Genomic DNA, 57,671 nt, shown 5'->3' with positions numbered 1-57,671 from the left:
CAAAAGCTGTGGACTTATGCTGATTCGTCAATGAATACGTAATCGCTTGAGAAAGTCCTGCGCCCTCTAAGAAACGTCTTACCTTTCTGCGCTTCACTTGGTATGGCGTGAGACCGCCAACGGTGCCAGCTGTCGCAGGCAATGTAGATGGAATATTATCGTAGCCGTATAATCTTGCGACTTCTTCAATGAGGTCTTCTTCAATCGTAATATCCATTCTGCGGGAAGGAACTGTTACGACAAGAACATCATTTGATTCGCCGACTGTGAAGCCTAGTTTGTTGAAAATTTGAATCATATCTTCTTTTGAAATGCTCATTCCAAGCACCTTGTTCACACGCTCAGTTGATACATGGATGACATTCATACTTGCTTCAAGGTGATTTTCCTCAACTGTACCGCTTAGCACTTCGCCGCCTGCATACATGCTGATCAATTGAGCTGCTCTTTCTGCTGCCGGCTTCGTACGCTGCGGATCGAGTCCTTTTTCAAATCGTGTGCTTGATTCACTGCGAAGTCCTAAGTCTCTAGATGCTTGACGGACTGTTTGACCGTTGAAATATGCCGCTTCTAAAAGAATCGTCGTCGTCTCCTCACGCACCTCTGATTCAAAGCCGCCCATGACGCCTGCTACCGCGTGCGCTTTCGTTCCATTCGTGATGACAAGATGCTTTGATGACAATGTACGCTCTTGTTCATCGAGTGTTTGAATGATTTCGCTATCAGTCGCTTTACGAACGACCACCTGTTTTGAACCAAAGCGGTCATAGTCAAAGGCATGAAGCGGCTGGCCGTATTCAAGCAGTACAAAGTTTGTAATATCCACGACGTTGTTAATTGGACGGATGCCTGCATTCATCAATCTTGTTTGCATCCAAAGCGGTGCTGGTCCAACCTTTACATTTTTAATGATCTTTGCTGCATAAAGTGGATTCGCTTCTTGATCCTCAATTTTAACAGAAATATAGTCTGCTGCTTTTTCGGAAGAAGTGTCATGTGCTGTATCTGGAAGCTTGATGTCTCTTCCTAAAATGGCCGCAACCTCATAAGCGACACCTAGCATATTCAGGGCATCGGCACGATTTGGTGTTAAGCCAAGCTCAAGTACTGCATCATCTAATTGAAGTGCTTGAAGGGCATCATCCCCTGGTTTCACGTCATTCGGGAAAACAAAAATGCCTTCTGCATATTCTTTTGGTACGAGCTTGCTTTCTACACCTAATTCTTGCAGAGAACAAATCATGCCATGAGACTCTTCACCGCGCAGTTTTGCTTTTTTAATTTTAAAGTTGCCAGGAAGGACTGCACCAACCGTTGCGACGGCCACATGCTGTCCTTTCTCCACATTCGGAGCCCCGCAAATAATTTGCACCGGTGCGTCTTCGCCGATATCAACAAGACATTTGTTTAATTTATCTGCATTCGGATGCTGTTCACGTTCAATGACGTGTCCAACGACAACCCCTTTGATGCCTTCACCTTTATATTCAACGGCTTCCACTTCAATTCCGCTTCTTGTGATTTTTTCTGCTAATTCATCTGGCTTGATGCCTTCTAAATCGACATAGTCTTCTAACCATTTATATGAAACAAACATGTTGATTTCCTCCTCTTAGTCCTGCTTGAATTGCTTTGTGAATCTAATGTCATTTGTGTAGAAATGGCGAATATCATCAATGCCGTATTTCAGCATCGCAATCCGTTCCACACCCATTCCAAAAGCAAAGCCTTGGTAAGTTTCTGGATCAAATCCGCTCATTTTCAGGACATTCGGATGAACCATTCCTGCACCTAAAATCTCAATCCAGCCTGTTCCTTTACATACAGAGCAGCCCTTCCCGCCGCATTTAAAGCAAGACACATCAACTTCAACAGACGGTTCTGTGAATGGGAAAAAGCTTGGACGCAGTCTAATTTCACGATCTTCTCCAAACATTTTTCTTGCGACTGTCTCCAGCGTTCCTTTTAGATCACTCATGCTAATATTGTGATCGACGACAAGCCCTTCAATTTGCATAAATTGATGTGAATGAGTCGCGTCATCACTGTCACGTCTATATACTTTCCCAGGACAGATGATCTTCACAGGACCTTGTCCTTTATATTTCTCAAGTGTACGTGCTTGAACTGGTGACGTTTGTGTTCTCATCAGTGTATCTTCGGTAATATAGAAGCTGTCCTGCATATCACGTGCCGGATGCTCCTTTGGAAGATTCAATGCTTCAAAGTTATAGTAATCCGTTTCCACTTCAGGACCTTCCTCAACGGTATAGCCCATTCCGATAAATAAATCTTCAATGTCTTCGACAACTATCGTTAATGGATGTCTTGCCCCCATTTTGATTGGACTTGCCGGCAAAGTAACATCGATCGTTTGAGAAGCAAGTTTTTTCTTCACTTCTTCTGCTTCCAGTTGTTCATTTTTTTGAGCAATGGCACCAGCAATCTGCTCTCTTACTTCGTTTGCGAGTGCACCCATTTTCGGTCTTTCTTCTGCGGAGAGCTTGCCCATTCCACGAAGTACTTCTGTAATCGGTCCTTTTTTCCCTAAATATTGAACCCGAATATCATTGACCTCTTTGAGCGAGCTAGCTGCTTCAACCTTCGCTATCGCCTCTGTTTCAAGCTGTTTTAACGTTTCTTGCATGAGTGTAATCCTCCTTTTGATATACAAAACCGCTCGGATAAACGGCTGTTTGATCGTTTGAAGACAATAAAAAAACCCGTCCCTCCATAAAAGAAGGGACGAGTTGTGGTCGCGGTACCACCCTTGTTAAGCACAAATGCATGTGCGAATAAGCTTCATTGACATAACGGAATCAAACGAATCCGGTTCACCTTTACGCAGATCAACGCCTGCGGTCCCGGTGACAACTCCAGAGGTGAATTCCTGTTTCAGCATTCCTTAAATGCACTTTCAGTCTACGATGCATTCTCCCTATAAGGCCGCTTCTTGAAACAATCTTCCTCTATCATGGTTTTTAAAATATTAGTTTCATTATAGTGAAAATGAACGCATGTTGCAACATTATCCACGCAAATGATAGACAAGAACAGCTGCTGCAACAGCTACATTTAATGATTCTGCCTGCCCATACATTGGCACATATAAATTTTGGTCTGTCATTTGCAGAATCTCTGGATCAATACCAGCCCCTTCATTTCCAACAATTAATGCAAACGGACCTTCTGCCGTTACGCTTCTATACTCTTTCGCATCTTTTAAAGCACTTCCGTATACAGGAATGCCTCGTTCTTTCAATTCCGTGATCGCCTGCTTAAGGGTTTGCTTTAAGATAGGCAGGTGGAAATGAGACCCTTGTGCGGAACGGAGCGTTTTTCCATTAAACGCATCAACTGTTCCTTCTCCTAAGATCACAGCATCAAGACCAGCAGCATCCGCTGTTCGAATAAGTGTGCCTAAATTCCCCGGGTCCTGCACTGCGTCTAATAAAAGAAGCCGTTCAACCTTCTTTTCTTCAAAAACAGGAACTGTACAGACCGCGGCAATGTGCTGAGGCGTTTCTGTTTCTGTCATGGCAGATAAGGCCTCTTCGCTCAGTTCATAAAGCTCAATGTCAGGCTGAATATGAGAAGGAAGCATATCGGGCGAAGTGAACATTAATTCCTTCACAATCCCGCTCTTTAATGCTTCTTCGACTAAGTGTATTCCCTCAACGAGAAACAGCCCCGTTTTCGTTCGTTCTTTTTTCGTATGGAGCTTTTTCCACTGTTTAATGTTTGTGTTTTTAGCTGATTCTATATATTTCAAGCGACGTTAACTCCTTTGATTATCATGAATTTATTATATCTCATGCACACTACATAATAAACCTGTCTTTGAGACAGAATAGGGCTATTACCATCAAAAAAGGAGTGTGGGCAATGGATTTTAATTTAAGAGGCGCAGTCATTCAAAACATTACTGGCCATAATCAAGAGCAGCTTGAACATACGATTTTAGATGCTATTCAAAGCGGCGAGGAAAAAATGCTGCCAGGTCTTGGCGTGTTGTTCGAGGTACTATGGCAAGAAGCATCAGAAAACGAAAAAAATGAAATCCTTGAAACATTAGAGCAAGGCTTGAAGCCTCAGCAGCAGCAATAAAAGAAGCCGGTTTGCTTATAAAAGCAAGCCGGCCTTTTTTATTTAGCCAGTGATAGGCGTTTCCATTCGAAGCGCTGGATCACGCCAGATTTCAACCCATTTTTTCATCGCAAACACAATAATCACAAACCCTAAGATCAGCATGATGATCGAAAGCACCGCATTCAGCACACTATAGCCGGATGCTTCAGGATTGAGATATACATTCGCTACCATCCAATAGCCTGCATAATTCACCGTCACATATAAGTAAGCTAGCGGAATTAAACAAGTCAGCATATAACGTCTTTTATCTGCAATTTTTAATACAACGGTTGCACCGATGATCAACCCAACCGAGGCCATTAACTGATTTGAAACCCCAAACAGCGCCCAAATAGACCCGATGTCACCTGAGTAAAGTAAGTATCCCCACATAAAACAAGCAAGCGCACTTGCAAACACCGAACCAGGTACCCAGTCAGTTCGTTTAAGCGGTTTATATGCTTCACCTAAGAAGTCTTGAATCAAATAGCGTGCCACACGTGTCCCCGCATCAATAGCGGTTAAAATAAAAACAGCCTCAAACATAATGACGAACTGGAAGAAGTAAGAAGCCAAATGACTAAAGAACGGAATTCCCGTAAAGATATACGCCATCCCTACCGCTAATGTTACGGCACCACCCGTTCTTCCTTCTAAATCAAGGCCGATTTCCTTACTCAGCTGCGGAAGGTTTTCAACGCTCATACCGAGTGTCCGGAACACTTCTGGCGTACTGTTTATCGCAAAATAATCTCCTGGATGCAAAGCCGTAGCCGCAATTAAAGCCATAATCCCAACTAAGCATTCCACCAGCATTGCGCCAAACGCAACAGGCTTCATATCACTCCAGCGGTCCAGCATCTTAGGTGTTGTCCCTGAACCAACAAATGCGTGAAAGCCAGAAATGGCACCGCAAGCAATGGTAATCGAAATAAATGGCCAGACAGGACCGGCTAATACAGGTCCTCCTCCATTCACAAACTCTGTAAACGCCGGGAATTGAATGGACGGATTCACGACAAAGATTCCGGCAATCAGCGCAATGAATACACCAATTTTCATAAAACTACTTAAATAGTCCCTCGGTGCAAGCAGCAGCCAAACTGGCAGAGCCGCAGCAAAAAAGGCATAGATTGGCAGGGCAAGAGCAAGCGTTTTTGTATCAAGCATTAAAAAATCACCAAGTGCCGTTCCTTGAATATTTGGACCAAGGAATACACCAAACATCAGCAAAATAAATCCCGCAGATGTCGCCAGCTTTAAATTGCCTGTTTTTTTATAATACAGACCAACCCCCATCGCAATCGGAATCGTGATTCCAACTGCAAATGTCCCCCAAGGGTTTCGTTCTAAAGCATGAAGCACAACCATAGACAAACCTGCCATTGTGATGGTAATAATAAACAGCATCGCAAGCCCTGTACAAAATCCTGCAACAGGTCCCAGCTCTTCCTTCGCTACCTCTGATAATGATTTCCCCTTTTTACGCATCGACGCAAATAAGACGACTAGATCATGTACAGCTCCGCCTATGACTGCACCAATTAAAAGCCAAAGGAGACCAGGTAAATACCCAAATTGAGCGGCTAAAATCGGACCCACTAACGGACCAGCAGCTGCAATCGCAGCAAAGTGATGCCCAAATGTGACCCATTTATTTGTCGGCACATAATCTTTCCCGTCCTCTAGTGTGTGAGCCGGTGTAGGATGATCATCTGTCACCTTTAATACCTTGACCATCATAAATGTGCCATAAAGACGATAGGCAATCGCTAAAATACACATAGATCCTATTACAATTGTAACCGCATTCATTTAACCATCCCCTTTGTATAAACAATTTGTTACAAATATAACATAAATTGATTGATTTTTCTTTCTTTTAAAACCAATTTGACAAATAAGAATAATATGTTTATTCTTAAGGTAGCTTCACCTACTTCCATAAACTCTCTTTTGGCAGGGCATTCTATGGCTCTGTCCTTTTTATTGCTTTCATCTTACAAAAATAAACGCTTGATCACATGTGCCTTATTCACTAGGAAACATTCTCTTCTTTTACCAAAAACAGTTCTTTTGGCGCATCTTGAAAAAACACCGTTCATTTCCTGGGAAATTCAATAAAAAAAGCCTTTCCCCTGCTGAGGAAAGGCTTCCTTACTTATGAACCGTACGTAATTTGTTCGACAGTTTTTTGATCAAGTCTTTTGATCACTTCTGTTAAAAGCTTCACTGCATTTTCATAATCATCTCGGTGAATCATTGCAGCATGGGTATGAATATATCTGCTCGGAATTCCGATAGATAGTGATGGAACACCATGACCCGTTAAATGAATACCGCCAGCATCTGTCCCGCCGCCAGGCATTGAGTCATATTGATAAGGAATGTTCAGCTCATCCGCTGTTTGGACAACAAAATCACGAAGTCCTTTATGAGAGACCATTGAAGCATCAAAGACAACAATCGTTGGGCCTTTGCCAAGTTTGCTTGTTGCTTCTTTCTCAGTGATGCCTGGTGTATCTCCTGCCACACCTACATCAATGGCAAATCCAATATCAGGCTGAATCGTAGCCGCTGCTGTTTTGGCTCCGCGCAGGCCTACTTCCTCTTGGACAGTTGCGACGCTGTAAGCAATATTCTCATGCTGAGCATTGTGTAAGTTTTTCATGACATCAATGGCCACTGCACAGCCAATGCGGTTGTCCCATGCTTTTGCAAGGAGCATTTTTTCATCATTCATGACTGTAAACTCAAAGTAAGGAACGATTTGATCTCCAGGCAGCACACCCCACTCCATTGCCTGTTCTTTGCTTGAAGCCCCAATATCAATAAACATATCCGTTATCTCAATTGACTTTTTGCGAGCTTCAGGTGACAAGACGTGTGGTGGTTTTGAACCAATGACCCCTGTAATCTCACCCTTTTTCGTCACAATGGTGACACGCTGAGCGAGCATGACCTGTGACCACCATCCGCCGACTGTTTGAAAACGAATGTAGCCTTTGTCATCAATTTTTGTCACCATGAATCCTACTTCATCTAAGTGACCTGCGAGCATAATTTTAGGCCCGTTTGCGTTTCCTTCCTTCTTAGCGATCAAGCTGCCAAGTCGGTCTGTAGAGACTTCATCTGCATATGATTCTATGTATGTCTGCATGACTTTTTTGACATCACGTTCATTTCCTGGGATCCCTTTTGCATCCGTTAGGTCTTTCAGCATAGTTAATGTTTGATCTAGCTTTGTCATTCCATTTATCCTCCTTTATCTTCATGGTGCATTCTTATTATACAAAACCTCTTTCGTTCAATACGATCTTTTTATGAATATTTTTTCGTTTTACGAAATATTTTTTTTAAAAAAGTTGAAACCTTTTGGCGTTTTCATTCGTAGTACATCAGATAACGGTATTGGAGGTGCATCCTGTCATGTTTGTAATCCTCATGAGACTAGCTCTTGTTGCACTGCTTGTCTACATCTTCTACATGGCGGTAAAATTCTTCTCAAATCCGAGAAGAAAGCTGAAACAAGCACAATTAAAAGAAGGCTTTTATTTTATGGACGAACAGCAAAATGCGCGCAAAAACTTTAATTTCGTCTATAAAGGTGTCTTGTTTGAAGGGGAGAAGCATGTTCCTTCTAAGGATCATCCTCTGTTTGTCCACTCCATTTACGTTTGGACGGAGTCACCTGAGAAGCTGAGTGAATTTACATTAGAAGACTTTGAAAAACTAGAGGAAAACATTATCGAGCGTTATCCTCAAACCAAAATTGATTGGGATCAGCCCATTAAAAAAATCAAACAAAAAAAAGGAGCAGACACGCCGTCCTGATGGCGTCTGCTCCTTTTTCAAATAACTTGGATATATCCCAATAGGATCAACTGCAAAATCATTAATACAGGCATGCCGATTTGAAAGGCAGGATGCTTTGTTTTATGCCGGAAATACTGCATTCCTAGATACGATCCAGCGGCGCCAAAAAGCACCGCTGCACTCCATAAATGCGCCTCTGAAATTCTCCATTTATGTGCTTTGGCCCGGCGTTTATCCTCACCCATGAGAAAAAAGCCGTAGCCATTCACTAAAATAAGCAGCAGGATCAAAGCCATATTCATTCATTTCACCTCACATGATGAGAAAAAAAGATCACCCCTCAAAGGAATGATCTTTTATAAAACTTACTTGTCTAGTTGTGCTTTTGCAGCATCAGCAAGCTGATTGAATGCATTTAGGTCATTCACAGCAAGGTCAGCAAGCATTTTGCGGTTTACTTCGATACCAGAAAGCTTTAAGCCATGCATTAAACGGCTGTAAGAAAGACCGTTCATACGAGCTGCAGCGTTGATACGAGTGATCCATAGTTTACGGAAGTCACGTTTTTTCTGACGACGGTCACGGAAAGCGTAGTTTCCAGATTTCATCACCTGTTGGTTTGCTACTTTGTATAATCTATGTTTTGAACCGAAATAACCTTTTGCTAATTTAAGAACCTTTTTACGACGCTGACGCGACACAGTTCCGCCTTTTACTCTTGGCATTGTAATTCCCTCCTATGATTCCTATTCCAAATTACTTAATGTTTGCAAGTTGTTGTTTGATACGTTTGAAATCTCCAGCACTTACGATTGCGCTCTTACGCAATTTACGTTTTTGCTTTGTAGATTTGTTAGCGAACAAGTGACTTGTGTACGCATGAGAACGTTTAAGTTTACCAGAACCTGTTTTTTTGAAACGTTTAGCAGATCCGCGGTGAGTTTTCATTTTTGGCATTGGATGTTTCCTCCCTCTGTTACTTTACTTTTCGACTTTTGGTGCAAGCATGAGGAACATGCTGCGTCCGTCCATCTTAGGTTTTGTTTCTACTGTTGCTACTTCAGCGCAAGCTTCAGAGAAACGGTCTAACACGCGCTGTCCGATTTCTTTATGCGTAATCGCACGGCCTTTAAAGCGGATAGAAGCTTTCACTTTATCTCCCTTTTCAAGGAATTTGATTGCATTACGGAGCTTCGTGTTAAAATCATGTTCATCGATTGTCGGGCTCAACCGAACTTCTTTTAAGCTAATGATTTTTTGATTCTTACGTGCCTCTTTTTCCTTCTTCTGCTGTTCGAATCGGAACTTACCATAGTCCATGATTCGGCAAACAGGTGGTTTTGCATTTGCAGCAACTAACACAAGGTCAAGATTAGCTTTAGCAGCAATTTCCAGAGCTTCCTGGCGGGTTTTAATCCCAAGCTGATCGCCATTTTGTCCGATCAAACGAACTTCACGCGCACGAATACCTTCATTAACTAATTGATCTTTGCTAATAGTGAGCCACCTCCATGAGATTTTGAATTGAGTTCACAATTCATTTTGACCATTTCGTTGTATGTTTTACAGGCAAACAAAAAGTGTGGGCATATAAAACACCCACACTGCGAACATTTGCATGAAAAAATAAATGTACGGTCAACCTGTCAACTACAAACATGTGTCAATCAGGTGAGAAGCGGGTGCTTCTGCTTGTGATATCTATTCAATTCGTTAACTATTCTACACAATTTTCATTTGTCCGTCAAGTAACCGAACTCTTGAAACAACTTTTTCAGTGTAACATGATGAGACGAATTGGGCAAGACTTTTTCACACAATGACGCCATCAAAGAATCAATTGCATAAAGATCGGGATGACGATAACTGTCACAACCCCTACGACCACAACGGCGATACTTGCCATAGCTGCTTCTACTTCTCCCATCTCAATTCCAACAGAAACCCCAAGCGCATGTCCTGATGTACCAAGTGCAAGACCTTTTGCCACTGGGTTTTTAATGCGAAACAATTTTAAGAAGAAGGCACCTAGTGCATAGACAATGACGGCATTAAATATGACCGCAAAGGCTGTGATATCTGCAATTCCGCCAATATCCTTTGCAATCGGGAGAGCAATCGCTGTTGTCGCTGCTTGTGGAAGCATGCTTTTCATCACAGCCGCATCTAAATGAATTCCTTTTGCTACGAGGTATACGATCGTAATGGAACAAAGTGAACCTACAAAAATAGCGGATAAAATTTGCCACCAATATTTTTTAAGCAAGGCTCTTTGCTTATAAAGCGGGATAGCGAAAGCAATCGTGGCAGGCTCTAAGAAAAATTTGATAATCTTGCCGCCCTCATTATAATCTGCGTAGGAAAAACCGCCAACTTTCAAAAATAAAATGCCCAGTACCATCGCCACAAACAGCGGGGTGAACAAGAAGAAACCTTTTGATTTTTTAAATAAGAATGTCCCTATTCCAAAAGCGACTAATGAGACGACAATGCCAAAATAAGGACTCATTGTACTTGTACCCATTTTGCATCTCTCCTTTAATGCGTACTTGAAGCTGGTTTATTTGAATGAGAAGGAGCAGATTTACTCTCCTTTGTCTCTTTACGTTTCTGCGGTCTTTCTGATAATTGCATGAGAAGCTGTGAAAACAGCCCTGTCGCTGCAAGTAACATAATGGTTGCAATGATAATGACGCCGACTACTTGCACACCTACTTCTTGCATGACACCTAGTGATTGAATAACTGAGATCCCAGAGGGAACAAATAGAAAGCTAATGAGTCCTGTCAATGATGTACCTAATTGCTCCACCTGCTCCAGTTTGACGATTTTCGTTGTTAACAAAACAAATAATAGAACCAAACCAATAACGGATGCGGGCATCGGAATCGGTAAATACATTGAAATGAGATTAGAAACGAACATTACAGTTGCAAAAATAAATGCTTGAGATAGAAATCCATAAACTTTCGTGGCACTCATGCCCCTTCACCTCTTTCTTCGACTGCCCTCAGTATAAGGCATGAAATAAATGAATGAAGCGTTTACAATAAAACTCGCTGAATTCAATGACTGAAATGCAAAAAACGAGTATTGAAATACAAACAAAAAAAGCCCTCCTACTCTAGCAGGAGTGACTTCTTTAATTCTTTGGCATATGTGCGGCTGACAGGAATGATGGACCCGTCTGTCATATGCAGATTGTACGTCGAATTAAACCACGGCTGTACTTCTTTCATATGAGAGGTATTCACGATATAGCTGCGATGGACCCTCATAAAGTAAGCCTCAGGAAGTTTCTTTTCAATGACCACCAGCGGTTCTGTGACCTCATACATGTGATCCTTTGTTTTCACAACCTTTTTCCCCTCGCTGAGTCCTACATACATGATCTCTTCAACTTGCAGGATCACAATTGAGTCATCAACTGAGATCGCTAATTTTTGCTGTTGGGGTATTTTCTCATCTGACAGCTGGTGCTCTTGCGTTTCAACAGATTTCCATTTTTTAAACTTTTGAATGGTCTGGAGCAGCCGCTCTTCATCAAATGGTTTTGTTAAATAATCAAGCGCACTTACCTCAAACGCCTTCAGAGCATATTGATCAAAGGCTGTAGCAAATACAACTGCTGGCGGATCAGACATCCGGTTGAGCCTTTTAGCAATATCAAATCCATTCTCACCAGATAAATCAATGTCTAAAAAGAGCAGATCCGGCTTCTGATCGACCATCCGATCAAAAGCAGATTCTATATTTTCTGCTTCCTCTATTTGAACCTCCTCTTTCGTTCTTCGTAATAAGTATTTTAATTCATCTCTTGCTAACACTTCATCATCTACGATTAATACCTTTATCAACGAGAATCATCCTTTTTTACATAATCCATTGGAATGCGAAATGAGATGTCAGTGCCTTGGTCACTATGAATCGATAAAGCAGCTTGTCTACCAAAAATCCCTCTTAACCGCTGATCTAAATTAAAAAGAGCTGTCCCTGTTCCTTCTAGTGATTCGACAGGCGCTTTTAATAGTTGAGCCATCTTATCATCTTCAATTCCCTGCCCATTATCTGTTACTTTCATATAAACATGCCCATCTTTCATCAAAGCGGATACGATGACTTCACAATTTGTTTGATGTTTAGGAAAAGCATGTCTCACAGCGTTTTCAACAAGCACCTGAATCACAAAGGGCGGAATCATCACCTGCTCCAGCTCCTTTTCAATTTGAAAGGTCACATGGTACTTATTTGGAAATCTTGCTTGTTCAAGTGACAAATATGCCTCCACATGCTGAATCTCTTTATGCATTGGAATCAGCAGCTGGCGGGCACCTTGCATATTTGAGCGAAAATAAATACTTAGCTGCAGCAGCAGCTTCCTTGCCATCTCCACATTGGTTCTGCATAAAACAGAGATGGTATTAATGGCGTTAAATAAAAAGTGCGGGTTCACTTGTGCTTGAAGGGCTTTGATCTCTGCATCTTTTAGCAGGCGGCTCTGGGTTTCCGCCTCTCCAAGCTCAAGCTGTGTGGAAAACAGCATCGCCAAACCTTCTGCAAGCTCCTCTTCCACCCTGCTTAATCCGACCGGAGAATTGAAATACATTTTTAACGTCCCGATCGTTTGACCGTTAGAAGTGAGCGGCAGCACGATGGCGGCTTCAAGAGGGCAATGAGCGACGGAACAATTGATTTCGCCCTTCGAATGTGCCTTCATAATCTTGCCGCTCATCAAGACTTGTTTCGACAGCCCCGTAATCAAGCTTTTAGATGGAATATGATGATCTGTTCCATCTCCGACATGTGCTAAAATCTTTTCTGTATCTGTTAAGGAGACTGCATCTGTTTCAGTCAACCGATGAATGATCTCCGCCACACTTTTACAAGACTGTTCATTTAACCCTTGGCGGAAAAAAGGCAGTGTTTGATCGGCGATCAAAAATACACGATGCGTCTGCATCGCCTTTGCCTGCTCTTCTTGCCGAATGACTGACTGTAAAATAGATAAAAAGATAAAGCTGCCGATTCCATTCACAAGAATCATCGGCAGGGCAATGATACTGACAAGCCCCCATGCATCCGCAAATGGCCTTGCAAACAGAAGGATAATGATCATCTGTAATGATTCCATCGCCACACCAAAAAAAGCTGCTTGGCGAGGTGTCACCATCCGATTCCTCCGCTTAAACCTGCTGCCGACATAACCTGCAATGACACCGGCTAAAATGGAAGAAATCGCACAGCTGAGCGCGGTGCTTCCCCCAAGGGAATAGCGATGAATTCCAGCTAAAAGCCCTGCGCCAATCCCTACAAACGGCCCCCCGATCAAACCGCCCATTTCGATCCCCATAATTCTCGTATTGGCGATAGAACTTGACGAGCCGAGATGATAAGAAAACTCATGATTCATGACAATTTGCTGATGGATTTCAATTCCTGTGTAATTGCTGATAATGCTAAAAGAAGCAAAAATGAAGATAAGGATTGCCTTTTTTTGAAATCCTTGATTATGAAGCAATAGATTGCGAAAGCCCTTCACATGGGCAAGTACAAATCCTAGAATAACGATGATCCCTACACGCTCGATCATCATGATAATTAAATGAAGCAAACCGGCCACCTCAAATGATGTATGTCATATCTACTGTCTTTCTATTCTATCATGTGCGGTCAATGATCAAAGATCTCTCAAATCTTTTCTTTATTGGCCTCTTCTTCTATTGTAAAATGAACATGAGCCTGTCACTTGCAATTGAAGGTAACACATACATAACAAGGGAGAAGATCATGAAAGCCGTATTTTTCGATTTAGATGATACTTTGCTTTGGGACGAAAAAAGCATTCACACAACTTTTCAGGAAACTTGCCGGGAAGCGGAAAAGAAATATGGACTCGATCCAGAATCGTTTGAACAGATTGTACGTGAAGAAGCAAGAAAGCTGTACTCTTCCTATGAAACATATGATTATACTGTCATGATCGGCATTAATCCTTTCGAAGGACTGTGGTCCAATTTTAGTGAACCGATTAGCGAAGGCTTTCAAAAGCTGAACGCCATTGCACCAGAATATCGCAAAAATGCTTGGACCAATGGCTTAAGGGCAGCGGGAATTGACGATGAGGCATTTGGACAATATTTGGCTGATTTCTTTGCAGCAGAGCGTAGGAAACGCCCATATGTCTATGAAGAAACATACCCTGTTTTAAACCGCCTGAAAGGCAGCTACGAATTGCTCCTTTTAACAAACGGAGATCCTAGCCTTCAAAAGGAAAAACTTGCAGGTGTTCCTGAGCTTGCTCCTTATTTTAACGAGATTGTGATTTCAGGGGATTATGGGAAAGGCAAGCCTGATCCAGGTATCTTTGAGCACTGCCTTCAGCTGTTAAACTTAACAAAAGACGAAGTGATCATGGTTGGAGATAATCCAAAAACAGATATTCTCGGCGCATCTCGTGTAGGTATCCAAACCGTTTGGATCAACCGTCATGGCAAGAAAAATGAAACAGATGATGTGACGCCTGATTATGAAATCAAAGACTTACATGAATTGTTTGATATATTAAAATAGAACAAAAAAACACCCTTCTCCTGACGAGATTGGGTGTTTTTTATTCACAGAGCTAAATGATTGCTGCTAGACTTTGCGCTTGCCGGTCTAAACCGCGTGCTGCTTCTCCTACAATGATGAATTCCTCGCTTGCCTGCTTTACAAGATCCCGGTTTGTAAACACAGTTGTCTTCGCCCGGCTTGTTCCGCTGCTGACCTTCTCTACTTCTGCATGGATCGCCTTCACATATTGATCTACCTTGATGATCGCTTCTTTTGAATTTGTCGCAAGCTTTCGAATTTCTGCTGCCACTACACTAAAGCCATTTCCATAGGAACCCGCATGGGCCGCTTCTATTGCCGCATTTAAGGCGAGTAGCTGGGTTTGCGAAGAAATACTGTTAATGGTTGCCGCAATGGAGCTGATGGACTCTACCTGCTCCGTTAATCCTTTTAGCAAGCTCATATTTTGATCGGTTTCGTTTGCTATATGATTAAAGGAGGCATTGACACTTTGGCTATGCTGAATGCCAACTTCTGCTCGTTCCATTAATTTCGCAGACATCTCCTTTAAGTCTTCTACAACCTGTTTCATCGAGAGTTCTCTCTCCGTAATATCTGTCGCCACTTTCACAACACCCACTACGTTTCCTTCTTCATCTCGAACAGGTGAATATGTCGCTTCGAGCCATAAGCTGCTGCCGTTTTTTGTGATCCGTTGTACTTTTTCCTGAAAGACTTGACCTTCTCTCAAACGCTTCCAAAACATGTGATAGCTTTTGTCTTCTGTAATATGCCGAGGACAAAACTGTCTATGTTTAAGACCGATCATCTCTTCTTTTGAATAATCCATGGCTTTAGCAAAAATATCGTTCACCCATAGAACTTCACCTGTCACATTAAATTCAATCATTGCCAGCGAGTGCTCTAATGCACGAAAAACAGCTGATTGCTCCAATACTTGTGACGATAAAGAGTTTATTGTTTGCTTCATCGATTTCATTCCCCCAATTTGTCTCAAACCAATAGTACATACTTACCCTTACTTTTGTACTATCTAAACGTCTCCTTTTAGGAATTGGATCACTAGTGGAGGAAGTTTTCCAAAAAGAAAAAAGCCAGTGATCTAAAAAGAATCACTGGCTGCTTCATTATTTTTTCGCTTCTGCTACTGCATGTTTCACAAAGGCTTCAAGATCCATTGTTTCTGAATCTTGTTCCCCGTATTTTCTAACATTGACAGCGCCATTTTCTGCTTCTTGATCTCCGACAACAAGCATGTACGGAATCTTTTGCATTTGCGCTTCTCTAATTTTGTATCCGATCTTTTCATCACGGCTGTCAAGCTCTACACGAAGACCTTCAAGCTGTAAACGTTCTTGTACTTTTTTTGCATAGTCTAAATGAACAGACGGTGAAACCGGGATGACTTGGAATTGTACAGGTGCCAGCCATGTTGGCAGAGCTCCTTTGTATTCTTCAATTAAGAAGGCAACGAAGCGTTCCATTGTAGAAACAACGCCTCTATGAATGACGACTGGACGATGGTGCTTTCCATCTTCTCCGATATATGTGAGATCGAAGCGTTCTGGAAGTAAGAAATCAAGCTGTACAGTGGATAATGTCTCTTCTTTTCCAAGAGCTGTCTTCACTTGTACATCAAGCTTCGGACCATAAAATGCTGCTTCGCCTTCTGCTTCATAATAATCGTGGCCAAGCTCGTCCATTGCATCCTTCAGCATCGATTGTGCTTTATTCCACATCGCATCGTCATCAAAATACTTCTCAGTATCTTCTGGATCACGGTAAGATAAGCGGAATGTGTAGTCATTCAAGCCAAAGTCTTGATACACTTCTTCAATTAAGCGAACTGTACGGATGAACTCGTCTTTGATTTGATCTGGACGAACAAAGATGTGTGCATCGTTTAATGTCATACCGCGGACACGCTGAAGGCCGGATAAAGCACCTGACATTTCATAGCGGTGCATTGTACCAAGCTCTGCAATACGAATTGGCAATTCGCGATAGCTGTGCGGTTCGTTTTTGTAAATCATCATATGGTGCGGACAGTTCATCGGACGAAGAACAAGATCTTCGTTGTCCATTTCCATCACGGGGAACATGTCTTCTTGATAATGCGCCCAGTGTCCTGATGTTTTATACAACTCAACACTCGCAAGAACTGGTGTGTACACATGCTCATAGCCAAGACGCACTTCTTTATCGACAATGTAACGCTCAATGACGCGGCGGATCGTTGCGCCTTTTGGCAACCAAAGCGGAAGACCTTGACCAACCTTTTGGGAATTTGCAAACAGCTTCAGCTCTTTTCCAAGCTTACGGTGATCGCGCTCTTTCGCTTCTTCAAGCAGACGTAAATGCTCATTTAAATCTTCTTTGCTGAAGAAAGCTGTTCCGTAAATACGCTGAAGCATTTGGTTGTTACTATCACCTCTCCAGTATGCACCTGCAAGGCTTAACAGTTTAAATTCTTTGATTTTCCCTGTAGACGGCAAGTGAATACCGCGGCAGAGGTCAAAGAATTCACCCTGCTCATAAATCGTCACAGCTTCACCTTCTGGAATCGCCTCTAACAGCTCAAGCTTCAACTCATCACCAATCGCTTCAAAGCGTTTTTTCGCTTCTTCTCTTGATACTTCAATTCGCTCAATTGGCAAATTGCTGTTAATGATTTTCTTCATTTCTTTTTCAATCTTTGGTAGGTCTTCAGGTGTGATGGCAACATCAATGTCCACATCGTAGTAGAAGCCATTTTCGATGACAGGACCTACGCCAAACTGAACGTGATGCTCTTTTCCATAAAGGCGTTTGATCGCCTGCGCTAGCAAATGGGCTGTGCTGTGGCGCATAATGTCGAGTGCTTCTTCACTTTTATCTGTGATGATCTCGATTGTTCCACTTTCTAATAGCGGCGTACGCAGATCTATTTCTTTACCGTTCAATTTACCGGCAAGTGCTTTTTTCTTTAGGCCCGGGCTAATTGATGCCGCGATGTCTTCTGTTGTAGCTGTTTTGTCAAACTCCTTGACTGCTCCATCTGGAAATGTAAGTTGAATTTGTTTTGACATCTCTGGTCACTCCTTTTTTTTGGCAATATAAAAACCCCGCCCCCTGGAAAGGGACGAGGTTGAATAAACGGAATCGTGGTTCCACCCTTTTTCCCGTATTTGCAACTTGCTTTTCATAAGCAAATACGGCTTGCGGTTCGATAACGGGAATTCCCGTCAGCCATTACTAAAAAGTTCACAGCTGATGTTCAAAGGTGGTAAAGCAAATGGTCCTCTGCTAGGAAGCTTTCAGCCGCGGCTTCCCTCTCTTTAAGCGGGTGTTCATTTGTTCATGTCCTTATCAATACGGTCTCTGTATGAAGTTACACCGTATTATAAAACGTTTTTTCGTGAAAATCAAGAAAGCTTTTCACTTTTCTTGTCGAAATGGTCATGTACAAATTGAACATTCTGCTCTTGGAATGAATGAGACGGGAACACCTCGACCCTTTCTTGAAAAATATTTTGAATCGTTTGCACCATCGAGTGACCTGTATCATTTGTAAACAGGTCAATTTTTTGCGGTGCAATGGAGACAAGCGGTGCAATCAGCTGCGAATCAATATACATTGGATGCTCTCTTACAAACTGTCTGTCTATGTATTGTTTTTGATCACGCTCAGAAGCGTAGCGAAATTCCCAAATCACCAGGCGGTCCTGATGCACAACATGTACTTTTTCGAGCCTAGGCTCTCTTGCCATCACATAGTCTCGAAGCGATTGAATGAAGTTTTGATACTCTTGCTCCATTTTGTATTCTTCAATGGACACTTCAACATAGTTCTTCAGCCTTCGATCATACTCTGACAGCCTAAATGTCATAAATGAACCAATTGAAAAAACACCTTGCTGTAAAGAAATTGCCTCAAGCTCCTTTTTTAAAAGGGCTTCTCTTGACGGGTCTTGCTGAATGCCGGGAATATCATCTAAGTCCCCGTTCATGATACTGTGAGCGATGGAAAGAATTTGGTGCTGCTCTTCAGGATCTTTAAAAAAATAAGTGTTTTCAAGGATGCTGCGCATGCGCTCATTTTCTTTGCATTCCAAAAAAAAGTGAACCAATAATGGCCGCACAATGTGCTCAAGTGCTTCTTCTGATTCCTTCGCCTCTATAAGAAGCCGGTCTTTCCCTTGTTGAATTGACATGTGATGCCGACTGTCCAAGTGTTCAGCAAGATGTAAAAAAGCGGCGGTATCATATTCATCTTCAAAGATTATTTCAAGCATGTTTGTCCCCCCTAACGACATCTGTTACATATATATGGGGGAAACATAAAAAATAGACGCCTAAAATAAATCAGGCATCTTTCTTTTTAAAATGAGTGGAACGGAGATAAAGATCAAATAAATCAAACAAACAACCACTAAGGCGGCATAATTGCCGCTGACAAAGCTTGAGCCGAGAACATTTAACGCAATTGTACCCGGTATTAAGCCTAAAAAGGTGGCTGCCACAAATGCACGATAATTTGCACGTGAAGCGGCTGCCGCATAGCTGACAAAATCAAAATGAATCGGTGCAATACGCAATAACAAAATATAAAGAAATCCATGCTCCTGAATGCGGGACGTCACCGCTTTCAGCTTCCGGCTGTTTGATTCCGTTTCCTTCTTTTTTGCACGAAAGGTTGACGCAATCATGAAGGAGCCTGTTGCCCCGGCTGTAGCCCCAATGAGGGCATAAATCGTCCCAAGGACACTGCCGAATGCCAAACCTGCTGCCAGCGAAAAGACCGTAATCGGGACGAGAACAAACGGGCGAAAAAGAGATAAGAAAAGAAAAACAAAGGGAGCCAGTATCCCAAATTGAAGCACCCAATTCTTCACATCTTTCGGCGCGAGCTGAAGATGCTGTTTATTCAGCCACCACAGCGCAGCAGCAAGAATGCTAATCACGAGAAAAAGCAGCCATTTTCTTTTGTTCATTTCATTTGCTCCTCCTTCAAGTGACATACGCTTTTATAAATGACGGCGGTTTTCTCCTTCGAGCAAGACCGGCTCTGCTAAATAGAGAATCCGTTCCATTAAACGGGCGGCTTTGACCTCTTCTTTTTCCCCGCGCTGTGAGTACGTAAAGTGATGCTTCAGCTCATTTGGTGAGAAATTAGAAGAGAAAAACGTCGGCAGCTGTTCTGCCATACGGTATTGTAAGATCGTACCGAGCAGTTCATCCCGCACCCAGCTTGTCATCGATTCTGCCCCAATATCATCAAGCATTAAAATCGGGGTGGATTTGACCATATTCAGCTTTTCTTCTAGCGTATGATCAGCTAACGAATTTTTTAACTCTCTCACAAATTCAGGTACGTAAACAAGAAGAGATGGGTATTCTTTCTCCGCTAGCTGCTGCGCAATGGCTGCCAAAATATACGTTTTTCCTACTCCAAATTTTCCGTGTAAATACAAGCCTTTTCCTTTTCCAGTCTCATCATAGCTTTGGAGGAATTGACCTACTTTTTGGATGACCTCTTGTCTTCCCACAACGTTCAGATCAGCGAACGTCGCTTGAAGGACATTTTGCGGAATATACATGCTTTTCATCAGCTCTTGCTGTTTTTTCTGTCTATCGAGCCGCAGCTTGACTGGGCAAGGGGAATATTCAATATCAATACTCTGACCTTTGATCACAAGCTTCGGGTGATACCCATCTAAAATGGCATTGACGTTTTCGTCATCTAAGCAGTAAGAGCAGCCCTTCGACTGCTGCACATATTCAAAGAGCCGGTTCAAGCTGCGATTGATCATGTCTTCATGTATCTCTTCTTGATGCTTCTGTAAAAAGGCCTTCACATCTTCATCAGATAACACACTTTCTTTAATCTGATTGTATCTCACGCGAAAATCTACTCGTCCTTTTAGCTGTTCAAATGAACGACCGATCGGTTTCATCCCATCTCACCTCACCTTAATGTGCATTGTACTTTTTCATATTTTTAAACTGATCTAACAGTTTTTCTTTTTCTCGTTCGAGGTCTTCTGTAGACAGATTGTCCGTTTGCTCTTTTGCCGGCTGTTCTTTTGTTTCGGCTTCTTTCATCCAGTCAGGCAGTTTCTCTTCCCTGACGACTTTTCCTGAACCATATGTGCTGCGCTGCTTTTTCTGCTGCGCCCACTCTGTCATTTGTCTGTTCTCTTCTTTGGCAATTTTCATCGCCGCAGCAACGGTTTTGATTTTCTTTCTTACCCAATGAGCGGCGATTTTTTGCATGTATGTTTTCGACAGCTTCATATCTGTTTTGAGTAAGGTATAGTAGATGAGAACATTCATGACACCTGGCTCTAGCTGCTGCTCGAGCATGATATCTTCGACAATTCTTAAATCAGCATATGTTGGCTCAATGCCATCTGCCATGTCTTTTAGCAGCTCTCTAGGCGAAATATAATCCAGCTTTTCAATCAATTTTGCATCTGGAGTATCCGCTGCCGGCGTCTTTGAAGCATCTTGTCGCAAGTGTCTTGGCTGTTTTTGATCAATCAGCTTTGGCTGTTCGCCTCTGTATTCAATTTGGTACCAGTCTCTTGCTGCTTTTCTCAGCTCTTCTGTTGAGATCATTTGATCCGAACCGCATGCACCTGCCACAATATTTTGCATTTGAAGCGGGGTGATGCCGTATACAACAGCTAACTTCTTAATTGTTTCTTTTACCTGCTTTGTCAAAGCCTTTCTTGGAATCATCATGTCAGACATACCCGCTAACAATAGATCGAAATCGAAGGATTCGTCTGAGAGCGGTGCCGGCTGACTCGATCCAACAGTCACATATTCATAGCCTTGATCAAGCGATGTCGCCTGATGAATCTCTTCTGTCATCTTGCGTTCGCCTGGCTGCAATACGTGAAAGACTTCTTCAAACGACCGTGAAATGTTCTTTGCTTCTGCAGGAACACCTGGATAAGAGAAATAATCACGAAGCTGCATATATTTTGCTTTCTCTACACGATGGTACAGCAGGACATTCAGCATACCATCTTGGAAAAATTCATCCGGTCTTAGCGGCGGTACAAGCTCATATGTAAACAGTCTGCCTTCTTCCGTTTCCTGTTCATATGTGCGGAGTAAGCCGATCGCTTCAAGCTTTAAACGTTCCTCAAAAATATCATTTAAATTCGTCTGCAGCATGACCATGAGCTGCCGATGAGGTGCAGGTTTTCCCCACATACGATTTTGTTCCAGCTCTCCCCACAGCGTCATGTATAAGCTGAAAGCGGACATGCCAATAAGCGGCTGATATAAAAGAGTGATGAGCTGTCTATCGATGTCACCGAGCAATGAAGCGCTTTTGACGACATACGGATCGACGGCTAGCACTTCCTTCCAATGCTCTGTCATATGCTGATCCTCCCCATGAATTGCGATTGTTTCCATTGTACACTCTTTTTGCGTTTTACGCTTTACGCAGGAAAAAGAGCATGAAGAATCTCCAGCTCTTTTTAGCGTTCTTTCTTTAATAGATCTTTTAATTCATCAATAAAGACATTGATGTCTTTAAACTGCCGGTAAACCGAGGCAAACCTAACGTAAGACACTTCATCAATTTTCGCCAGCTCGTCCATCACCATTTCACCTACAAGCTCGCTTTTTACTTCTGACATGCCTTGATTGCGAAGTTCTTTTTCGATATTAAAGCAGACATCCTCCAGCTGCTTTAAAGCGACAGGACGCTTTTCACACGCTTTGATGAGTCCTCTCAGCATTTTTTCGCGGCTGAATTCTTCTCGAATCCCTTCTTTTTTCACCACAATTAGCGGTAATTCTTCTAATTTCTCAAACGTCGTAAAGCGATATTGGCAGCTTTCGCACTCTCTTCTACGACGGATGGATTTCCCCTCATCTACTGGTCTTGAATCAAGCACCCTTGTGCCAAGGTGCTGACATGTGGGACATTTCATATCATCAGCTCCGATCTATTCTTGGAAGTTGTTTGTCTAGTTCATCATAAAGGGACAGAACGGTCTTCTGGCTATAGCCGAAATCTGTTGGCAGGGCCGTTTCTGTTGTTACATTAAAATCGACAGCTGTTTCAAAAGGACGAATTGAAATGACAGTCGCCACGAGAAAGGCTTTTTTCGGCACTCGTATGTTTGCGCTGATTTCACCTCGTTCTGCTGAAACAGATGTCACTTGATAGGAATCGTTTCGGGAAAGAATGGCTTCCACCGCGTGAAAAACTTGTGCATTCGTCGATTTGTAGTAATGGCTTTTCAGTTTTGACACTGGATGCTCGTCAGATGTTTCTGTATGGTTTGACATGAACCGTTTAAACTTTTGTCTTAAAATCATACACGTATCCCCTTTGCCATAATGCCTCTTTCTTTATTTTATAAAAAAAACCTTTGTTTTCCTAGAACAAAAGTATAGACAAGCTGGGGAATGTTGGATTTTTTATCAAATAAATATAAAAAGGAGCATAACACAAAGGCATTTAATGCTTTTGGCCAGCTCCCATTGCAATCTTTTTTATGTTTACAGTGCTTTGGCTTGTGCCTGTTTTACTTGTACAGGTCCCATGCCTCGAGGAATTTCGATGTTTTCTCTTGTTTCAGCACCTAATTCATCTCCGATATGATCTGCTGCAATATTCGGATCTAGGTCGCCGCAAGTATAAACATCTATGCTCGCATAACCATGTTCAGGAAAGCTGTGAATTGTCAGATGAGATTCAGAAATAATGACAACTCCACTTACTCCTTGAGGTGCAAATTTGTGAAAAGCAACCTCTCTTACCTCAGCTCCTGATTTCAAAGCTGCATTTACAAACGTTTTTTCAATAAAATCCATGTCGTTCAGTTTATCACAGTCGCATCCCCATAGCTCGGAGATAACGTGACGTCCGATTGTTTCCATCATGGACCCCCCTTTAAACAAGAATGAAAGAGTGAAGTTCTAAGCAGCCGGACCGGACATATACCACGGGGGAAAGTTAGTCCTAAGAGGTCCTAACCCTTTAAGTATACCCGAATGAGTCTGCGAACAAGAAGTTCACGAAAAATAGTATACTTTGTTTAGACCCATTTTGCAAGCTGTGTTTTTAGTGGGATTTTCTCTCATTTCTTGAAAAGGGACGATCGTCTTCTTCATTTCAAACAGCAGAAAGCTCTTTCATCTGTGCGCCGACAAATTTCACAAGATCAACCACTCGGCATGAATAACCCCATTCATTGTCATACCATGCAAGAACTTTTACTTTTCTCCCTTCCATTACCATCGTTGTCAATCCATCAACGACTGCTGAATAAGGGTTCGTGTTAAAGTCGGTAGAGACAAGCGGCTCATCTGTGTAATCTAAAATACCAGCAAGAGATGTTTTAGATGCATTCGAGAAGGCTGCATTGACTTCTTCTGCTGTGACATCTTTTTTTAGGTCTACCACAAGATCCACCATCGACACATTGGAAACTGGCACGCGAAGTGCAAGCCCATGCAATTTCCCTTTCATGTGCGGAAGCACTAAAGAAAGCGCTTTAGCGGCACCTGTCGTAGTTGGAATAATGGACTGAGCACATGCTCTTGCCCGGCGCAGATCCTTATGCGGGTTATCGATATTTTTTTGATCATTTGTATAAGCATGAACCGTTGTCATTAAACCGTTGTCGATGCCAAATTCATCATCTAACAGTTTCACAACTGGTGCTAAACAGTTTGTTGTACAAGATGCGTTTGAAATAATGACGTGCTTTTCAGGATCAAGATCATCCTCATTGACACCCATCACAATTGTAATGTCTTCATTTTTACCTGGAGCTGTTAGAACGACTTTTTTCGCTCCGGCATCTATATGGCCCATCGCTTGATCTTTTGAATTAAATTTACCTGTTGCTTCAATGACGATATCAATTCCAAGCTCTCCCCATGGAAGTTGCTTTGGGTCTCTATTATTAAGCAAAAGCACTCTCTTGCCATTTACAATCAAGGCGTCATCTTCTGCTGTCACATCACATTCGTAACGTCCATGATTTGTGTCATATTTAATTAAATGTGCTAGCGTTTCGGCAGGATAGCTTGCGTTCACCGCTACAATTTGAATTTGATCATCAAGCATTGCTTTTCTGAAGACCATGCGTCCAATTCTGCCAAACCCATTGATCGCTGCTTTTACCTTCATGAACAGGTCACTCCTCTATTATGTGTTATACTCAATAAATTTATTTATGAAATTAGTATATCACATTAGAATGTAATTGCCAGTATATAAACGTATATTTTCTAAAAAGGGCTGTTCTTTTCAAAGGAAATAAGAATAAAGCATAAAAAAAGAAGAGTACGTGTATGTACTCTTACTTATCTGTATGTTCCCATTCATTTAATATGTTTTGCAATTGCTTTCTGATAAAAGCAAGATCTTGTGTGTTCTCTATCACGCGGTCTGCTTTTTTACATTTCTCCTCAAGAGACTGCTGAGAGTGAATACGATTCAGCGCTTCTTCCTCGCTGAGGTCATTTCGATTCATGAGCCGCGACAGCTGCAATTCAGGAGTTGTATACACCACAATGATGCGGTCGACGAGGCTTTCCAGCTGACTTTCAAATAAAAGCGGGATATCGAGGACAACGAAGGTTTCTTGCTGACTAACCCCTTCATCTCTCTGTTTGAGCATTTCCTTTCTCACTTCAGGATGAACAATCGCATTCAGCTGCTTTCTTTTCTCTTCATCAGAAAAAATGATGGCTCCAAGCTGCTTCCGGTTCAGCTCCCCATTTGGCAGGAGAACATCCTCGCCAAAGGTTTGAACGATTTGTTGAAGAGCTGGTGTTCCTTTGGCAACAGCTTCTTTTGCAATGACATCTGCGTCCACGACCCGGATGCCCTGCTCTTTTATCATTTGCGAGACGGTGCTTTTTCCAGTAGCAATCCCGCCTGTTAATCCAATGACAAGCGTCAATTGATTTCCTCCTTTACAGCTTCCACACCCCAATTAAAATGAGCAGAAGCCCTGGTAAGCATGCAAGTTTATCGATCCAGCGCCAATTTGCCAAGTAATGACCGGAACGAAGCCCGATACACACAAAGAGTGAGCTCATCACGGCCACAGTGATACTCATGACAATTGGAGAAAAGCCTAGAATCGCAGCGCCAATCCCTGCGCCAAATGCATCAATGGATAAAGCAATCCCAAGAAGCACCGCTTCTATTCCATTGATCGTCCCAGAACGGTCAATATCTGCGCTTATCGGCTTTCGCAAAATTTGAATGACAAGACCAAGTGACTGCACTTCCACATTGAGCAATGTCTTTTCATGAAGAAGCAAATCACGCTCTTTCGCTGGTTTGTAAAATTGATAAAGGACCCAAAGTCCAATGGCGATCAAAATGCCTCCACCAAGTTTATCTGTCACTGAGACAGGGAGGAATGTCGTCAGCAGGCTGCCAATCAGCATAGAAATGAGCAGCACAATCCCTGAACAGCATGCAATAATGACAATCGCTTTAAATGGAATCTTCATTTTACGAAGTCCATACGTAAAGCCTACAGAAAAGCTGTCAATGCTGACTGCAATAGCTAAAAACAGGAGCGAAATCGAAATCATACCTGAACTCTTCCTTTCTGTTCATGCAACGATGATCAAGAGTCTCTAAGCGTCCTTAGACTCTTCTTCACTATATGAAGAGCAGGTGGGCTGTGTGTCAGTCTACACCTTGCTGAAAAATGAATGTTTTTTATCGTATGCACAGCAAAAAGGGAGCATGCTGATGGCTGATTTTTATTGAGGACGTTTTTGGCAGGTCACACAAAAATGTGTGCCGCGCCCTCCGACTACTGTTTTCTCAATGATGCTTCCGCATGTTTGACAAGGCTCTCCCCGCCGGTCATACACAAGAAGCTGCAGCTGAAATGTTCCAATATCACCTTGTGAATTGATATATGAGCGAATCGTGCTTCCTCCTGCATCTACCGCTACTTGAAGTGTATCGATAATATGCCTGTGAAGTACTTTACACGATTCAAGGCTGAGCCGATTCGCTTTTGTTTCTGGATGAATGCCTGCTTTAAACAGAACCTCATCTACATAAATATTACCTAATCCCACGACAATCTTTTGATCAAGCAGCGCTGTTTTGACCACGCGGGATGTTTTTTTCAATTGCTCCCATAAATATTCTGGACTGAATTGATCATCAAAAGGCTCATACCCCAGCTGTGAGAGCGGGAGTTCCTTTTCCTCTTCACCCGGCTGAAATAAATGCATCGTGCCAAATTTACGCACATCATGATACCGAAGCTCAGTACCATCTGTAAATGTAAAGACGACGTGTACATGTTTATCGTATGGCTCATGCGCTTCATGTACACGGTATTTCCCTTCCATCCTTAAATGGGAGACCATTACGTAGTGGTCTAAATGAAAGAGCAGGAACTTTCCTCTTCTTTCAATGGTTTGTATCGTTTCTCCTACCATCCTTCTTGCGAACTCTTCCGGCTCCCCAGGACGTTTGATGATATTTGGCCATTTGATATCGACCGTTTCAATCGTTTTTCCTTCGACTAACCGCTTGAGTGTGCGCCGGACGGTTTCAACTTCTGGTAATTCCGGCATGCTCCTCGCTCCTTTTTCTCTCTCTATTATTTTGCGTCGTACCAAGATGGGCCTGAAGCAAAATCAACTTTTAGCGGCACATCTAGCTGAAGTGCATTTTCCATGACTTCAGGGACAATTTTTTCGAGTATGGCAATTTCTTCTTTCGGCGCTTCGAAGATCAATTCATCGTGCACCTGTAATAAAAGATTTGCCTGCAAGTTTTCTTCTTTTAACATACGCGCCATATCAATCATGGCTTTTTTAATAATATCAGCTGCACTGCCTTGGATTGGTGTGTTCATGGCTGTTCTTTCCGCAAAGCTTTTGATATTAAAATTGCGGCTGGTGATATCCGGGATATACCGTCTGCGTTTGAGAAGCGTCGTGACATATCCTTTTTGTTTCGCTTCCTGCACAATCTCTTCCATATAGGTTTTCACGCCTTTAAAGCTTGTTAAATAGCGTTCGATAAAGGCAGCTGCTTCTTTTCTTGTGATCCCAAGATTTTGAGATAATCCATAGTCACTGATTCCATATACAATTCCGAAGTTGACAGCCTTGGCTTGTCTTCTCATAGAGGAAGTCACTTCTTCTTCTGAAACATGGAACACATCCATCGCTGTTTTCGTGTGAATATCCATATCTTGCGTAAACGCTTCGATCAAATTCTCATCCTGAGAAATATGAGCGAGTACACGCAGCTCAATTTGTGAATAGTCAGCAGCAAACATAAGCCAGCCTTCTTTTGATGGAACGAATGCTTGACGAATCTTCCGTCCTTCCTCTAAACGAATTGGGATGTTTTGCAGGTTTGGATCTGTTGAGCTTAGTCTTCCTGTTTGCGTGAGCGCTTGATTAAATCGTGTATGCACTTTATGTGTATCCTTGCGCGTTACCTTCATTAAGCCTTCCACATAGGTCGATTGCAGCTTTCCAATTTGGCGGTAATGCAGAATAGACCGAATGATTTCGTGCTTATCTTCTAGCTTTTCAAGAACATCCGCAGATGTCGAGTAGCCTGTTTTTGTCTTTTTAATAATCGGCAGACCTAATTTTTCAAAAAGAATCACGCCAAGCTGTTTAGGAGAATTGATGTTAAACGTTTCTCCTGCTAAGCGGTGAATGGTTTCTTCATATTCTTTCAGCTTTTTCGCTAACTCTTCACCCATCTTCTCTAGGCGCTCAATATCTACCTTTACGCCAAGTGATTCCATTTCACCTAAGATGAGGGCAAGCGGCAGCTCTAAGTCTTCATACAGTTCATGTTGATCATTTTTTTCTAGTGCTTCAAGTGTTAAGTCATGCAGAGCAGAGATCGCCGCTGCTTTTCGCCCAAGATGTTCCTTCAGTTCATCTTCAGGTGGAATCGCCTGCTTTGCTCCTTTTCCGTACACTTTTTCATCAGAAAATGCGATGTTAAGACCGTATTCCTTCGCCACACTTGCGACGTCCTCATAGGATTTCTGAGGATTGACGACATAGGAAGCGAGCAGAACATCGTTATCGACACCTTTTAGATCGACATCATGCCATCTGAGGGCGACAACTGCTCTTTTTGAATCGAAGACCCATTTCTTCTTCGTTTCATCCTGTACCCATTGTTTAAATGCATCTGATTGAAGTGCATCTTCTTTCGTGATAAAAAACGCACCGTTTTCATTATGGATCGCAAAACCGATCAAATCCGCTTCATGATAATTATCTCCAAGCTGTTCTACCACAAGGGCGGCATGATCTGTCAGCATCTCATCCGTTACATCGGTCATTTTTTTCACTTCTAATGCTTCAACTTCGACCTGTTCACCTGTTTCTGGTGCTTCTCCTAGTCGCTCTAGCAGCGTTTGAAAGCCTAGTTCTTTATAAAGAGAGATCACTTGATCCATATGAGGACCTTCATATGCGAGATCCTTGCTTGATACATCAATTGGCGCTTCTACAAGAATCGTTGCGAGTTGTTTACTCATCACCGCTTGCTCTTTATATTCTTCAAGCTTTTCTTTGAGTTTTTTACCGCTGACTTCGTCAATATGTTCAAGCAGGTTTTCTACCGTTTCAAACTGCTTTAACAATTTTATCGCTGTTTTTTCCCCTACACCCGGCACCCCTGGGATATTATCTGAGGAATCTCCCATCAAGCCTTTCATATCGATGATTTGATCTGGGCGCAGACCATATTTTTCTTCAATATGAGCCGGTGTGTAATATTCTACTTCTGTAATGCCTTTTTTCGTAATCGCCACCGTCGTATGGTCTGTTGAGAGCTGCGTCAAGTCCTTGTCTCCTGAGAAAATTTTGACTTCAAAGCCGTCTTTTTCTGCCTCCACAGCCAATGTACCGATAATATCGTCAGCCTCATATTGAGGAAGCTCGTACCTTTTCACCTGATAGGCATCTAATAGTTCACGGATGAAGGGCATTTGTTCTGATAGCTCTGGCGGCGTTTTTTGTCTTCCGCCTTTATATTCTTTAAATGTCTCGTGGCGGAATGTTGTTTTTCCCGCATCAAATGCGACGAGCATATGGGTTGGCTTCTCGTCCTCGAGCATCTTCATTAAGATCATTGCAAAGCCATAAATGGCATTTGTATGGACGCCTTTATCATTTGATAATAGCGGCAAAGCAAAAAAAGCTCGATAAGCGAGACTGTTTCCATCCACTAGTACTAATTTCTTTTTGTCTGTCATGTTTTAATCCTCCATCGGCTGAGCCATTTCAGCCGTCTCTTTCACACATTGTATCATCATTTTATCAAAGTTTATTTTGAAAAGAAAATAGTCAAACCTGCATAAAAAAAGGGACGAAAACTACAAGAGTTTTCGTCCTTACAAAATTGGCTCCTTGGATGAAGGGGTTCCTATTCATCCTACCAATGATTGTTTAACTCAACATGAATCCATTGTAAAGATCATGTAAATTTTAACGCGACTTTCCTTTTTTCCCTATTTTGATTTCAGGCTCACTGTAAAAGTCGTTCCTTTGCCTTGTTTGCTATGGACTGAAATCGTCCCTTCATGCGCCTCCACAAGGTGTTTGACAATCGCAAGACCAAGTCCTGTTCCGCCTGAATTTCTACTTCTATCTTTATCAATTCGATAAAATCTCTCAAATATTCTTGGAATCTCTCTTTTCTTCATGCCGATTCCTGTATCTGCTACATCAAATTCATAGGCGCCTTTCCGCGGTCTTGCAGAAATGGTGACACTCCCTCCCTCTGGTGTATAGGTAAGGGCATTGTTCACGAGATTGAGGAAGATTTGCTTTAATCTCAGCGGATCTGCCATCACATAGACAGGCTCTTTCGGGATACGCACTTGTAATTGAATGCCTTTTTCTGCGGCTTTTTGTTTTAAAAGAACTTCAATCTCTTGAATGATTTCTGTCGCATTGGCGTCTTGAATGTTCAGTTTGAAATGCTGCTGCTCGATTTTGGAAAGATCGAGTAAATCTTGAATGAGAGTTTCGAGTCGGACACTCTCTTTTAGAATGATGGAAAGGAATTGTGTTAGCGCTTCTTTGTCATCAATCGCTCCATCAAGAAGGGTTTCGGAGAATCCTTTAATCGACGTAATCGGCGTCTTTAATTCGTGAGACACATTGGCGACAAAATCTTTTCGCATCTGCTCGAGCTGCTTTGTTTCTGTCACGTCATGAAACACAAGGACAATTCCTTTCCATTCATCGTCTGTACTTAAAATTGGGACACCATCCACTTGGAAGTAGCGCCGTTCAATGTCAACGGCTAGGCGTAAAAACTTTCGCACTTTCGTTTCTGTCATGAAAATTTCATCAATCAGTTCAATAATTTCTTCATGTGTAAATGCTTCATGATACAACTTGTGCATGTAAATGTGCTTTTGCACCTTAAACTGCTTGCGGAAGGTTCGATTGACTAGGTTAATATAACCCATCTTATCAATCAAAATAATTCCTGCACCGATGTTTTCAATGACTGTTTGCAGACGGTCCCGCTGCATTTCCCCAGTGCTTGTCATTTCTTGAAGGCTTTCTGCCAGACGCTTCATTGATGTATTAAGCTCACTTGTTTCAATGATGAGCTCTTCATAATGGTTGGTATCATAGTTCCCGCGTTCCAGCTGTTTGGCTACCTTTGTGGCATAATCTATCGGTTTTACATATTTCATCGACATGCGGTATCCAAAGAAAACGATGATAATAATTGCCGAGCCAAGACAAACGGCTAAAGCGAGCCAAAGCTGGCCGTCAATTTCATTTAAAGGCTGGAATGACGCATGGAGAAATAAATAGCCTACCGGTTCGTTTTGTTTCAGAATAGGGACTGCGTAATGAAACAGCGCATCCTTCTCATCCTCAATGACGACGCCTTTTGTTTGAAGCCGTTCATTGTTCAGTGTGTTTTGAATGATGCCCCTTTGCTCCGCTTGACCCGTTGTATGTATGATATTCCCCTTCAGATCCACAATTGACGCATTCATATCGAGATGCTGCTTTGCCTGATTGAGGATCTCCTTGTTGTGCTTCGCCTGCAGATCATCACCATCCATGGAAGAAAGAAGAAAGCTCGATTCATTTTCCATTCGTTCCGTTAATTTTGTTTGATAAAAAACATGGAACATGTGATCCAGAAAAAGGCCAAGTGCGACAAACACAATAAAAAGGAGAAAAATAAGTCCCGAAAACAGGCGGGTTCTAATTTTACTCATTTGGCTTTGGCTCCTCCAATTTGTAGCCTAAGCCGCGAATGGTTTTAATGTATGTTGGTTTTTTCGTATTCTTTTCAATTTTGTCCCGCAAGTGGCTGATGTGTACATCTACAATACGAGTGTCACCAGCAAAGTCATAATTCCAAACAGCACTTAGCAGCAGATCACGTGTGAGGACACGTCCTTTATGCTTAGCCAAGTAAAGCAGCAGTTCAAATTCCTTCGGCGTAAGCTCTAGGCGTTCTTCTTGGAAGTAGACTTCATAGTGTTCTGGTAAAATGCGCAGTTCACCAATTTTGATTTGGTCTGCAATGACCTCTTCCTTGTCCTCTTGCGTGGGGACAGGCTGAGATTGCTGCGCTCTTCTTAAGATAGCTTTTACCCTAGCACCCACTTCTCTAGGACTAAATGGCTTTGTCATGTAATCATCGGCTCCAAGTTCAAGACCGAGCACCTTATCAAATTCATCGTCCTTTGCTGTCAGCATTAAAATAGGGAACATCATTTTTTGAATTCTCAGTTGTTTGCACACTTCAATGCCGTCCATCTTCGGAAGCATTAAATCTAATACAATAAGATCAGGCTGTTCACTTGCTGCTTTTTCAAGCGCTTCTTCCCCATCTCTTGCTGTGACGACATCATAGCCCGCCCTTTCAAGGTTATAGCTTAGAAGTGTTACAATCGATTCTTCATCATCCACAACTAATATTTTTTTATTCATGTTGTGCCTCCAATTAGTGATTTCCCCTGCATCCGTTTTTTTGTATCTTATGTGAAAAGCGAGAAGTCATGCTTTCTCTTTCATTTTAACGAAAGCTTAACAAGAGGACAATTTAAAATTTCGACAAGATTTGTTTTGTAAACAAAAAGAAGGCCCCTCATAAGAGAAGCCTTCTTTTTTTCATATTAAGACAATACTTTCATGACGTTCTTAACAGATTCAACAGAACGGTCAAGCTGACTTCTTTCTTCTTCTGTCAGCTCAAGCTCAATGATCTGCTCAAGGCCGTTTCCACCTACGATTGTTGGTACACCAAGGTAAATGCCTTCGTAGCCATATTCACCTTCAAGGTAAGCAATCGTTGGGATCACGCGGCGCTGATCTTTTAGAATCGCCTCAACCATTTCTACAAGTGAAGCAGCAGGTGCATAATAGGCACTTCCGTTACCTAATAGGTTCACGATTTCGCCGCCGCCTTTTCTTGTTCTTTCAACAATCGCATCAATTCGATCTTTTGGAATCAATGTTTCAAGCGGGATACCGCCTGCATAAGAGTAACGAACAAGCGGAACCATGTCATCGCCATGTCCACCAAGGACAAAGCCCGTCACATCTTTGACAGATAGGTTTAATTCTTGAGCAACAAACGTACGGAAGCGTGCTGTATCAAGAATACCCGATTGTCCAATGACTTTTTCTTTTGGTAATCCTGATTCTTTATAAACTGCATATGTCATTGCATCAACAGGGTTTGTTAACACAACAATAATTGCTTCTGGAGAATATTTAACGATTTCGCGTGTCACGCTGCGCATGATTTTTTCATTTGTTGACACGAGATCGTCACGGCTCATTCCCGGCTTTCTTGCAATTCCTGCCGTAATGACGACGACATCAGAACCGGCTGTATCTTCGTAGTTAGAAGTGCCTGTAATGTTCGCATCGAAGCCTTGAACAGGGCTTGCTTCCAGCATATCAAGAGCTTTCCCTTTTGTTGGGTTCTCAAGCTGCGGTATATCAACTAAGACGACATCCGCTAATTCTTTTTGAGCTGTTAAAAATGCTGTAGTTGCTCCAGTAAAACCTGCTCCGATGACAGATACTTTTTTACGCTTGTTTGCCATTTCCTTTTTCCCCTTTAACTTTAAAGTTTAAGAATCAAGACAAGTTTTTGATGAGCTCGTCAGCAAACTCAGAACATTTTACTTCTGTTGCGCCATCCATTAATCTAGCAAAATCGTAAGTGACGACTTTAGATGCAATTGTTTTTTCAACAGATTGAATCACTAGATCAGCTGCTTCCTGCCAGCCAAGGTGCTCAAGTAACAGCACGCCTGATAGAAGAACAGAAGATGGATTCACTTTATCAAGACCAGCATACTTTGGTGCTGTTCCGTGAGTCGCTTCAAAAATAGCGTGTCCTGTTTCGTAGTTGATGTTCGCTCCTGGTGCGATACCAATTCCACCAACTTGTGCTGCAAGTGCATCAGAGATGTAATCTCCATTTAAGTTCATTGTAGCCACAACATCGAACTCAGCTGGACGAGTTAGGATTTGTTGAAGGAAAATATCTGCAATGCTGTCTTTGACAATGATTTTGCCAGCAGCTTCTGCTTCACTTTGCGCTTTGTTTGCCGCATCTTTTCCATCTTGTTCTACAATACGATCATATTGTGCCCATGTAAAGACTTTGTCGCCAAACTCTTTTTCAGCCACTTCGTAGCCCCAGTTTTTGAAGGCACCTTCTGTAAATTTCATGATGTTTCCTTTGTGAACAAGCGTCACAGATTTACGGCCTTGGTCAATTGCATATTGGATAGCCGCTCTGACAAGACGGGATGTTCCCTCTTCAGAAACTGGCTTGATTCCGATACCAGACGTTTCTGGGAAACGGATTTTGTTCACACCTAATTCGTTTTTCAAGAAGTCAATTAACTTCTTCACTTCGTCTGAACCTTTTGCATACTCGATACCAGCATAGATATCTTCTGTGTTCTCACGGAAGATCACCATATCTGTGTCTTCTGGACGTTTCACAGGAGAAGGTACACCTTTGAACCAGCGAACAGGACGTAAGCATGTGAATAAATCAAGCTCTTGTCTAAGTGCCACGTTTAATGAACGGATTCCTCCGCCAATTGGTGTTGTTAGTGGTCCTTTAATCGCAATTAAGTATTCACGAATATCTTCAAGCGTTTGCTCAGGAAGCCACTCTCCAGTTTTATTGTAAGCTTTCTCACCTGCATATACTTCTTTCCAAGTGATTTGCTTTTCACCTTTATATGCTTTTTCTACAGCTGCTTCAAGTACTCTTGATGCTGCTTTCCAAATGTCAGGACCGATTCCGTCCCCTTCGATAAACGGGATGATTGGATTATTTGGTACATTCAATACGCCGCCAGTAACTGTAATTTTTTCGCCTTGTGACAATGATATTACCTCCCAGGTTATGTAGTGAATATTTGAAACTTCTTGGCTTGATGTCTGCAAGCAAAAAAGTTTTTCACGTGATTCGTTTTTCTGTTGATATGGAGGCTGATTGGCCTTTTGAAATCAGCCCCCGCTTATTCTATAAACATTAGTCTCTTTCACTGATCGGAACAAAGGTTTGAAGATCAGGTCCAATGTAATCAGCTCTTGGACGGATGAGTCGGTTGTTGTCATATTGCTCTAGAATATGAGCAATCCATCCAGAGAATCGGCTGATCACGAAAATTGGTGTAAACAAGTCATGATCAATGCCAAGACTGTGATATACAGATGCAGAATAAAAATCAACATTTGGTGGAAGATTTTTCTCTGATGTCACGATTTCCTCTGCGCGAACAGACATTTCATACCATTTCGGCTCGCCAGTGAGGTTTGTTAAACGCTGGCTCATTTCTTTTAGATGCTTTGCACGCGGGTCACCTTGACGGTATACGCGGTGGCCAAAGCCCATAATTTTTTCTTTCTTCTCTAGCTTACCATGAATATAGGAATCTACGTTTTCAACTTCACCAATTTCTGAAAGCATCTTCATCACGCCTTCATTAGCGCCGCCATGAAGCGGTCCTTTCAGCGCACCGATAGCCGCTGTCACACCAGAGTAGATATCTGATAGTGTAGCAACACATACACGTGCTGTAAATGTCGATGCGTTTAATTCATGATCCGCATGTAGAATAAGCGCCTTATCAATGGCTTCAATTTCTACTGGTGACGGCTCTTCGCCATTTAGCATATACAAGAAGTTTGCAGCATAGCTGTATTCTTCTTTTGGCTGTACAGGCTCAAGTCCTTTGCGAATGCGTGAAAACGCAGCGACTAGTCCAGAAATTTTCGCCTGTAAGCGAATTGCCTTTCTGTAATTCGCTTCTTTGTCCATAATCTCTGATTCGTCATCGAGTAAACCTAGTAAGGATACTGCTGTACGAATCGCAGACATTGGATGAACCCCATCGAGCGAATAAGATTTAAAATGCTCAATGATTTCTTGCGGAATCTGAGCATTTTCATTGAGCTGCTGTTTTAATTCACTCAGCTCCTGCTCATTCGGCAGCTTTAAGTGCCATAACAGGTAGACAATTTCTTCGAATGTAGCTTTTTCAGTTAAATCATCGATATTGTACCCTACATAAGTAAGAGTATCATCAATAATTGAGCTTACGGATGAAGTTGTTGCCACGATACCTTCAAGACCTCTTGTTGCTGTCATGTTCAATCTCCCCTTTTTAAAAAGATTCCCCTTCGTTGCAGAATTCTCACTTTTTGAAAGCGCTATCCAATCCGAATAAGATGGCAGGTTCTGAAAAGAAAATGCTTACATTTACCTATACGGTTAGAGCGCTTTTAGCCTCATATCTCTTGTGTGATCAATGAGTTCAAAATTAAGCCTATTCCCATTATAAACAATAATCAGACATTTGTTAAATGTTTAACTATAATTTTTTTTGATATTTTTTTTTCCAGTCTCCCATATCAGGCATGGAATAAAGGGAATTTGCTTCTTTTAATATATTTAATTATGTTTTTTTGCAAAAGCTCACGCAAGAAAAAATTAAAAAAAGAAAGTGGCAAGAACCACTCTCTTTTCACCCGCTGAAAAATTTCACAGCCTGCATCGCCAAATAAGCAATTCCTGCCCCGATGAGCGGTCCAACAGCCACACCTTTAAATAAGCTGACTGCCAAAATGGTACCGAACACAAGCGCTGCCGTAATATGCGGATCATTTTCGAGTAGCACAATCCCGTTTTTTGCAATTAATGCTACTAATATACCCGCTCCAAGAGCTATCCAAGCATAGGAGGATTTCATCGCTTCTCCAAGCTGCTTAAATCCAATATCACCTGTTGCAATCGGGACCAGCACAGCAATGGTAATGACGGTCACTCCCCAATTAATACCTTTAGATTGGAGAACCGGGAAAATTTTTTGATCCAGGCCAATCAGCTTAATCGCGATCAGTACAGAGACCGCTAAAATTAACGAATTGTTTTTTGCAATAAGTGCAATAACGAGTAAAAGTACCAAAAATAAATTTGCTTGAGTAAACATACGCCGCTCCTTTCTTTCTTTTTATTGCGACCTTTTCATATTACTAATCTTTTTGAATAAAATGAAGTATCGGACATGCTTGTTTTTTGGAGGGGATTGTGTGAATCACGCCTATGTGGCCATTTTTCTGCGAAGTTTGATGATGATCAGCATTGCTGTTTTTGCTGTTGTCTTTTTATATCAGTCTTTTCCGTTTTTATATCCTTTTTGGATCGCCCTTATTGTGTCTTGTTTGATTCACCCTGCCGTATGCAAAATTGAAGAGATTACCGGGATGCCAAGAGGACTAGTTGTGGTCATTGTACTTTTGCTCTTTTTAGTCGCAGCCGCCGGCTTCATGACGCTTTTAGTTGCTGAAATCATTTCAGGAAGTGCTTATTTGGCAAAGGTACTGCCTGGCCATCTTGATCAATTGATTGGTATTGTAGAGCAATTTTTTACAGATAAAATTCTGCCTTTATATCATGATGTCACAGCCCAATTTAATACGCTTCAAGCAGGTCAAAAGGAATCCATTTTGGGACAAATTCAAGCACTCGGTGATGAAGCTGCCGCAAAAATCGGGACCTTTCTTTCAAAAACACTTGAGCTTATTCCGGCTTTTTTAGGTCTTTTGCCTGATGCAGCAGCCACTCTCTTATTTTCTGCTCTGGCAACTTTTTTTATCACGAAAGATTGGTTTACATTAAAAACATATGGCTCACGTATCTTTCCCGCAAAATGGATGCAGCATACACGCGCCATTTTATCTGAAATCAAAAAAGCCATTACCGGCTTTATGAAAGCCCAGCTTTTGCTTGTGGCCATGACGATTGGTATTGTATTGATTGGACTCATCATTTTAAAAGTCGAGCATGCCCTTGTGATTGCTTTATGTATTGGGTTTGTCGATTTACTTCCATATATCGGGAGCGGCACTGTTTTTCTACCGTGGATCATTTATTCTGCTATGACAGGAAATCTATCACTCGCCATCGGACTGGGTATTTTGTATATTGTTGTCCTCATTCAAAGACAAATATCAGAGCCAAAAGTCTTAAGCAAATCCATTGGACTTAATCCTTTAGCAACGCTTGTGGCGCTATTTGTCGGGTTAAAATGGTTTGGTTTTCTTGGACTTGTGATTGGCCCTGCTTCCCTTGTCGTGTGGCAGGCATTCCGTAATGCAGGAGTTTTCAGAGATATTTTTGAGTACATTCGGTATGGCATGCAAAAATAAAAGAGACCTAGGCTGAAGGTCTCTTTAGCGAATGATTGTATAGCGGTTGCGATTAGACAAGTTTCTAAGCCATCGTTCAAAAAGCGGCTTCATTCCCTTTCTCGTCACCGGAATGAGCAGCAAAGCCCCAATGAGATCCGATAAGAAGCCTGGAATGAGCAGCAGCAGACCGCCAATCAGAATACAAAAACCATCGACAATCGCTCCCCCTGGCATCTTGCCATATTGTAAATCTCGCTGTACCTTTTGGAAGGCTTCTATTCCTTGTTTTCTTGCGAAATAAGCACCTAATGCACTTGTCAGCACGATGAGCAGCATCGTTGGCAAAATGCCAATGATTTTACTTGAGATTAAAAATAAGCTAATTTCCACCGCAGGGAACAGAATTAATAATAGTAGAAAATATTTCTTCAACCATATCACCTCATGGGGTATCTTTCATCGAAAGTTGTTTACTTTTTTTAGTGTAACATAAAAAAAGAGAGGAGTCAGACAACTCCCCTCTTGGATGATTTAAAGGACGCTTGCACGGCCTTTGTAGATTGCTCCGCGTGCTGGATCTACTGTAATCTCTTCGCCTTCTTTTAATAGTGTTGTTGCGCTGTCAAGACCAACAATCACTGGAATGCCAAGGCTTAATCCAACAACAGCTGCATGGCTTGTTAAACCGCCTTCTTCTGTGATAAGGGCAGATGCTTTTTCTAAAGCTCCCATCATATCACGATCTGTGCAGTTTGCGACTAGGATCGCACCATCGTACATTTTTTCTTCTGCTTCTTTTCCGCTTTGTGCAATGACAACCGGTCCAAATGCAGATTTACGGCCAATACCTTGACCTTTCGCAATGATGTCACCGACAACATATACTTTCATTAAGTTCGTCGTACCTGTTTCACCAACTGGCACACCTGCTGTAATCACGATTAAATCACCATGTCTTACATAGCCTGTTTCAATAGACTTTTCTACTGCATTCTCAAGCATTTCATCAGTAGACGTCGTTTTTGATCCGCTCTTTGCAAATACACCGAATACGAGTGAAAGCTTTCTTGCCACTGATTCGTTTGCTGTAACTGCTACGATTGGTGCTTTTGGTCTATATTTTGAAATCATTCTTGCTGTATGTCCGCTTTCCGTAGGCGTCACAATTGCTGCCACATCAAGCTTCATTGCTGTATGTGCAACAGATTGACCGATCGCATCTGTAATGCTGACTTCTACTTCTTCGCTTCTGCGAGAAAGAATTGCTTTATAGTTAAGTGCTTCTTCTGAACGCGATGCAATGTTATGCATCGTTTGTACAGCTTCTACTGGATATGTTCCTGCTGCTGTTTCACCAGAAAGCATAATCGCATCTGTACCGTCAAAAATAGCATTTGCCACGTCACTTGCTTCCGCGCGGGTTGGACGAGGGTTACGCTGCATGCTATCCAGCATTTGAGTCGCTGTGATGACAGGCTTGCCTAAACGATTGCATTTTTTGATCAGCATTTTTTGAACAAGCGGTACTTCCTCTGCCGGGATCTCTACACCAAGATCTCCACGAGCAACCATTAAACCGTCAGATACCTCAAGGATCTCGTCGATGTTATCAACACCCTCTTGGTTTTCAATCTTAGGAATGATTTGAATATCAGTCGCATTGTTCTTTTCAAGAAGCTCACGAATTTCAAGAACATCAGAAGCTCGTCTAACAAAAGAAGCTGCGATGAAATCGACGCCTTGTTCAATTCCAAACAGAATATCATTGGCATCCTTTTCTGTAATACCTGGAAGGTTCACACTGACGCCAGGTATGTTGACGCCTTTTTTGTTTTTGAGCGTGCCTGTATTCATGACTTTAGTGACGATTTCTTTGCGGTCCATGTTAATTTCTTTTACTTCTAAACCAATCAGACCATCATCTAATAGAATCGTTGAGCCCACTTCTACATCATGAATTAAATCTTCGTACGTCACACTAATTTTTTCCGTATTTCCAACAATGTCTTCCATACTCACGATAAGATCAGCACCAGCGACTAGCTCAATTGAGCCGTTTTCAACTGTACGTGTACGGATCTCTGGACCTTTTGTATCTAGAAGGATCGCAATGTCCTTGCCTAATGTTTTACCTGCTTTACGTATGTTTTCAATGCGTGCACCATGCTCTTCAAAATCTCCGTGGGAGAAGTTTAGTCTGGCTACATTCATTCCTGCTTCAATCAATTCAGTCAGCTTTTCAATGCTTTCACTTGCTGGACCGATTGTACAAACGATTTTTGTCTTTCTCATTACTGTTCCTCCTAAGGTCTTCTCGTTTTATATAGAGAGCTCTTGTGAAAGTCGGTACATATTTTTATCGACTGTATGTTTTTTATCTAAGATTTCTAAAATATCGTGATGGACAAGTTCATTGCTTTGAATGCCTACACAGCGTCCGCCTTTTCCTTCAAGGAGAAGCTCGACTGCGTATGCTCCTAAACGGCTTGCCAGTACACGGTCAAAGGCACTAGGAGAACCTCCGCGCTGAATATGTCCTAAGACAGATACACGTGTTTCAAGGCTTGTCTCCTCTTCAATCCGCTTACCAAATTCAACACCGCTGCCTACGCCTTCTGCAACGATAATAATACTATGCTTCTTGCCGCGCTCGTGACCTCTTCTTAACCTAGCAATAATTTCGTCCATGTCATAGTCTGCTTCAGGAATCAAAATAGATTCGGCTCCGCCCGCAAGACCTGACCAAAGGGCAATATCACCAGCATGTCTTCCCATTACTTCCACTACGTATGTACGTTCATGAGATGTGGCTGTATCACGAATTTTATCAATGGCATCAATGACAGTATTCAGTGCTGTATCAAAGCCGATAGTGAAATCAGTACCTGGAATATCGTTGTCAATCGTGCCAGGGACACCTACACATGGAAAACCGAGCTCTGTTAATTTCTTCGCTCCCATAAATGACCCGTCTCCACCAATGACTACAAGCCCTTCAATACCGAATTTTTTTAAGTTTTCAATTCCCTTTTCACGACCTTCAACTGTCTTGAATTCAGGACATCTTGCCGTGTAAAGTTTTGTTCCTCCACGATGAATGATATCGCCAACTGAACCTATTTCGAGTTTCTCAATTTTACCGTTAATTAGACCTGAGTATCCATTATAAATACCGTAAACTTCAACATTATGGTAAATTGCTTTCCTTACAACTGCGCGCACAGCTGCATTCATTCCTGGGGAATCCCCACCGCTTGTTAAAACTCCTATACGCTTCATCTTTTTCACCTCAGAGACCATATATGAATTAAACATACCATTTCCACTGCTTGAAAACAATCATGAGCAAATTTGGATGTTTTCAATACGAATTTCTAAAACCGTACTTATTATACAATTAAATAAACCGTTTTTAAACAAAAGTTAAGAACGTCATGAAAGAAAATCTCTCTGAAATCTTTAGAGGCAAGTACTATAAACCTTATCATATCAAGGTTTTCAGACGTTTCAAATTTTATGAAAACAAAAGAAAATTATTTTCAAATAGCGCTTACATGAGGTCGGTTTTCATGAAAAAAGATGAAAAAAATAAACGCCAGCCAAAAAGGCTGTACGTTTATTTAGTTTACCCCAATATATTGATTTTCAATCGATACTTTCCCGATTGCTTTGTATTTTTCATATCTTTGTTCGACTAGTTCTTCAGGTGTTAGTTTGAGCAAAGATGTAAGTGATTGTTTTAATACATTTTCCATGTAGGCTGCTTGTTGTTTCACGTCTCGATGTGCTCCACCTTGCACTTCTTTAATAACATCATCTATAATATCTAATTCTTTTAGGTCTGGAGCGGTAATTTTCATTGATTCTGCAGCTTTTTTTGCAAGTGATGAGTCCTTCCAGAGCAGTGCTGCTGCACCTTCAGGTGAAATCACTGAATACGTTGAGTTTTCTAGCATGAATAGGTGGTTTCCTACGCCTAGGCCTAGTGCGCCGCCGCTTCCGCCTTCTCCAATGACAATACAGACAACTGGTACACGAAGTCCTGCCATTTCGAATAGGTTTTTCGCAATTGCTTCACTTTGTCCGCGCTCTTCAGCAGCTTTACCAGGATAAGCTCCTTTTGTATCAATAAAGCAAATGATCGGGCGATTAAATTTATCTGCTTGTTTCATCAAACGCAGCGCTTTACGGTAGCCTTCTGGATGAGGCATTCCGAAATTACGGCGCAAGTTTTCTTTTGTATCTTTACCGCGCTGATGGCCAATAACAGTGACAGGAAGCCCTTTAAACGTGGCAATTCCTCCAACGATCGCTTCATCATCACCATAAAAACGGTCACCGTGACATTCGAAAAAGTTGTCAAACAGCTCTTGAATGTAATCGAGAGTTGTTGGGCGCATTGCATGCCGAGCAATCTGCACTCTGTCCCACGGCTTTAAATTTGTATAAATGTCTGCTTCAAGCTTGCTCAAACGTGTTTCAAGGCGCTCAATTTCTGCACTTAAATCCATTTCTGAGTTTTGTGTGAACTTTTTCAGTTCATCAATTTTCGCTCGAAGTTCAATGACAGGTTTTTCAAATTCTAGTTCTCCAGCCACTCTCGTTCACCTCCTGTGCTGTGTAGCGCTAAGATTCGGCCTAGTGTTTCTTTCATTTCTGCACGATGGATGACAGCATCAAGCTGTCCATGCTTCATTAAAAATTCAGCCGTTTGGAAGTCCTCTGGCAGGTCTTCACGAATCGTTTGTTCAATGATTCTTCGGCCTGCAAAACCAATTAAAGCACCCGGTTCTGCAAAGTTGTAATCACCGAGAGACGCAAAACTAGCTGATACACCGCCAGTTGTTGGGTTCGTCATCACAGAGATAATCAAACCTTGATCCTCGCTGAACAGTTTTAATGCTGAACTTGTTTTTGCCATCTGCATCAGACTGAGAATTCCCTCTTGCATTCTCGCTCCACCAGATGCAGTAAAGATAATAAATGGCACCTTGTCCGCTTTTGCTTTCTCAATCGCCAGTGTGATCTTTTCACCAACAACCGATCCCATGCTACCCATACGGAACGTGGCATCCATGACAGCAATCACAGCACTTTGGCCTTCAATCTCACCTTTACCTGTGACAATGGCTTCATTCAAAGATGTTTTTTCTCTGTCTTTCTCAAGCTTTTCTTCGTAGCCTGGGAAACCGAGCGGGTTTGCTGAAATGAGGTGCCCGTTAAATTCTTCAAATGTGCCTTCATCTACAAGGCTTTCGATACGCTGTTTTGCATTCATTTGCAAATGTCTGCCGCAATTCATACAAACACGTAAATTTTTATCTAGTTCTTTGGTGAGCATTATTTTTTTACATTGCGGACATTTGGTCATGATGCCTTCAGGCACATCTTGGCTTGCCTGTTCAGAGGGTACAGATGCATATTTTTTCTTTTTACTGAAAATATTCTTAATTGACAAATGACTACCTCCCTTTTTGAAGGGTTTTTTCTTTACACGCACATCCACTATTATAGGACATGTCATAACTGTACCGAAACTATTGTACTTTTTTTGTCAAACGCTGTCATCCTTCATTCAATTTTTTCAGTGGGGAATTGATGAGAAATGAGTAGGTGTTTGGGGCGCTGAGCAGTTGATATGTTTGAATTGTGAACGTCTACAAAAAAATCTCATTCCGGATGAAAAAATTTTCGCGTAAGAGAGGAAATGGTGCACGTTTTTCCTCCAATTTCAGAAAGAACGTGCACACTTTTCCAGTTGATTATTCGCCGATAATCGTTAATTTTCTTGTTTTTTCAGCGACCGCTTCTGGGTCGACTTTGATTCTCGCAACACCAGTTTCCATTGCTGCTTTTGCCACCGCTTTTGCTACCGCTGGTGCCACGCGTGCATCAAATGGTGCAGGGATGACATATTCAGCTGACAATTCTTCCTCTGAAACAAGAGAAGCAATCGCTTCAACAGCTGCGATTTTCATTTCTTCGTTAATGTGAGTTGCACGTACATCTAATGCTCCGCGGAAAATTCCTGGGAATGCCAGTACGTTGTTCACTTGGTTCGGAAAGTCAGAACGGCCAGTTCCTACAACACTTGCACCTGCTGCATGTGCATCTTCTGGCATAATCTCTGGATTTGGATTAGCCATAGCAAAGATGACAGGATCTTTTGCCATTTTTCCAACCATTTCTTTTGTTAAAGCGCCTGCTACAGAAACCCCGATAAAGACGTCTGCGCCTTCAATGACTTCTTCTAATGAACCTTCTTTGCGGTCTTGGTTCGTGAATTTAGCTACTTCGTTTTTCACTGCATTCATACCATTCGAGCGGCCTTCGTAAATGGCACCTTTCGTATCACACATAATGATATCACGTACACCGAAATGATAAAGAAGTTTGATAATCGCAATTCCTGCTGCCCCGGCGCCGTTTGCCACTACTTTGATTGAAGACATAGATTTTCCAGAAAGCTTCAGTGCATTCACAAGTCCTGCTACTGTCACAATGGCTGTTCCGTGCTGATCATCGTGGAAAACTGGAATGTTTGTCTCTTTTTTCAAGCGCTCTTCAATGATAAAGCAGTTAGGAGCTGCAATATCTTCAAGGTTCACACCGCCAAAAGTCGGCTCAAGAAGCTTCACTGTTTCAACGATTTTGTCTACATCGTTCGTTGCAAGCGCGATTGGGAAGGCATCTACGCCTGCAAAGCTTTTGAATAATACGGCTTTCCCTTCCATTACTGGAAGAGATGCTTCTGCACCAATATTTCCAAGCCCTAAAACAGCGCTTCCGTCTGTGACAACAGCGACCATATTGCCTTTCATTGTATAATCATACACTTTGCTTGTGTCGTCATAAATATCTTTACATGGTTCTGCAACACCAGGTGAATAAGCCAAGCTCAAGTCTTTTGCATTTTTCACTTGTACTTTTGATTTTGATTCGAGTTTGCCTTGATTCTCTTTGTGCATATGTAATGCTTCTTCTCTTAATGACATGTGATAAACACTCCTTCAAGTGGAAAATGATTTAATGATTTGCTAAATTGATAAGCACATACTGGCAGTTTTAAATACACAGAATCTTTAAAATGATAACACAATAGGTGAATTTGTAAAACATATTCAGGCGATTTGTCATCATTTAATCACAACGTTTTGTTCACCGAGCAGCTCTTTTAACTGGAAAATCACAGCATGATCTGCATGAACTTTGTATGCATCTGGAAGTCTCATCGTCTTTTTTTGCTTCTCATAATACAAATAGACATCTGCTTCTCCGCTGTGCATCGAAAGGACTCGTTTTACTTGCTCTAGCAGCTCCTGCGTATGATTCTCTTCTTTCACCCGAATGTAGACAGACTCTTTTCTTTTTACGTCCATCTCTTCAAGCAAAGCAGCTTCTTGCACGATGATTTGACTGCTGTCATTTCTGACTTCTACTCTGCCTTCCACATAAAGCATGGTGCCCTCCTCAAGTAAGGGGGACAGCTTTCTAAATTGCTCTGGAAAGACGACGCCTTCCATTTCTCCCGTTTCATCCCCAAATGTAACAAATGCCATCGATTGTCCATTTTTTGTCCGAATCGATTTCACTTTTGTCAAAAGACCACCCATTGAAATCTTCCGCTTAATATAGGAAGAAAGTCTGATTATTTCCACTGCACCATTCTCTCTTAAGCGGTCTCGGTATGCTTGTACTGGGTGATTTGATAAATATAACCCGAGTGCCTCTTTTTCAAATTGCAGGAGATCAACAAGCGGCATTTCTTCTATCTCCGCATATTTTGGCTTAATGGAGAAGGTTGTATCCCCAAGAAAGTCCAGCTGATCCTCAGGATTTAAAAATGACACGTGGTCTAACGCAATATCTATCGATGCTAATAACGAAGCACGATTGGGATAAAACTCATCCATCGCCCCTGAAAAAATGAGCGCTTCAATCGTTTTTCGGTTGACACTCTTTGGTGATACTCTTGCGCAAAAATCGAATAAATCTTCAAACGGCTTTTCCTGTCTTGCTCTGTATATATCCTTTACAGCTGACACTCCGACATTTTTAATCGCTCTTAAGCTGTAGCGGATCTCCCCTTTTTCAACCGTAAATGGAAACTCACTCTTATTAATAGAAGGCTTCAACACAGATATCCCTTTTTCCTTCGCCTCATAGAAATATTGAGCAATTTTGTCTTCATTTCCAATTACACTCGTTAAAAGACCGCACATAAAATATAACGGATAATGCGCTTTTAAATAAGCAAGCTGAAAGCCAATCATGCTATATGCAACAGCATGGCTTCTATTAAAACCATAGTTTGCAAATTTGACGATTAAGTCATAAACGTCATTTGCAATGTTAACAGGATACTCCTTTTTTAGGCATCCTTCAACAAAATGGCTTCGCTCTTCATCAAGGACCTTTTTATCCTTCTTCGAAACAGCTCTTCTTAATAGATCTGCCTCGCCCAGCTGAAAACCAGCCATCTTCGCTGCAATCAGCATGATTTGCTCCTGATAGACGATGACCCCATATGTATCCTTTAATATGTCATACAAATCAGGATGAGGGTAGGAGACCTTAACTCGGCCATGCTTTCGGTCGATAAAAAGCGGGATATTTTCCATTGGACCTGGACGATAGAGGGCATTGACCGCTACGATATCTTCTAAACTAGACGGCTTCAGACGTCTCAGCACCTGACGCATTCCCTGTGATTCAAGCTGGAATATTCCAGTTGTATCGCCCGCAGATAACAATTCAAACGTTTTCTGATCCTCATATGAAATGTCACTAAAGTTAATGTGGACGTTTTCCTGTCTTTCAATCTGGTTTTTAATGGATTCAATTAATGTTAAGTTTCTGAGTCCTAAGAAGTCCATCTTTAAAAGTCCGAGATCTTCTAAATAATTCATGGCATACTGCGTTAAATACACACCTTCATGGCCGTCTTGAATCGGAACGACCTCTGTCAGCGGCTCTTCGCTCAGCACAACACCAGCTGCATGTGTCGAGGTGTGTCTCGGTAAGCCTTCTACCTTTAAAGCAGTTTGGAAGACCTTTCGAAGCTCTTCAGATTGCTGAAGCATCGTTTTTAATTCAGGAGATGCAGTCACCGCTTCTTTCAGCGTCGTTCCTGGCTTTGATGGAATCAGCTTGGCAAGACGGTCCGCTGCCTTTGAATCGATTCCCATCACACGTCCAACATCCCTTAATGCAGCCTTTGCTGCAAGTGTTCCAAACGTGACAATTTGCGCCACATGCATGTCTCCGTATTTATCTTTTACATAAGAAATGATTTCGTCTCTTCTCGTGTCGGGGAAATCAATATCAATATCTGGCATACTGATTCGCTCTGGATTTAAGAAGCGCTCAAATAAAAGACCGTGACGGATCGGATCGACATCCGTAATAAACAGAACATATGCAACAAGTGAACCCGCTGCTGACCCCCGTCCAGGGCCTGTGACAATCCCTCTGTCATGCGCATACTTCATAAAATCCCACACAATGAGAAAATAATCACTGAAATTCATTTTTTGGATAATGCTCAGCTCATATTCAAGCCTTTTGACATACATGTCATGTGAAGCAATCTTTCTTTGCTTCATTCCTTCTGCGCACACTCTGCGTAAAAACTGATCTGCTGTTGATTGATCAGGAGTTGGATAGGAAGGGAGTTTTGTTTGCCCAAGATTTAAATCGACCTCGCAGCGGTCTGCAATCTCCACCGTTCTTGTCAGCAGCTCTCGATCATCACTATACCATTCCAACATTTCTTCAAAGGATCTGAAATGCTTTTCTCCTCGGTCTTCCTCTATCTCTGAAAGCTGATCCCCTGCTTTAATAGCCTTTAAACACGTATAAGCCATTTTATCCTCTCGATTGATGTAGTGAACATCCCCCGTCGCAACAAGAGGTATGTCCACACTTTGTGAGACATCCCGCAGTTTGCTGGTGAGCGATTCGTCCTGCTGAAATGGCTGAAGTGCGATGTACACATGACCCTCGCCGAATATATGCTTCAATTGTTTTGCAGCTTCACACGCTTCTTCTATTTGATCATGCTGCAAAAGCGTTTCAATATACCCAGATGCGCCTGGTGTGATCGCAATGAGCCCGCGATGATAGCTTTTGAGCCATTTTTCTTTCAGTCCGGCTTTTGATTTTGATTTCAGCACACTGCTGATTTTGATCAGGTTTTGATAGCCTTCGTTGTTTTTTGCAAGGAGTACCAAGGGATAAGCCTCTGTCTCTTGTTCATCTATGAAGACAGAAGCTGTTAAACCGATAACCGGCTTGATGCCATGTTTATTACATTCCTTATAAAATTCAACCGTTCCATACATCACATGGTCATCGGTAAGAGCGAGCGCCTTGCAGCCAAGTTCTTTTGCTTTCAGTACAAGCTCCTTTACTTTAGCTGCACTGCTTAACAAGCTGTATCCACTGTGGACCTGAAGATGAACATAAGACATGCTAAATCCACTCCTTTCGTCTAAAGTCATTCTTTCATTATAAAACGCGATGCGATGAGAAACAAATGTTCTTTCTTTTCTGTCCGTTCATACTTGTCCAGCACACACCATATATTGAATAGAGTGAGGTGGACAAAATGGATGTGAAGGAAGCTTTTATTCCGAATTTTATCAGCTGTTATTTTATCGCCCTTGGGGTCATTTTGGGTGGTGCGATCATAGGCGGTGTTGGTGCGTATTTATCTGGTCAGCCGCCTTTATCCATTATTACTAGTCTTGCCAACCGTTTAAAGATTTGGGCGCTTGTCGCCGCTATCGGCGGAACATTTGATGCTGTTTATAGCTTTGAACGAGGCATTTTCGAAGGAAACACACGTGATATTTTCAAGCAGATTTTATTAATTATCTCTGCCATGGGCGGCGCACAAACGGGGTATCTCATTATTACGTGGCTCACCCAGGAGCATGTGTCATCATGAGGGTGCCGGAGCTGTATAAACGCCCAGGCTGGCAGCGTTTTTTTGCAGGAATGATGTTTGGTGCGATTGTAAGCTGGCTCATTTTTCTCTTTACATACGGAACCTTTCAGGAAAAGCAAGTGACACTGCTGAGAAGCCAGCAGCATCATATGGACAGTTTGAAGGAACAAATCACACTCTATCGGGAAGATTTGCATAAGTTAAATGAGGATAATAAGAAGCGGCTGCTGATCCAAAGCGTAGATGTTCATCTCGTGAATCGTGAGCAATATAAAATCCCAGAACCAGATACGCTAAAGTTTGAAGATCAGGTCAAGGAGGATATCTCAGAAGTCATTACCAAGGATATTGAAAGTGTCTATAAAACAAAGGAATTACTAAAACGGACAGTGGAGAATAAAGAATATACCATTCGGGAAAAGGCATACCGAGCGAAAGTGACAGAGCTGACAATTTATACGAAGCTTTCACTTGAAGTACGTATTTCATTTGCTGAATAAAGAGGTTGTGGAATTTTTATGAATTTCTGCCCTCAATGATCGCTTTTTACGCTTCATTTTTATACACTAAAAGTAGAACGAGATCTTAAATAGAAAGAGGTGAGGACAATGGAGGTTTACAGCTATCGTCAAATGGCACGAGACAAAGCAAGCCGGATCAAAGACGGCATGTGTGCTTATGCTGAGACAGAAATGATGGCTCATTTAATTAAAAAAGAATTAAAGCATCAAAATCTCCAAGCCTATGAAGATTCAACAGACATCGGCTGCTGGTTTATCCCTGTATGCAAGTAACCCTTTTCTCCATGACAAAAAAGAGAGAAGGGACTTCCTATCCCTCCTCTCTTATGATGATGATTTACATACTTCTTCTAAATCACGCAAAATCTCATCTGCTACGGCCCAATCATAAATGGACGCACCGGCTGCAAGCGGGTGGCCGCCTCCATGATATTTTTTCGCAATGGTGTTAATGACGACACCTTTAGAGCGGAATCTGACACGAATCTGATCGTTTTCTTCCACAAAAAAGACCCATGCCTTAATGCCTGCAATATTTCCTAGTGTCCCAACAAGCTGTGAAGCCTGCTGCGCTGTTGTTTGGAACGATTCCAAAATTTCACGCTTAATGAACACAGATGCAACCCCGTTCTCTGACAAAGAAATATGTTGAAAAATATAGCCATTTAATTTCACAACATTCAAATCTGTCTCATACAATTGATTGAAAAGATCTGAAGATGAAAACGGATATTCGATGAGTTCCCCTGCATATTTGAGTGTCTTTTTCGTTGTGTTTGGGAAAAGGAAGCGGCCTGTGTCTCCTACAATGCCGGCATAGATCAATTCAGCCGCCTTTGTATTCAGCTGATATCCTTCTTCTTTCCCCTCTAAGTACAATTCATAAATCATCTCGCTCACAGAGCTTGCCTCTGTATCCACCCAAAGCAAATCACCATAAGGATCTTCATTCGGGTGATGGTCGATTTTCATCAGTTTATCGCCCATTAAATAGCGATGATCATCAATTCTTGCTTGATTGGCCGTATCACAGACAATGACAAGGGCCCCTTTATACACGTCGTCTGGTACCTCATCGAGTTCATATAAAAATGAAAGGGATGGCTCAGGGGTTCCTGTCGCATAAATATTTTTTTCTGGATAGGTGGCACGCAAGATTTCCGTAAGGCCGCACTGCGATCCATACGCGTCAGGATCTGGTCTTACATGTCTATGAATGATGATGGTGTCATATAATGATATGGTTCTAATCAGTTCTTTTTTCATAAAAACTCCTTCTCATGCGATACTCTTTTTATTATTAAATCATAATCTATCGTGACGGAAAAGTGAGGAATAGACAATTTATTCTAGTAAGCAAGCCTATTTACGTTTAAAATAGGGTTGTAACCACTTACAATGGAGGCTTGGCACATGCTTGTTTTGATTGTGTTTATTATTTGTTCTGCCATGTTTTATTTATACTACAAAGCAAAAAATGTCCGTACGAACCGGCCAGTTGAGAAAAAATTCTGGTCGGCGAAATCCAGTATGGCCCTTGGCTGCTTTGTCCTGCTCTTCGGTGTGAATCAATTATTTTTAAACCGCTCGTCACTCGCATTTGTCATTGGATTTATTTTTGTTGCTGTCGGTATCGGCAGTACATGGGCAGGATATAAAGCCTACAAGCATTACCTTCCGCTCTTTTTAAAGGAAGGCGAAAAAGATCACGCGTAATAAGGAAAGGGGCGACATGGGTTCGCCCTTTTTATCATTATCCCCTCTCCATCAGTTGCACCATCAGCATCGCTTTACCTACGATATTCGATTGGTGATAAACCTCGACTTCCAGCTTTCCAAACTTGCGCCCTACTTCTAAAATATTCGGCTTGATCTGGATTGTGGATTCCATTTGGACTGGTTTTAAGAAGTAGACAGAAAGACTCTCGACGATCAGCTCGCCCTTTTTATGAGATTTTAAGAAGCGGTTGGCTGATTCGATTAAAATTTGTGTGAACACCCCATATGAAATGTTTCCAAGCTGGTTCGTCATTTGCGGGGTGACCTCGTATTGATAAACCGCATCTGCTTTTGGTTTTTCTGTATCAGTTTCTTTAAACCCTCTTGAGACAACATCATCCAGCTTTTCTCCGACCTGCGGCTGTTTTTGAATCATTTGGAGCGCCTTGAGCACATCCTGACGGCTGATCATCCCGATCAGCTTCACATGATCATCCACAACTGGCAGCACCTCAATGCCTTCCCACACCATCATTTGTGCAGCAGAGGCGACAGATGTTTTGCCAATGACCGTCAGCGGATTTTTCGTCATTACCTTTTCAATCGGTGTGGAGCGGTCATGCCCCGCAATATCCTTTGAGGTGAGGATTCCGTGAATCTTCATTTGATCATCTGCGACCGGGAAACGGCCGTGACCAGTTTCATAATTCTTTTCATACCATTTTTCAAGCTTATCCTCTGGTGATAAATACACAGTGCGTTCAATCGGCGTTAAAATATCTTCTACAAGCACAATCTCTTTTTTAATTAATTGGTCATAAATGGCTCTGTTAATGAGAGCCGCTACGGTAAATGTATCGTAGCTTGTCGATAAAATTGGCAGCTCTAGCTCATCTGCAAGCTGAATGATTTCATCATCTGTTGAGAATCCGCCTGTGACCAGCACAGCCGCCCCTGCCTCTAATGCCTGCTTATGGGCATTGATCCGGTTTCCGACGATAAGCAAGTTGCCAGCTGCCGTATAGCGCATCATCGCATCCAGCTCCATCGCTCCGATGACAAATTTATTTAACGTTTTATGTAAGCCTGCTCGTCCTCCAAGCACCTGTCCATCAATGACATTGACCACTTCTGCATATGTCAGTTTTTCAATATTTTCTTTTTTCTTCTGTTCAATTCGAATGGTGCCGACTCGTTCAATGGTACTGACGAATCCTTTATTTTCAGCATCTTTGATGGCCCGGTAAGCGGTGCCTTCACTCACTTTCATTTCTTTCGCTATGCGCCGGACAGAAATTTTCTCCCCGACATCTAATGAATCAATATACGATAAAATTTGCTCATGCTTTGTCGCCAATCCCGTTCACCCTTTTTGTTTTCAGCGTTTTCATCTATGTTTCATTATAAGGGCAGGAGGCTTTTAATAGCAATTTGTCTTTTCTTTCGGCAGATGAAGGCAAACAAAAAAGCCGGCATTTGTGTGCCAGCTTTTTTCATATGAGGATTAAATCTCGATTGATTCCCCGCTGTTTAACACATGACCGACTCCGCCATGCAGGCTGTCTGCAAATGCATGCGGATCCTGTTCAATTGGCGGGAATGTGCTGTAGTGAATCGGAACGACCTGCTTTGCCCGCAGCCATTCTGCTGCGATTCTTGCATCTTCCGGTCCCATCGTGAAGTTATCACCAATTGGAAGGAATGCGAGCTCAATATGATTCAGCTCACCAATTAGTTTCATATCTGAAAAGAGTGCAGTGTCTCCAGCATGATAAATTGTTTTGCCCTCTGCGGTAAATAAAATACCTGATGGCATCCCTGTATACGTAATCGTCTGTGCCTCTTCATCAATGACAGCTGAACCGTGGAACGCTTGCGTAAGCTTCACTTTACCAAATTCAAACTCACGTCCGCCTCCAATAGAAAGCGGGTGCGTTTTCACCCCTTGCCAGCTTAAATACGTGGCAAGTTCGAAAGGCGCGACAACAAGTGCATCATTGTTTTTAGCGATTTCAATGGTGTCACCGATGTGATCTCCATGTCCATGTGTCAGCAAAATGACATCTGCTTTCACATCTTGCGGTTTGATATCTGTGTGCTTATTTCCGTTTAAAAATGGGTCAATCCAAATATGGTATCCGTTTGTTTCAATGTGTACAACTGAATGTCCATGATATGTAGCTTTCATGTAGTATATCCACCTTTCAATTTTGATCTCATATCATTTATTCCCTCTATAAAAAGCTGAAAAACTTAATGCCTGTGAATGACGTTAAGACCACCTGTTGCTTCAATGACGGTCCCTGTAATGAGGTCTGAACGGTCATCACATAGAAATGAGATGATACGTCCTATATCCTCTCCAGTACCAGACCTGCCTATCGGCGTTTCATCATCTTTGACCTGACGTGCTTCCTCTATTGTCGATTCTTTCATCTCTCCTACGATTTTGCCTGGACAAACCATATTGGCGGTGATGCCGTTTTCGGCTTCTTCAATCGCAATGGTTTTCGTCAATGACGCAAGGCCCACTTTTGCCGCTCCAAAGGCTGATCTGTGCATCCAGCCTGGCGCATGGTCTGCACCTTGGAAGCCATAAGTGATAATACGGCCAAAGCCTTGTTTTCTCATCATTGGGATGACCATTCGGAATAAATGGAATACTGCTGATAAGTTACCTTCCATCATTTTGTACCATTCATCTTCAGAGTAATCCGCCAGTTTTTTTCGTTCAAAAATGTAAGGACCAGCATTATTAATTAAGGCATCAATCCGCCCAAATCGCTCTGCTGCCAGCTCTACCATGTTTTTTAAATCTTCTTTTTTTGTCACATCACCTTGGACAAATTGAAGCTTATCTTCGTACTGCTGTAATTCTTCTTTCATCTGCCGGACAGCTTCATCATCACTTCGATAATTCACTGTCACAGAATACCCCATATTCAGTAAAGACTCGGTGACTTTCCGGCCAAGTCCTTTAGAACCCGCTGTTATTAATGCGTGTCGCACACAATCTCCTCCTAAAACAAAGGTTGCAAGTTCACGTGTTTCTTATCTTATCTTTTACTTTACTATAAACCGGCATCTGGCGCACTTATGAACCCTTTATCGATATGAGTAAAACAGTATAGGGTGATTCATCCACTTTTTCAGATCCCATGAGCCATGGATATCGAGAAGCAACGAAACAAAACGATAGCATTCTCTCACCTCATGAAGATCACGAGGAAGTGGACAAATTTCTTCATAGCCCAATTGGACATCGCGGGCAGCTTCTTTCGTCAAAAGGTATTCCAATGCAATAAAATCAAACGCAGCTGGTCCATATACGACATATTCTGTATCAACTAAACTCGTTACTTGATCATCTTTTTCAATATATTGAGACGGATCTAAATCAATTAAAATGAGACTGGCTGAATCAGGAGGCTTCAGCTTTTCAATCTTTTGCGGCACAATTTCTGCATAACAGTGAAATTCAGTCTGATCAGCATAATAACGCTCTATGAGTTTGGGTACAACCTTTTTTAACACCGCATGAAATTCTCTCAAATGTTTCTTTTCAGCTCCGTATACTGCACCAAAAAAGTCAGTACGATATGAATGAAGTTGTGCTAGTTTCCTCCCATAATCCTTATAAAAGTCTGATGAACGTCCCTCAAAAGATGTAAAAGGTGTTCCTTCTACTTTTTCCATTACATAAAAATGTCTCCCTGCCTTCTTCACTTTACGAACAACTTCTGGAATATGAAAGGAATTCGTATGAGACAGCTTTTGATTGATTTGATTGATATGCTCTTGTACAGTACGTTCATCTACTCCATAGATCATATTGATCCCAGACACAAATTCACTTTCTTCTCTTACAGTTTTAGGAGATTTGATCACATATTCCGTTTTATCTTGTAAGGAGATCAGCCACACATCATTGGCCCGTCCGTCATATTGTTCTCCTAACGTTTTCACTGATACGATCGGTTGATGAAACAAAGCCTCAAGCGTTTTCTTCATGATCTGCTGTCACTTCCTTTTCTGCTTGACGCTGGTATGCTTTCATTTTCTCCAATGGTCATTAATCTCCTTTTTCCATGACAAAAAAACCATCCGTATAAACGAATGGTTTTGGTAAGTTATGCCAGACAGGCTTTTGCTTTTTCTAAAGCGAGCTGGATTTGTTTGAATCCAGTTCCGCCTGCACTTGTTCTTTTTTCAACCGCCACATACGGATCAAGAACAGTGTAAATGTCTTGTTCAAAAAGCTCGCTTGCTTCTGTAAAAGTTTCAAAAGGAAGGTCACTTAAGTAGATGCCTTTTTGAATACATGTATACACAAGCTTGCCAACGATTTCGTGCGCTTCACGGAATGGCATGCCTTTTTTCGCAAGGTAGTCTGCCACTTCTGTCGCATTTGAGAAATCTTCTTTTGTTGCCTTTTTCATGACATCTTCGTTCACTGTCATCGTTTGAATCATACCTGTGAAGATTTGCAGGCTGCCAGCGATGGTTTTCACTGTATCAAACATGCCTTCCTTATCTTCTTGCAGGTCTTTGTTATACGTAAGCGGCAAGCCTTTCATAATCGTGAGAAGCCCCATCAGGTTGCCATACACACGGCCTGTTTTCCCGCGGATTAATTCAGCCATATCCGGGTTTTTCTTCTGCGGCATCATGCTGCTGCCTGTTGCATACGTATCATCGAGTTCAATGAATTTGAATTCTTGCGAGCACCATAAAATGATTTCCTCACAAAAACGTGAGAGGTGCATCATCACAAGACTGCTATTAGACAAAAACTCTAAAATGAAGTCCCGATCACTCACACCATCAAGGCTGTTTTCGTAAATGTGTTCAAAGCCAAGCTGCTCTGCAGTATATTCACGATCAATCGGGAATGTCGTTCCTGCTAACGCTCCGCATCCAAGCGGAGATACGTTAATTCGCTTCAATGAATCTTGAAAGCGCGCTTTGTCACGCTCAAGCATCCAAAAATAGGCGAGCATATGATGGGCAAACGAAATAGGCTGTGCACGCTGCAGGTGCGTATATCCTGGGAAAATCGTTTCAACGTGCTGTTCTGCCTTTTCTACAAGCACCGTTTGAAAGGAAGAGATCAGTTCAATGATATGCTCTACTTGGTTATTCAAATATAAGTGCATATCAGTTGCGACCTGATCATTCCGGCTTCTCGCTGTGTGCAATTTGCCGCCAAGCGGACCAATCTCATCAATGAGCATTTTTTCAAGGTTTAAATGAATGTCCTCATAATCTACTGAAAATTCCAGTTCATCCGCCTCTGCCTTTTTCATGAGCGTATTTAGTCCGTCTTTGATGGCAACGGCCTCCTCATCACCGAGGATACCGCATTTATTCAGCATACTTGCATGAGCAAGGGAGCCGGTCAGATCTTCTTTGACTAATTGTTTGTCGAAATGAATGGACGCGCCAAACTCATCGACCCATTTTTCTGGTGTTTTTTGAAATCGGCCTCCCCAAAGCTTTTTCATGCTTTAACCTGCTCCTTTTTATTCACGATGCTATTTACTTTTGTCGGTAAGCCCCAAAGGTTAATAAATCCTACAGCTGCATCATGATCAAATTCATCTGCTTTTGTATAAGTTGCGAGATTTTCATCATAAAGTGAATATGGTGATTTACGTCCTTCTACAATGGCATGGCCTTTAAATAGTTTCACACGTACAACACCCGTTACGTTTTGCTGTGTTTCTTGTAAGAATGCATCTAGTGCTTCTTTAAGCGGTGAGAACCATAAGCCGTTGTATATTAATTCAGCCATTTTTTGTTCCACGATTGGTTTAAAGTGTGCGACTTCTTTAACAAGCGTTAAGTCTTCAAGCTCTTTATGTGCTTTAAGAAGTGTGACTGCACCTGGGCACTCGTACACTTCACGAGATTTGATCCCAACAAGGCGGTTTTCAACGTGATCGATTCTGCCAACACCATGCTGACCAGCGACTTCATTTAAATGAAGGATAAGATCAGATAATGAATACTGAATTCCGTCAATCGCTGTCGGTTTTCCTTTTTCAAACGTGATTTCAATGATTTCAGGTGTGTCAGGCGTTTTTTCAAGTGGATTTGTCAGATCATATGCACCCTCTGGCGGCGCAGCCCAAGGATCCTCTAAAATGCCACATTCGTTACTTCTGCCCCAAAGGTTTTGGTCGATTGAATATGGGCTGTCTAAGTTAATCGGAATTGGAATACCGTGTTTTTGTGCATAATCGATTTCCTCA

The 57,671-nt window shown here is 42.0% G+C and carries 55 protein-coding genes and 2 other annotated features (1 of these 57 cut by a window edge); of the genes, 8 read left to right on the top strand and 47 right to left on the bottom strand.

Going from position 1 to position 57,671, the window contains the following annotated elements:
- The 3 genes from pheT to V6Z54_RS13275 form a co-directional block, all read right to left on the bottom strand.
- Positions 1–1,597, bottom strand: partial view of a phenylalanine--tRNA ligase subunit beta gene (pheT, locus tag V6Z54_RS13285; protein WP_338527411.1) — the 5' portion only. It extends 818 nt beyond the left edge of the window; the window shows 1,597 of its 2,415 coding nt (coding positions 1–1,597); it begins with the start codon at positions 1,595–1,597; its stop codon lies off the left edge, out of view.
- 15 nt (positions 1,598–1,612) lie between these two features.
- Positions 1,613–2,647: a phenylalanine--tRNA ligase subunit alpha gene (gene pheS, locus V6Z54_RS13280; protein ID WP_041086547.1), complete on the bottom strand. Its 1,035-nt coding sequence runs from the start codon at positions 2,645–2,647 to the stop codon at positions 1,613–1,615.
- A gap of 381 nt (positions 2,648–3,028) precedes the next feature.
- Positions 3,029–3,772 (bottom strand): RNA methyltransferase, encoded by a 744-nt coding sequence (locus tag V6Z54_RS13275; protein WP_041086549.1) that lies wholly within the window; start codon positions 3,770–3,772, stop codon positions 3,029–3,031.
- Positions 3,773–3,885: 113 nt separating this feature from the next.
- On the opposite strand from V6Z54_RS13275, the gene sspI reads away from it, so the two are divergent.
- A complete protein-coding gene (gene sspI, locus V6Z54_RS13270; protein WP_024425725.1) occupies positions 3,886–4,107 on the top strand; it encodes a small acid-soluble spore protein SspI in 222 nt (73 codons plus the stop codon).
- Between the two features lie 42 nt (positions 4,108–4,149).
- On the opposite strand, the gene cstA is transcribed toward sspI, so the two are convergent.
- Positions 4,150–5,946: a carbon starvation protein CstA gene (cstA, locus tag V6Z54_RS13265; RefSeq protein WP_338527410.1), complete on the bottom strand. Its 1,797-nt coding sequence runs from the start codon at positions 5,944–5,946 to the stop codon at positions 4,150–4,152.
- Positions 5,947–6,292: 346 nt separating this feature from the next.
- Complete coding sequence (locus tag V6Z54_RS13260; RefSeq protein WP_024425723.1) at positions 6,293–7,381, bottom strand: M42 family metallopeptidase; 1,089 nt, start codon at positions 7,379–7,381, stop codon at positions 6,293–6,295.
- A gap of 179 nt (positions 7,382–7,560) precedes the next feature.
- Here V6Z54_RS13260 and V6Z54_RS13255 point away from each other — a divergent pair, with 179 nt between their 5' ends.
- Positions 7,561–7,965, top strand: coding sequence for a hypothetical protein (locus V6Z54_RS13255; protein WP_024426127.1), 405 nt, complete (start codon positions 7,561–7,563; stop codon positions 7,963–7,965).
- A 17-nt stretch (positions 7,966–7,982) separates the two neighbouring features.
- Here V6Z54_RS13255 and V6Z54_RS13250 read toward each other — a convergent pair whose 3' ends face one another.
- From V6Z54_RS13250 to V6Z54_RS13215, 8 genes are all read right to left on the bottom strand, one after another.
- On the bottom strand, positions 7,983–8,249 hold the full coding sequence (locus V6Z54_RS13250) for a DUF1294 domain-containing protein (protein ID WP_075611749.1): 267 nt from the start codon (positions 8,247–8,249) through the stop codon (positions 7,983–7,985).
- Positions 8,250–8,312: 63 nt separating this feature from the next.
- Positions 8,313–8,672 (bottom strand): 50S ribosomal protein L20, encoded by a 360-nt coding sequence (gene rplT, locus V6Z54_RS13245; protein ID WP_007501659.1) that lies wholly within the window; start codon positions 8,670–8,672, stop codon positions 8,313–8,315.
- Between the two features lie 31 nt (positions 8,673–8,703).
- On the bottom strand, positions 8,704–8,904 hold the full coding sequence (rpmI, locus tag V6Z54_RS13240; RefSeq protein WP_003216324.1) for a 50S ribosomal protein L35: 201 nt from the start codon (positions 8,902–8,904) through the stop codon (positions 8,704–8,706).
- Between the two features lie 24 nt (positions 8,905–8,928).
- On the bottom strand, positions 8,929–9,444 hold the full coding sequence (gene infC, locus V6Z54_RS13235; protein WP_024425720.1) for a translation initiation factor IF-3: 516 nt from the start codon (positions 9,442–9,444) through the stop codon (positions 8,929–8,931).
- Between the two features lie 71 nt (positions 9,445–9,515).
- Positions 9,516–9,647: a sequence feature (ribosomal protein L20 leader region), on the bottom strand.
- Between the two features lie 128 nt (positions 9,648–9,775).
- Complete coding sequence (gene lrgB / locus V6Z54_RS13230) at positions 9,776–10,471, bottom strand: antiholin-like protein LrgB (protein WP_024425719.1); 696 nt, start codon at positions 10,469–10,471, stop codon at positions 9,776–9,778.
- Between the two features lie 14 nt (positions 10,472–10,485).
- Positions 10,486–10,929: an antiholin-like murein hydrolase modulator LrgA gene (gene lrgA, locus V6Z54_RS13225; RefSeq protein WP_024425718.1), complete on the bottom strand. Its 444-nt coding sequence runs from the start codon at positions 10,927–10,929 to the stop codon at positions 10,486–10,488.
- 137 nt (positions 10,930–11,066) lie between these two features.
- Positions 11,067–11,804, bottom strand: coding sequence for a LytTR family transcriptional regulator DNA-binding domain-containing protein (locus V6Z54_RS13220; protein WP_041086557.1), 738 nt, complete (start codon positions 11,802–11,804; stop codon positions 11,067–11,069).
- Positions 11,801–13,558 (bottom strand): sensor histidine kinase, encoded by a 1,758-nt coding sequence (locus tag V6Z54_RS13215; protein WP_338527409.1) that lies wholly within the window; start codon positions 13,556–13,558, stop codon positions 11,801–11,803. The genes V6Z54_RS13220 and V6Z54_RS13215 overlap by 4 nt, the downstream gene beginning before the upstream one ends.
- Before the next feature lie 176 nt (positions 13,559–13,734).
- Between V6Z54_RS13215 and V6Z54_RS13210 the strand changes: the two genes are divergently transcribed.
- Positions 13,735–14,517, top strand: coding sequence for an HAD family hydrolase (locus V6Z54_RS13210; protein WP_338527408.1), 783 nt, complete (start codon positions 13,735–13,737; stop codon positions 14,515–14,517).
- Between the two features lie 52 nt (positions 14,518–14,569).
- Here V6Z54_RS13210 and V6Z54_RS13205 read toward each other — a convergent pair whose 3' ends face one another.
- From V6Z54_RS13205 to V6Z54_RS13110, 20 genes are all read right to left on the bottom strand, one after another.
- Positions 14,570–15,490: a methyl-accepting chemotaxis protein gene (locus V6Z54_RS13205; RefSeq protein WP_338527407.1), complete on the bottom strand. Its 921-nt coding sequence runs from the start codon at positions 15,488–15,490 to the stop codon at positions 14,570–14,572.
- Positions 15,491–15,647: 157 nt separating this feature from the next.
- The gene (gene thrS / locus V6Z54_RS13200; RefSeq protein WP_041086565.1) at positions 15,648–17,588 is read right to left on the bottom strand and encodes a threonine--tRNA ligase; all 1,941 of its coding nucleotides are present in this window, start codon (positions 17,586–17,588) and stop codon (positions 15,648–15,650) included.
- A 46-nt stretch (positions 17,589–17,634) separates the two neighbouring features.
- Positions 17,635–17,881: a binding site (T-box leader), on the bottom strand.
- A 43-nt stretch (positions 17,882–17,924) separates the two neighbouring features.
- On the bottom strand, positions 17,925–18,794 hold the full coding sequence (gene ytxC / locus V6Z54_RS13195) for a putative sporulation protein YtxC (RefSeq protein WP_041086566.1): 870 nt from the start codon (positions 18,792–18,794) through the stop codon (positions 17,925–17,927).
- A 60-nt stretch (positions 18,795–18,854) separates the two neighbouring features.
- On the bottom strand, positions 18,855–19,493 hold the full coding sequence (locus V6Z54_RS13190; RefSeq protein WP_041086882.1) for a TVP38/TMEM64 family protein: 639 nt from the start codon (positions 19,491–19,493) through the stop codon (positions 18,855–18,857).
- 33 nt (positions 19,494–19,526) lie between these two features.
- Positions 19,527–20,456, bottom strand: a complete 930-nt coding sequence (dnaI, locus tag V6Z54_RS13185; RefSeq protein ID WP_024425710.1) for a primosomal protein DnaI — start codon at positions 20,454–20,456, stop codon at positions 19,527–19,529.
- Between the two features lie 16 nt (positions 20,457–20,472).
- Complete coding sequence (locus V6Z54_RS13180; RefSeq protein WP_338527975.1) at positions 20,473–21,897, bottom strand: replication initiation and membrane attachment family protein; 1,425 nt, start codon at positions 21,895–21,897, stop codon at positions 20,473–20,475.
- A gap of 101 nt (positions 21,898–21,998) precedes the next feature.
- Positions 21,999–22,457 carry a transcriptional regulator NrdR gene (gene nrdR, locus V6Z54_RS13175; RefSeq protein ID WP_003216720.1) on the bottom strand — a complete coding sequence of 153 codons (459 nt, stop codon included), beginning with the start codon at positions 22,455–22,457 and terminating at the stop codon, positions 21,999–22,001.
- A 4-nt stretch (positions 22,458–22,461) separates the two neighbouring features.
- The gene (locus V6Z54_RS13170) at positions 22,462–22,848 is read right to left on the bottom strand and encodes a cytosolic protein (protein ID WP_338527406.1); all 387 of its coding nucleotides are present in this window, start codon (positions 22,846–22,848) and stop codon (positions 22,462–22,464) included.
- A 183-nt stretch (positions 22,849–23,031) separates the two neighbouring features.
- Complete coding sequence (gene speD / locus V6Z54_RS13165) at positions 23,032–23,412, bottom strand: adenosylmethionine decarboxylase (RefSeq protein ID WP_003216492.1); 381 nt, start codon at positions 23,410–23,412, stop codon at positions 23,032–23,034.
- Between the two features lie 235 nt (positions 23,413–23,647).
- Positions 23,648–24,670 carry a glyceraldehyde-3-phosphate dehydrogenase gene (locus tag V6Z54_RS13160; RefSeq protein ID WP_024425707.1) on the bottom strand — a complete coding sequence of 341 codons (1,023 nt, stop codon included), beginning with the start codon at positions 24,668–24,670 and terminating at the stop codon, positions 23,648–23,650.
- A 172-nt stretch (positions 24,671–24,842) separates the two neighbouring features.
- Entirely contained in the window at positions 24,843–25,448 is a 606-nt protein-coding gene (coaE, locus tag V6Z54_RS13155) for a dephospho-CoA kinase (RefSeq protein ID WP_041086570.1), read from the bottom strand.
- A 13-nt stretch (positions 25,449–25,461) separates the two neighbouring features.
- Positions 25,462–26,094, bottom strand: a complete 633-nt coding sequence (ytaF, locus tag V6Z54_RS13150; RefSeq protein ID WP_041086572.1) for a sporulation membrane protein YtaF — start codon at positions 26,092–26,094, stop codon at positions 25,462–25,464.
- A gap of 174 nt (positions 26,095–26,268) precedes the next feature.
- A complete protein-coding gene (mutM, locus tag V6Z54_RS13145; RefSeq protein ID WP_075611752.1) occupies positions 26,269–27,102 on the bottom strand; it encodes a DNA-formamidopyrimidine glycosylase in 834 nt (277 codons plus the stop codon).
- Positions 27,103–27,128: 26 nt separating this feature from the next.
- Positions 27,129–29,768 carry a DNA polymerase I gene (gene polA, locus V6Z54_RS13140; RefSeq protein ID WP_338527405.1) on the bottom strand — a complete coding sequence of 880 codons (2,640 nt, stop codon included), beginning with the start codon at positions 29,766–29,768 and terminating at the stop codon, positions 27,129–27,131.
- A 255-nt stretch (positions 29,769–30,023) separates the two neighbouring features.
- Entirely contained in the window at positions 30,024–31,766 is a 1,743-nt protein-coding gene (locus V6Z54_RS13135) for an ATP-binding protein (protein WP_041086579.1), read from the bottom strand.
- Complete coding sequence (locus V6Z54_RS13130) at positions 31,759–32,487, bottom strand: response regulator transcription factor (RefSeq protein ID WP_041086581.1); 729 nt, start codon at positions 32,485–32,487, stop codon at positions 31,759–31,761. The genes V6Z54_RS13135 and V6Z54_RS13130 overlap by 8 nt, the downstream gene beginning before the upstream one ends.
- 185 nt (positions 32,488–32,672) lie before the next feature.
- Positions 32,673–33,611, bottom strand: a complete 939-nt coding sequence (gene mdh / locus V6Z54_RS13125) for a malate dehydrogenase (RefSeq protein WP_008356047.1) — start codon at positions 33,609–33,611, stop codon at positions 32,673–32,675.
- 34 nt (positions 33,612–33,645) lie between these two features.
- The gene (gene icd / locus V6Z54_RS13120; RefSeq protein WP_024424789.1) at positions 33,646–34,917 is read right to left on the bottom strand and encodes an NADP-dependent isocitrate dehydrogenase; all 1,272 of its coding nucleotides are present in this window, start codon (positions 34,915–34,917) and stop codon (positions 33,646–33,648) included.
- A 148-nt stretch (positions 34,918–35,065) separates the two neighbouring features.
- Complete coding sequence (citZ, locus tag V6Z54_RS13115) at positions 35,066–36,184, bottom strand: citrate synthase (RefSeq protein ID WP_024424790.1); 1,119 nt, start codon at positions 36,182–36,184, stop codon at positions 35,066–35,068.
- 376 nt (positions 36,185–36,560) lie between these two features.
- On the bottom strand, positions 36,561–37,025 hold the full coding sequence (locus tag V6Z54_RS13110) for a DUF441 domain-containing protein (RefSeq protein ID WP_007501699.1): 465 nt from the start codon (positions 37,023–37,025) through the stop codon (positions 36,561–36,563).
- A gap of 100 nt (positions 37,026–37,125) precedes the next feature.
- On the opposite strand from V6Z54_RS13110, the gene ytvI reads away from it, so the two are divergent.
- Complete coding sequence (ytvI, locus tag V6Z54_RS13105; protein ID WP_075611754.1) at positions 37,126–38,244, top strand: sporulation integral membrane protein YtvI; 1,119 nt, start codon at positions 37,126–37,128, stop codon at positions 38,242–38,244.
- Between the two features lie 24 nt (positions 38,245–38,268).
- On the opposite strand, the gene V6Z54_RS13100 is transcribed toward ytvI, so the two are convergent.
- The 7 genes from V6Z54_RS13100 to dnaE all read right to left on the bottom strand — a co-directional run bounded on the left by V6Z54_RS13100 (position 38,269) and on the right by dnaE (position 48,698).
- Complete coding sequence (locus V6Z54_RS13100; protein WP_269103186.1) at positions 38,269–38,658, bottom strand: FxsA family protein; 390 nt, start codon at positions 38,656–38,658, stop codon at positions 38,269–38,271.
- 99 nt (positions 38,659–38,757) lie between these two features.
- Positions 38,758–40,518 carry a pyruvate kinase gene (pyk, locus tag V6Z54_RS13095; protein WP_041086588.1) on the bottom strand — a complete coding sequence of 587 codons (1,761 nt, stop codon included), beginning with the start codon at positions 40,516–40,518 and terminating at the stop codon, positions 38,758–38,760.
- A 27-nt stretch (positions 40,519–40,545) separates the two neighbouring features.
- Positions 40,546–41,505, bottom strand: a complete 960-nt coding sequence (pfkA, locus tag V6Z54_RS13090) for a 6-phosphofructokinase (RefSeq protein ID WP_041086887.1) — start codon at positions 41,503–41,505, stop codon at positions 40,546–40,548.
- Positions 41,506–41,846: 341 nt separating this feature from the next.
- Positions 41,847–42,824 carry an acetyl-CoA carboxylase carboxyl transferase subunit alpha gene (gene accA, locus V6Z54_RS13085; RefSeq protein ID WP_039180569.1) on the bottom strand — a complete coding sequence of 326 codons (978 nt, stop codon included), beginning with the start codon at positions 42,822–42,824 and terminating at the stop codon, positions 41,847–41,849.
- On the bottom strand, positions 42,809–43,684 hold the full coding sequence (gene accD / locus V6Z54_RS13080) for an acetyl-CoA carboxylase, carboxyltransferase subunit beta (protein ID WP_034279640.1): 876 nt from the start codon (positions 43,682–43,684) through the stop codon (positions 42,809–42,811). Before accD ends, accA begins: the two co-directional genes overlap by 16 nt.
- 304 nt (positions 43,685–43,988) lie before the next feature.
- Complete coding sequence (locus V6Z54_RS13075) at positions 43,989–45,221, bottom strand: malic enzyme-like NAD(P)-binding protein (protein WP_338527404.1); 1,233 nt, start codon at positions 45,219–45,221, stop codon at positions 43,989–43,991.
- A 141-nt stretch (positions 45,222–45,362) separates the two neighbouring features.
- Positions 45,363–48,698 carry a DNA polymerase III subunit alpha gene (gene dnaE / locus V6Z54_RS13070; RefSeq protein WP_338527403.1) on the bottom strand — a complete coding sequence of 1,112 codons (3,336 nt, stop codon included), beginning with the start codon at positions 48,696–48,698 and terminating at the stop codon, positions 45,363–45,365.
- Between the two features lie 137 nt (positions 48,699–48,835).
- Between dnaE and V6Z54_RS13065 the strand changes: the two genes are divergently transcribed.
- The 3 genes from V6Z54_RS13065 to V6Z54_RS13055 all read left to right on the top strand — a co-directional run bounded on the left by V6Z54_RS13065 (position 48,836) and on the right by V6Z54_RS13055 (position 49,971).
- Positions 48,836–49,177 carry a YtrH family sporulation protein gene (locus V6Z54_RS13065; RefSeq protein ID WP_024424798.1) on the top strand — a complete coding sequence of 114 codons (342 nt, stop codon included), beginning with the start codon at positions 48,836–48,838 and terminating at the stop codon, positions 49,175–49,177.
- Positions 49,174–49,677, top strand: a complete 504-nt coding sequence (gene ytrI / locus V6Z54_RS13060) for a sporulation membrane protein YtrI (protein WP_003216226.1) — start codon at positions 49,174–49,176, stop codon at positions 49,675–49,677. Before V6Z54_RS13065 ends, ytrI begins: the two co-directional genes overlap by 4 nt.
- Before the next feature lie 108 nt (positions 49,678–49,785).
- Complete coding sequence (locus tag V6Z54_RS13055) at positions 49,786–49,971, top strand: hypothetical protein (RefSeq protein WP_003216400.1); 186 nt, start codon at positions 49,786–49,788, stop codon at positions 49,969–49,971.
- Positions 49,972–50,022: 51 nt separating this feature from the next.
- Here V6Z54_RS13055 and V6Z54_RS13050 read toward each other — a convergent pair whose 3' ends face one another.
- Positions 50,023–50,964 carry a bifunctional oligoribonuclease/PAP phosphatase NrnA gene (locus tag V6Z54_RS13050; RefSeq protein WP_338527402.1) on the bottom strand — a complete coding sequence of 314 codons (942 nt, stop codon included), beginning with the start codon at positions 50,962–50,964 and terminating at the stop codon, positions 50,023–50,025.
- A gap of 147 nt (positions 50,965–51,111) precedes the next feature.
- Here V6Z54_RS13050 and V6Z54_RS13045 point away from each other — a divergent pair, with 147 nt between their 5' ends.
- On the top strand, positions 51,112–51,414 hold the full coding sequence (locus V6Z54_RS13045; protein ID WP_003216665.1) for a YtpI family protein: 303 nt from the start codon (positions 51,112–51,114) through the stop codon (positions 51,412–51,414).
- Between the two features lie 37 nt (positions 51,415–51,451).
- On the opposite strand, the gene V6Z54_RS13040 is transcribed toward V6Z54_RS13045, so the two are convergent.
- The 6 genes from V6Z54_RS13040 to V6Z54_RS13015 all read right to left on the bottom strand — a co-directional run.
- Complete coding sequence (locus V6Z54_RS13040; protein WP_041086597.1) at positions 51,452–52,774, bottom strand: CBS domain-containing protein; 1,323 nt, start codon at positions 52,772–52,774, stop codon at positions 51,452–51,454.
- 147 nt (positions 52,775–52,921) lie between these two features.
- The gene (locus V6Z54_RS13035) at positions 52,922–53,605 is read right to left on the bottom strand and encodes a metal-dependent hydrolase (protein ID WP_041086599.1); all 684 of its coding nucleotides are present in this window, start codon (positions 53,603–53,605) and stop codon (positions 52,922–52,924) included.
- 65 nt (positions 53,606–53,670) lie between these two features.
- Complete coding sequence (locus V6Z54_RS13030) at positions 53,671–54,426, bottom strand: SDR family oxidoreductase (protein ID WP_073978747.1); 756 nt, start codon at positions 54,424–54,426, stop codon at positions 53,671–53,673.
- 96 nt (positions 54,427–54,522) lie between these two features.
- On the bottom strand, positions 54,523–55,428 hold the full coding sequence (locus V6Z54_RS13025; protein ID WP_338527401.1) for an aminoglycoside phosphotransferase family protein: 906 nt from the start codon (positions 55,426–55,428) through the stop codon (positions 54,523–54,525).
- 119 nt (positions 55,429–55,547) lie between these two features.
- Positions 55,548–56,921 (bottom strand): argininosuccinate lyase, encoded by a 1,374-nt coding sequence (argH, locus tag V6Z54_RS13020; RefSeq protein WP_338527400.1) that lies wholly within the window; start codon positions 56,919–56,921, stop codon positions 55,548–55,550.
- On the bottom strand, positions 56,918–57,671 hold a 754-nt coding region (locus tag V6Z54_RS13015), incomplete at its 5' end, for an argininosuccinate synthase (RefSeq protein ID WP_338527399.1). The genes argH and V6Z54_RS13015, both read right to left, overlap by 4 nt.

It is taken from the genome of Bacillus sp. MAG717A (assembly GCF_036884855.1).
Taxonomy (GTDB): Bacteria; Bacillota; Bacilli; order Bacillales; family Bacillaceae; genus Bacillus; species Bacillus safensis.
This window is presented reverse-complemented; position numbering and strand designations above follow the sequence as displayed.

Excerpts from the sequence above, each read along its gene's own strand:
- rpmI (WP_003216324.1), bottom strand. The coding sequence starts at position 8,904 with ATGCCAAAAATGAAAACTCACCGCGGATCTGCTAAACGTTTCAAAAAA.
- V6Z54_RS13065 (WP_024424798.1), top strand. The coding sequence starts at position 48,836 with ATGGATGTGAAGGAAGCTTTTATTCCGAATTTTATCAGCTGTTATTTT.
- mutM (WP_075611752.1), bottom strand. The coding sequence starts at position 27,102 with ATGCCGGAATTACCAGAAGTTGAAACCGTCCGGCGCACACTCAAGCGG.
- V6Z54_RS13160 (WP_024425707.1), bottom strand. The coding sequence starts at position 24,670 with ATGAAGGTAAAAGCAGCGATCAATGGGTTTGGCAGAATTGGACGCATG.
- V6Z54_RS13190 (WP_041086882.1), bottom strand. The coding sequence starts at position 19,493 with ATGAACAAAAGAAAATGGCTGCTTTTTCTCGTGATTAGCATTCTTGCT.
- cstA (WP_338527410.1), bottom strand. The coding sequence starts at position 5,946 with ATGAATGCGGTTACAATTGTAATAGGATCTATGTGTATTTTAGCGATT.
- V6Z54_RS13210 (WP_338527408.1), top strand. The coding sequence starts at position 13,735 with ATGAAAGCCGTATTTTTCGATTTAGATGATACTTTGCTTTGGGACGAA.
- speD (WP_003216492.1), bottom strand. The coding sequence starts at position 23,412 with ATGGAAACAATCGGACGTCACGTTATCTCCGAGCTATGGGGATGCGAC.
- ytrI (WP_003216226.1), top strand. The coding sequence starts at position 49,174 with ATGAGGGTGCCGGAGCTGTATAAACGCCCAGGCTGGCAGCGTTTTTTT.
- V6Z54_RS13050 (WP_338527402.1), bottom strand. The coding sequence starts at position 50,964 with ATGAAAAAAGAACTGATTAGAACCATATCATTATATGACACCATCATC.
- dnaI (WP_024425710.1), bottom strand. The coding sequence starts at position 20,456 with ATGAAACCGATCGGTCGTTCATTTGAACAGCTAAAAGGACGAGTAGAT.
- pheS (WP_041086547.1), bottom strand. The coding sequence starts at position 2,647 with ATGCAAGAAACGTTAAAACAGCTTGAAACAGAGGCGATAGCGAAGGTT.
- lrgA (WP_024425718.1), bottom strand. The coding sequence starts at position 10,929 with ATGAGTGCCACGAAAGTTTATGGATTTCTATCTCAAGCATTTATTTTT.
- sspI (WP_024425725.1), top strand. The coding sequence starts at position 3,886 with ATGGATTTTAATTTAAGAGGCGCAGTCATTCAAAACATTACTGGCCAT.
- lrgB (WP_024425719.1), bottom strand. The coding sequence starts at position 10,471 with ATGGGTACAAGTACAATGAGTCCTTATTTTGGCATTGTCGTCTCATTA.
- V6Z54_RS13045 (WP_003216665.1), top strand. The coding sequence starts at position 51,112 with ATGCTTGTTTTGATTGTGTTTATTATTTGTTCTGCCATGTTTTATTTA.
- rplT (WP_007501659.1), bottom strand. The coding sequence starts at position 8,672 with ATGCCAAGAGTAAAAGGCGGAACTGTGTCGCGTCAGCGTCGTAAAAAG.
- V6Z54_RS13025 (WP_338527401.1), bottom strand. The coding sequence starts at position 55,428 with ATGAAGAAAACGCTTGAGGCTTTGTTTCATCAACCGATCGTATCAGTG.
- V6Z54_RS13260 (WP_024425723.1), bottom strand. The coding sequence starts at position 7,381 with ATGACAAAGCTAGATCAAACATTAACTATGCTGAAAGACCTAACGGAT.
- ytxC (WP_041086566.1), bottom strand. The coding sequence starts at position 18,794 with ATGCTTGAAATAATCTTTGAAGATGAATATGATACCGCCGCTTTTTTA.
- pfkA (WP_041086887.1), bottom strand. The coding sequence starts at position 41,505 with ATGAAGCGTATAGGAGTTTTAACAAGCGGTGGGGATTCCCCAGGAATG.
- nrdR (WP_003216720.1), bottom strand. The coding sequence starts at position 22,457 with ATGAAATGTCCCACATGTCAGCACCTTGGCACAAGGGTGCTTGATTCA.
- thrS (WP_041086565.1), bottom strand. The coding sequence starts at position 17,588 with ATGTCAAAACAAATTCAACTTACATTTCCAGATGGAGCAGTCAAGGAG.
- V6Z54_RS13130 (WP_041086581.1), bottom strand. The coding sequence starts at position 32,487 with ATGAATAAAAAAATATTAGTTGTGGATGATGAAGAATCGATTGTAACA.
- citZ (WP_024424790.1), bottom strand. The coding sequence starts at position 36,184 with ATGACAGCAACAAGAGGTCTTGAAGGTATCGTGGCAACAACTTCATCC.
- argH (WP_338527400.1), bottom strand. The coding sequence starts at position 56,921 with ATGAAAAAGCTTTGGGGAGGCCGATTTCAAAAAACACCAGAAAAATGG.
- V6Z54_RS13075 (WP_338527404.1), bottom strand. The coding sequence starts at position 45,221 with ATGTCATTAAGAGAAGAAGCATTACATATGCACAAAGAGAATCAAGGC.
- V6Z54_RS13180 (WP_338527975.1), bottom strand. The coding sequence starts at position 21,897 with ATGACAGAGCATTGGAAGGAAGTGCTAGCCGTCGATCCGTATGTCGTC.
- ytaF (WP_041086572.1), bottom strand. The coding sequence starts at position 26,094 with ATGATTTCGATTTCGCTCCTGTTTTTAGCTATTGCAGTCAGCATTGAC.
- polA (WP_338527405.1), bottom strand. The coding sequence starts at position 29,768 with ATGACAGACAAAAAGAAATTAGTACTAGTGGATGGAAACAGTCTCGCT.
- V6Z54_RS13205 (WP_338527407.1), bottom strand. The coding sequence starts at position 15,490 with ATGAAGCAAACAATAAACTCTTTATCGTCACAAGTATTGGAGCAATCA.
- V6Z54_RS13170 (WP_338527406.1), bottom strand. The coding sequence starts at position 22,848 with ATGATTTTAAGACAAAAGTTTAAACGGTTCATGTCAAACCATACAGAA.
- dnaE (WP_338527403.1), bottom strand. The coding sequence starts at position 48,698 with ATGTCTTATGTTCATCTTCAGGTCCACAGTGGATACAGCTTGTTAAGC.
- V6Z54_RS13255 (WP_024426127.1), top strand. The coding sequence starts at position 7,561 with ATGTTTGTAATCCTCATGAGACTAGCTCTTGTTGCACTGCTTGTCTAC.
- V6Z54_RS13250 (WP_075611749.1), bottom strand. The coding sequence starts at position 8,249 with ATGAATATGGCTTTGATCCTGCTGCTTATTTTAGTGAATGGCTACGGC.
- V6Z54_RS13110 (WP_007501699.1), bottom strand. The coding sequence starts at position 37,025 with ATGTTTACTCAAGCAAATTTATTTTTGGTACTTTTACTCGTTATTGCA.
- mdh (WP_008356047.1), bottom strand. The coding sequence starts at position 33,611 with ATGGCAAACAAGCGTAAAAAAGTATCTGTCATCGGAGCAGGTTTTACT.
- V6Z54_RS13055 (WP_003216400.1), top strand. The coding sequence starts at position 49,786 with ATGGAGGTTTACAGCTATCGTCAAATGGCACGAGACAAAGCAAGCCGG.
- V6Z54_RS13035 (WP_041086599.1), bottom strand. The coding sequence starts at position 53,605 with ATGAAAGCTACATATCATGGACATTCAGTTGTACACATTGAAACAAAC.
- V6Z54_RS13135 (WP_041086579.1), bottom strand. The coding sequence starts at position 31,766 with ATGAGTAAAATTAGAACCCGCCTGTTTTCGGGACTTATTTTTCTCCTT.
- pyk (WP_041086588.1), bottom strand. The coding sequence starts at position 40,518 with ATGAGAAAGACAAAAATCGTTTGTACAATCGGTCCAGCAAGTGAAAGC.